Genomic DNA, 56,067 nt, shown 5'->3' with positions numbered 1-56,067 from the left:
CGCCGGAACCGGCGAAGATCACGCTGTGGTCCCCGACCACGGAGCCGCCCCGGAGGGTCGCGAAACCGATATCCCCCGGCCGGCGCGCGCCGGTATGCCCGTCCCGCGTCGAGACCCGCACATCCTTCAGGTCGACGCCACGGCCCTCCGCGGCGGCCTCACCGAGCAGCAGCGCGGTGCCCGAGGGCGCATCGACCTTCATACGGTGGTGCATCTCCGCGATCTCGATGTCGAACTCGTCGCCGAGCGCCTTGGCGACCCGGCGCACCAGATCGGCCATCAGGTTGATTCCGAGCGACATGTTGCCCGAACGCACGATGCGCGCATGGTAGGAGGCCGCCTTGAGCTTGGCGAGGTCGTCCTCCGACAGGCCGGTGGTCCCGACCACGTGGACGATGCGGGCCTGGGCGGCCAGCTCGGCAAACTGCACGGTGGCGGCGGGGGCGGTGAAGTCGAGCACGCCGTCGGCCGTGGCGAAGGCCGTGAGCGGATCGTCGGTCACCGGTACGTCGAGGGGCGGAAGCCCGGCGAGCACGCCGGCATCCTGCCCGAGGGTCGGCGAGCCCTCGCGCTCGATCGCCGCCGCGAGGGTACAGCCCTCGGCCTGGGCCACCGCCTGCACCAGCATCCGCCCCATGCGCCCGTCCGCGCCGACCACTACGAGCCGCATTCGCTTTTCCTATTGCCGTTCCGTCGCAGGCGAGCCTGGCCGATGTCGGGGACGCCATCAATGGGCCGAACCGTCCGCTGAAGCGTCTCCGATCGCGGGCACGCGCGTCGCCTCTGAGGAGGGCGACGTGCGTGCCCGGATCAGCTCAGTCCTTCTCGGGGGCGATCGCCTCGAGGCCGCCGATATGCTTCTGCGCGTAGAGCGGCAGGCCGATCTGTTTGATCAGCTCGAGCTGGGTCTCGAGGAAGTCGATGTGACCTTCCTCGTCCTCGGCCAGATCCTCGAACAGGTTCTTCGACACGCGCTCGTTGATCGATTCGCAGTACTGCGCGGCTTTGAGATAGAGGCTGCGCGCGCCGTTCTCGGCGGCGAGGTCGCACTCGATGATCTCCTGGACGTTCTGGCCAATTCGCAGAGGCTCCAGCTCCTGCAGGTTCGGGAAGCCGTCGAGGAACAGGATCCGGTCGATGAACCGGTCCGCGTGATTCATCTCCTCGATCGATTCCTTGCGCCAGAACTTGGCGAGATCGATATATCCCCAGTCATTGAGCATCCGGAAATGCAGCCAGTACTGACTAACGGCGGTCAGCTCGCTCTTCAGGCCGCGATTCAGGTACTCGATGACCTTGGTGTCGCCCTTCATGGCCCCCGTACTCCTAACAGCTATTCTCGCGGGGGGTCATGGCGTCACGCCGAAATCCCGTCCTCCGCAGTTTGGAATAAAACCAAACTGCAAGCGCTCGCGCAACCCGTCGAGCATTCATGGCTGCGTTGATCGGGCGCAGGCTCGCCCAGCGCGCTGCGCATGATCTCCCGGATCGTCCGGGCGCAGCGCCCGCATTTCGGGCTGCAGCCCAGACAAGCGTAAACCTGCGCCGGGGTGCGGGGACAGCCGGGGCCGGGCGACAGGCAGCTGCGAACCGCGCCATCGGACAGGACGTTGCAAGAACAGACGATCATGCGCGCCGCAGAACCCGTCTTCCTCGAGCCGAACCCGAACGAGTCGGGCAAGGCGATTGGGACCTACCAGATTAGAACGACTGAAAAGTAGAAGACTTTTCAAGGCCTTACTGGTCATCGCGGAGATGGCACCGCTAGGGCGTTGGGTCAAGACGGCGCAAATCACAGCGCCTCGATCGAATCGCTCACGTCCCATCACGGGCCGCCAGGAATGGGGCGGCGGTGCGGAATAACCGGGCTCAGCGGGCGAGCTCGCGCAGGCCCAGTCGAATCAGCACCTTGGCCTCGGCCCCCTCCTCGGCTCCCTTCAGGGCTGCGGCGATGGCGGCGGCAGCCTGCACCTGCGGATAGCCGAGATTGACCAGGGCCGAAATCGCGTCGGCCACCGGGCGGGGGGCGGCGCCCTCCTCCACGGCGCCCGCGAGCGCGAGCAGCGCCGGGTCGACCGGCGCGAAGGCCGGCGCCTTGTCCTTCAGCTCGGCGGTCAACCGGGCCGCCAGCCGCGGCCCGACGCCGGGCGCCCGGCTGATCGTGCCCTTGTCGCCCGTCGCGATGGCACCGGCGAGGGCGTCGGGCTCCAGCACCGACAGGATCGCGAGCGCGACCCGCGCGCCGACGCCCTGCACGGTCTGGAGCAGCCGGAACCATTCCCGCTCGGCATCGGAGCGGAAACCGTACAGCCGGATCATATCCTCGCGGACATAGGTCTCGATCGACAGCTCCGCCGCCTCGCCGGCCTTGGGCATGCGCTGGAGCGTCCGCGCCGAGCAATGCGCGATGTAGCCGACACCGGAGACGTCGAGGATCACGAAATCCTCGCCGAACGAATCCACCACGCCCCTGAGCTTGCCGATCATTCTGTGCCCGTCCGCTGTCGGGGCGATGCCTATAGAAGCGCGGGCGCCTCCGCCAGACGCGCTTGAGCCCGGCGGCACTTCGTGAAATCAGGGGCGCCGCGACGGCCAGGCTTGGTGACAAGCAAGCTCGGCGCGGATCAAAGTCGGCCGGACGAGCGGGAAACGACCATGCGCGCGCCCATACTCGCCCTGATCGGCCTCCTGTGCCTCGGCCCCGCCCGGGCGGCCGACGATCCGTCCGCGGCGGCGCCGAGCAAGGATCCGACCCAGGTCCGGCCGGGCGCCTACGTCCTCGATCCGGATCACGGCAAGGTCACCTGGTCGGTCAGCGATCTCGGCTACTCGACCTATTACGGCCAGTTCACCGGCCTGACCGGCAAGCTCGACCTCGACCCGAAGGCGCCGGACAAGAGCCGCCTGGAGGTGAGCGTGCCGCTCGCCGGGATCATCACCGGCAGCGCACGCCTGAACGAGCATCTCGCGGCGCCGGACTTCTTCGACACGACCAAGTTCCCGAGCGCCACCTTCACGGCGACCACGATCGAGCAGACCAGCCCGACCACCGCGCGGATCAGCGGCGACCTGACCCTGCGCGGCGTCACCCGGCCGGTGGCGATCGACGCCACCTTCAACCAGGCCGGCATCCACCCGGTGGACCAGCGCTACACCGTCGGCTTCGACGGGCGCGCCGTGGTGAAGCGCTCGGATTTCGGCGTGAACGCCTTCCTGCCCGCGCTCGGCGACGAGGTGACCCTACGCATCGAGGGCGAGTTCAAGGCTGCGCCCTGATCCACACGCACAAGGTGACGGACGCCCCCGCCACGGTGTACGCAACGGCGGTCGCTGCATTGCACAGGAAGGATCGCCCGACGTGACCAAGCTCGTCATCGGCGGGGCCCAGATGGGTCCGATCCAGCGGGCGGACAGCCGCGCCCGCGTGGTCGACCGGATGATCGCGCTCCTGGAGCGTGCGGCGCAGGCGGGCGTGGCGATGCTGGTCTACCCGGAGCTGGCGCTCACCACCTTCTTCCCGCGCTGGTACATGACCGACGCGGCCGAGATCGACGCCTTCTTCGAGCGCGACATGCCGAACGCGGCGACGGCGCCGCTCTTCGCCAGGGCTCGCGAGCTCCGGATCGCGATCTGCTTCGGCTATGCCGAGCTGACGGCGGAGGGGCGTCGCTTCAACACGTCGATCCTCACAGACCGGGACGGACGGATCGTCGGCAAGTACCGCAAGATCCACCTGCCGGGACACAGCGAATACGACCCCGAGCGGAGCCACCAGCACCTGGAGAAGCGCTATTTCGAGCCCGGCGATCTCGGCTTTCCGGTGTGGCGCAACGCCGGGATCGTGATGGGCATGGCGATCTGCAACGACCGGCGCTGGCCCGAGACCTACCGGTGCCTCGGCCTCCAGGGTGTCGAACTGATCATGATCGGCTACAACACCCCCTCGGTGAACAGCCAGAAGGGCGCAGAGGGCGTGGACAAGCGCCTGTTCCACTCGGACCTGTCGCTGCAGGCCGGCGCCTACCAGAACGCCACCTATGTCGTCGGCGTCGCCAAGGCGGGTATCGAGGACGGCCATCCGCTGATGGGCGGCTCGATCATCGTCGATCCGGACGGCGCCGTGATCGCCCGCGCCGAGACCGAGGGCGACGAGCTGATCACGGCGCTCTGCGATGTCGCCGCCTGTGCCTTCGGCAAGACCACGATCTTCGATTTCGCCCGGCATCGCCGGCCGGAGCATTACGGGCGAATCACGGCGCAGGTCGGCGCCACCGTGGAGGTTTGAGCGTTGCGCGGTGCTTGGCTGATCGGGGCTCTGATGCTCGCCGGACCCGCTTGCGCGCAGACGCCCCCGGCGCCGGCGGCCGCGCCCTCCTCGCCCCTCGACAATTACGCCGAGGCGGCGGCGACCACGATCATCGCCGAGCAGTCCTGCCCGGGCATCCAGGTGAAGGCCGGCCAGTTGACGACCCTGCGGCTCGCCACCCGGGTCGTGGCGGCGCAGGAGGCGACCCTGCAGGAGAAGCTGCGGACCCGGGCCACGCAGGTCCGGCAGCAGCTCGCCGTCGACGGGCGGGAGGCGTGGTGCGCGCAGGCACTGGCCGCGTTCGGCCCGCAGGGCAGCGTCGCCAAGGGCATTCTCGCCACCGGCGCGCCGATCCGCTGACCCGCTTCAGGATTGACACGGGGCGACCCCGCCCCTACTGACCCGGCATGGCGCGCGGCCTCCTCGACGAGGTCCGCGCGTTTCGCGTTGTCCGGGTCCGCCCGCGCAATGACTTCAAACAAGAAGCCGGTCCAGGGGCAGCCGCCCCGGAGGCCGTTCGAGAACACGAGAGCAACGATGTTCGCAGTCATCAAGACGGGCGGCAAGCAGTACCGCGTCGCCGCCAACGACACCATCACCATCGCCACCCTGCCGGGCGAGGCCGGTGAAACCGTGACCTTCGGTGAGGTCCTCCTGTTCGCCGACGGTGCGGGCGCGACGCAGGTCGGCGCGCCGACCCTGTCGGGCATCAGCGTCACGGGCGAGATCGTGAGCCACGGCCGCGACAAGAAGGTGATCGCCTTCAAGAAGCGCCGCCGCCAGAACTCGCGCCGCAAGCGCGGCCACCGCCAGCACCACACCGTGGTGCGCATCACCGGCATCTCCGCGTGATCGAGCGCGGGCCCCAGGCGAGGCCCGCGATCCGCGCGACCCACACGCATTCGGAGCAGATCCCATGGCACACAAGAAAGCAGGCGGCTCGTCCCGCAACGGCCGCGACTCGGAAGGCCGGCGCCTCGGCGTCAAGAAGTTCGGCTCGGAGGCCGTGATTCCGGGCAACATCATCGTGCGCCAGCGCGGCACCAAATGGCATCCCGGCAGCAATGTCGGCATGGGCAAGGACCACACGCTGTTCGCGCTGGTCCCGGGCCATGTCCGCTTCGAGACGCGCCGCGGGCGCGCCTTCGTAGCCGTAACCCCGCTGGCCCAGGCCGCGGAATAACAGGCGGGCGCCCGAGCGGCGAAGCTGGCGTCCCGCCCGGTGTCCCACACCGGACCGGAGACGTCGATGCCGAGCCCCTGACGGGACGGATCGGACGGAACACCGGGGAGGATGGGGCACCATCCTCCCCTTCGTCGTCTTGAGGCGGTGCCCCGGAGCCGGGAACGCCGCCCTGCGAGGGCACGATGTTCCCCGATCTCACCCGCGACGACGTCTTCCGGATCGAGACGCGCCGGCTATGGCTACGCTGGCCGACGGCGAAGGACAAGGATTCGATCCTCAAGCTCGCCGGCGACCGCTCTGTTGCCGAGATGCTGGCGCGGGTGCCGCACCCGCTGCCGGCCCCCGTGGTGGACACCTTCGTGCTGCAGGCCCGCGCCGAGAACGCGGCCGGCGCGGGACTCACGCTCGCGCTGGCCAAGCGCTCGGCTCCGACGAGCTTGATCGGCGTGATCAGCATCCACCCCGGCACCGATACCGTCCCGGAACTCGGCTACTGGCTCGGCCAGCCCTATTGGGGCGCCGGCCTGATGCGCGAGGCGGTGCGGGCCCTGTGCGATGCCTTTTTCGCCTATGCGGGCGGGACGGACCTCGCATCCTCGGCGCGGACGGAGAACCCGGCCTCCCGGCGCGTGCTGGAGGCTTGCGGGTTCGCGCAGATCGGCACCGGCACGAAGCCGTTCCCGGCCCGGGGCGCAGACCTGCCTGTGGACCTGTTCCACCTGGATCGAGGGCGTTGGCAGGCGCTGGCCGCCGAGGCGGCGCTGACGGAAGCCGCCTGAGCTGGACGGCTTCGAGACCGGCGATTGCCGGTGCTCGTTGACGGAACAACGGTGCGGGTCGCGGATCCGCATCCTGGAGCAACGTCCCGAAGGGTTTCGGACTTTCGGAAAAAGACGATGCCATTTAGATACTTAGAGCATCGGCTCGGATCCGGCATCCGGGACGATGCTCGAAAAGGGATAGAGCCGTGAAATTCCTCGACGAAGCCAAAGTCTATGTCCGCTCCGGCGACGGCGGTCCCGGCTGCGTCGCGTTCCGGCGGGAGAAATTCATCGAGTTCGGCGGCCCGAACGGCGGCGATGGCGGCCGCGGCGGCGATGTCTGGGTGGAGTGCGTCGAGGGCCTCAACACCCTGATCGACTACCGCTACCAGCAGCACTTCAAGGCCAAGAAGGGCGAGCACGGCATGGGCTCGAACTGCCACGGCGCCAACGGTGCCGACGTGGTGCTGAAGGTGCCCGCCGGCACGCAGATCCTGGCCGAGGACGGCGAGACGCTGGTCGCCGATCTCACCGAGGTCGGCCAAAGGATCCGGCTGGCCAAGGGCGGCAATGGCGGCTTCGGCAACGCCTATTTCACGACCTCCACCAACCGCGCGCCGAAGCACGCCAATCCCGGCCTGGAAGGCCAGGAGATGTGGATCTGGCTGAGGCTCAAGCTGATTGCCGATGCCGGCCTCGTCGGGCTGCCCAACGCGGGCAAGTCCACCTTCCTGGCGAGCGTCACGGCGGCCAAGCCGAAGATCGCCGACTACCCGTTCACGACCCTGCATCCGGGCCTGGGGGTGGTGCGCTCGGACAACCGCGAGTTCGTGCTCGCCGACATTCCCGGCCTGATCGAGGGCGCCCACGAGGGCGTCGGGCTGGGCGACAAGTTCCTGGCCCATGTCGAGCGCTGCCGGGTGCTGCTGCACCTCGTCGACGGCACCAGCGAGCATGCCGGCAAGACTTACAAGCTGGTCCGCGGGGAGATCGAGGCCTATGGCAACGGTCTGGCCGACAAGCCCGAGATCGTGGCGCTCTCCAAGGCCGATGCGCTCGATGCCGAGACCCTGAAGAGCCAGGTCGCCAAGCTGAAGCGCGCCGCCGGCCGGGCGCCGCTGGTCCTGTCCTCGGCGAGCCGCAAGGGCGTCCCGGAGGCGCTCCGGGCGATCCAGACCGAGATCGATGCCAGGGCAGCGGCAGATGCTGAGGCGCGGCCGATGGTGGCTTGGCAGCCGTGAGCGACGGCGCGGTGAGCTTCGGATAGCCTGTCGTCGCGCGAATTGATCGCCGAGACGACGACGATGGCCGCTCTTGTCGTACAGAATGACGAGGCGGTGAGCCTCGCGCGCGCGTTGGCGGAACGCCAGAGCACCTCGGTCGATGAAGCGGTGTCACGGCCCTACGCGCGGCGCTGAAAGCATCGGACGATAGCGAACAGCCGAAACAGCGGCTTCCACCGCCTGACACCGAATCGATGACCCCGGAGCAGAGAGCAAGGTACAAGGCGATTCTCGAACTCGCCCGTACCGTAGCTGCCAAAAAGCCTGGCGGAATGTCGCGGCACGACGACCTGTACGACGACTTCGGCTTGCCGACACGATGATCGCCCAGACCATCGCTCTGGATACATCAGCCATCTTCGCCGTCCTGGCGCTTGAGCTGGAAGCGGCACTGTTCACGGCTCTGATCGCTCGCCGGCGAACGCTGATCGGTGTACCGACGCTCGTTGAGGCGCGTCCGGTGATGGAACGGCTTTCCCACGAGCCTGCGATTGATCTGCGTGGCTTTCCAGGGCGAGTCGGCGCGACAATTGTCACGTTCGACAATGCCAGGCTCGAAGCGGCCGCCGCAGCCTTTCATCACTGCGGAAAAGGCGGCGGTCACCCCGCCCAGCTGAACCTCGGCGAATGGCTGTCCTACGCCTTCGCCAAGGTCCATGCGGTGCCCCTCCTCTTCAAGGGCAACGCCTTTCCCCACACCGATCTCGTGCCCGCCTCCGGCGCGCCGTCCTGAAGCCCTCTTCCGGCCCCGGCATCGACGAGGAAAGGCGGAATTCGCCACCGCGAACCCCAACCCTCCCTTTCCTTGGCGCAACAGCAATCAGCCCTGCTTCAGCTTCGTGATCGTGTCCGCCGGTACGCCGGCGAAGTTGTTCGCCAGCAGGTAGCGCGGGCTCGCCTTGACCCAGGCGTTGAGGTCGATCTCCTCGAACTTGCCGTTGTCCCAGGTCTGGACGATCTCGAGATCCTCGGTGCCGATATTCTTGATGGCGTGGCCGAACCCCATCGGGATGTAGGCGACGTCGCCGGCCGTGAACTCGGCGACCTTGCCGCGGCCGCCGGAGCCGAACGACGCGACCTGGCCCTTGCCCTTCAGGTAATAGTGCCACTCGTTGGCGTTCACGTTCCAGTGCAGCTTGCGCATCTGGCCCGGCCGGATCGTCATGATCCCGCCCGACATCGACTTCGAGACCGGCCATTCGTCCACGGTCGCCAGCCAGAAGGTGCCGCCGTCGAATTCACGCACCGCCCGCGGATCCTTCAGCAGCCGGAACTTGTGGGTGGATTCCTTCGGCCAGGGCGCGTCGAGGGCATCCGAGATCGGGATCACCGGACCGGCCTGGATGTAGGCTTCACCCTTGGGGAACGCGTCGAACGCCTCCGGCGTCAGGCCGAAATCCATGGCGAGCATGTCCTTCGGGGTGACGTCGATCCAGTCGGTGATCGAGAAGGTGCCGTGCTCGGAGAAGGCGCCGTTGTCGAAGGACAGGATGAAGTGGCACGGCTTGTCGCCGATGGTCTGGATCGAGTGGCCGTGGCCCTTCGGGAAGAACCACAGATCGCCCGGCTCGTAGTTGTTGATCTCACTGGCGCCCGACGGATCGAGCACCACGGTCTGGCAGCGGCCGTCGATCACGTAGGCCCACTCGGCCGCGATGGCGTGCCAGTGCAGCTCGCGCGAGGCCCCGGGATCGAGGAACATGTGGACGCCGGCAATTCCCTTGCTGATCGGGAACTGATGAACGGTGGCCTCCTTGGCCCAGCCGCCCGAGGTGACCTTCGGGACGTTGCCGTCGAGGGAGAAGTGGAAGTCGGGCATCGCGCCGACATCCTTGGGGTCGTGGTAGGCGACCTGGGCCCCCGGGGGCAGCTGCTGCACGTCGCGGCCGAAGCCACCGGCGCCGGGGGCGCCGTGGTCGTTCGCCGTCGCGGCGGCATGCTGCGTAAGCGTAACGAGACCGCCGGCGCCGAGGGCGGCAGTCCCGAGAAACGCGCGTCGATTGGCGTCCATCTGTCTGGCTCCTGTCCGTCAGATCGAGGCAGGGCCATACTGGAATTTTGAATGCCAGATACTCACGAGGTCGTGAGGGATGATTACAGAAGGGCGGACATGTGCCGCAGGCTCTGCGCGAACGCGCCGACGCGCCTCCGCGGAAACGCCGCTGTTCAAGCGCGCGGACTTCGTCCAAACCGCACCACGTCACCTGTTTCAGCGAAGCGTTATGATCCCGGCCCTCGAAGAATTCCGCCGCGTCGTCATCAAGGTCGGGTCGGCCCTGCTGGTTGACCGCAAGGCCGGCCGCCTGCGCCATGCCTGGTTGGCGGCTCTGGTCGAGGACATCGCCGAGTTGCATGGCTGGGGCGTCGACGTGCTGGTCGTGTCCTCCGGCAGCATCGCGCTGGGGCGGACGGTGCTCGGCCTGCCGCCCGGGATCCTCAGGCTGGAGGAGAGTCAGGGCGCGGCCTCAGTCGGCCAGATCACCCTGGCCCGGCACTGGGCCGAGGCGCTCGGGCACCACGGAATCGTGGCCGGGCAGATCCTGGTGACACCGCAGGATACCGAGGAGCGCCGGCGCTACCTCAACGCCCGGGCTACGGTGCTGAAGTTGTTGGAGATGCGCGCCGTCCCGGTGGTCAACGAGAACGACACGGTGGCGACCTCCGAGATCCGCTACGGCGACAACGACCGGCTTGCGGCCCGGGTCGCCACGATGATCGATGCCGACGTGCTGGTGCTGTTCTCCGACATCGACGGCCTCTACACCGCGCCGCCCCAGTCGGACCCGGAGGCCCGCCACCTGCCGGTGGTGGAGCGCATCACGCCGGAGATCGAAGCGATGGCCGGCGGGCCGGCCTCGGACCTGTCCCGGGGCGGCATGCGCACCAAGGTCGAGGCGGCCAAGATCGCGGCCTCGGGGGGGACGCATCTCGTCATCGCAGATGGGCGGGGCAAGAACCCCCTGAAAGCGGTGCGCGAAGGTGCGCGCTGCACCTGGTTCCTCTCCGGCTCGACGCCCACCGCGGCGCGAAAGACCTGGATCGCCGGCTCCCTCGAACCGCGCGGGACGCTGACCATCGATGCCGGCGCCGCCAAGGCGCTGCTTGGCGGCGCCAGCCTTCTGCCGGTGGGTGTCCGGGCGATCGAGGGGAGTTTTTCCCGGGGCGACGCCGTGATGATCCGTGATCCCGACGGCCGCATGCTCGGCCGCGGCCTCGTCGCCTATGACAACGCCGAGGCCGCGCTGATCATCGGCCACCCGAGCGCGCGCATCCCCGAGCTGCTCGACTATCCGGGCCGTGCCTGGATGGTGCATCGGGATGATCTGGCACTGTTTTAGACTGGACTGATTCTGATCAAATATAGTCTCATCGTGAATCGCGCGATCTCTGTCACGTTCGGCGGTTCAGCACACTTGTAGGCCTGTCGCTCGATGTGCAAATACGGCCTCATCCCTTTTTGGGCCGGTTTTTGCGGCCCTCGAACACCGAGGACGCCAGCGTGCCCGTCCTGAACCTGAGATCCGATCTCGCCGCGGCCGATGCCCTGCCGGAGCAGATGGCGGCGATCGGCCGTCGGGCGCGCGTCGCCGCCCGGCGCATGGCGCTCGCCTCGGCCCAGACCAAGGACCAGGCACTTCGGTTCATCGCCGAGCGCCTGCGGGCCAACGCGGACGAGATCCTGCGGGAGAACGCCCGCGACGTCGCCGCCGCCCGCCAGGCCGGCCAGAGCGCCGCCCTGGTCGACCGGCTCGCCCTCGATGCCGGCCGCCTCGCGTCCATCGCCGAATCCGTCGAGAAGGTCGGCGCCCTGGCCGATCCGGTCGGGCGCCAGCTCGCCGCGATCGAGCGGCCGAACGGCCTGCTGATCGAGCGGATCGCCGTGCCGCTCGGCGTGATCGGCGTGATCTTCGAGAGCCGCCCGAACGTCACCGCCGATGCCGGCGCACTCTGCCTCAAGGCCGGCAACGCCGCGATCCTGCGCGCCGGCTCCGACAGCCATCGCAGTGCCCTGGCCATCGCCAAGGCGATGAGTGAGGGCCTGGCCGAGGCCGGCCTGCCCGCCGACGCGATCCAGCTGGTGCCGACTCGGGACCGCGCCGCGGTCGGGCTGATGCTCGGCGGCCTCGACGGCTGCGTCGACGTCATCGTGCCCCGGGGTGGACGCGGCCTGGTCGAGCGCGTCCAGGCCGAGGCCCGGGTGCCGGTCTTCGCCCATCTCGACGGCGTCAACCATGTCTACGTCGCGGCCGCGGCTGACCTCGACATGGCTCTCGCCGTGCTGCTCAACAGCAAGATGCGGCGGACCAGCGTCTGCGGCGCTGCCGAAACCCTGCTGGTCGACCGCGCCTGCGCGGCGACCCACCTCGCCCCGCTGGTCCGCACCCTGCTCGATGTCGGCTGCGCCGTGCGCGGCGATGCCGAGACCCAGGCGGTCGATCCGCGAGTCACGGCGGTTTCGGAAGACGATTGGCACACCGAATATCTCGACGCGATCATCGCGGTGCGCGTGGTCGACGGGATCGCAGCGGCCATCGAACATATCGAGACCTACGGCTCGCACCACACCGACGCGATCATCACGGGGGACCGCTCCGAGGCCACCCGCTTCCTGGCCGAGGTCGATTCGGCGATCGTGACCCACAACGCCTCGACTCAGTTCGCCGATGGCGGCGAGTTCGGCTTCGGCGCCGAGATCGGCATCGCCACCGGGCGCATGCATGCCCGTGGGCCGGTGGGCGTCGAGCAGCTGACCACGTTCAAGTACCGCGTCCACGGCAGCGGCCAGATCCGTCCGTGATCCCACGCGAAGTCCCGGCGTGCGGCTGACCCTGCCGCCGAGCGCCCCCGGCATGCGGATCGGCCTCTACGGCGGATCCTTCAATCCCGCCCATCACGGCCACCGCCACGTCACCGTGACGGCGTTGCGGCGCCTCGGGCTCGACCGGGTCTGGTGGCTGGTCAGCCCCGGCAACCCGCTGAAGAGCCGGATCGCCCTGCCCTCGGTCGCCGCACGCTGCACCCAGGCTCGGGACATCGCACGGCACCCGCGGATCGCGGTGACCGGGATCGAGGCGGCGCTTGGGGTGCGCTTCACGGTCCAGACCCTGCGCTACCTGACCCGCCGTTGCCCAGGCGTGCATTTCGTCTGGATCATGGGGGCGGATTCGCTCGGCAATTTCCACCGCTGGAAGGGCTTCGCCGAGATCGCCCAGCTGGTTCCGATCGCGATCATCGACCGGCCCGGCTTCACCATGACGCCGCTCAGCGCCCGGGCCGCCCATCGACTCGCCGGGGCCCGGGTCTCCGAAGACGTGGCCCAAACCTTGCCGATGCGTCCGCCGCCGGCCTGGGTCTTCCTCCACGGGCCCCGATCGCCCCTGTCCTCCACCGAGATTCGCAACGGCCGGCCCGGCGCTTAGGCCCTCCGCACGCGACGCAGTTGCAATCGCGGCCCGATACCGCCAATTTCGTACCGGTTCGCGTGCCCGGAGAGGGCGGCGCGCCATCACGAGGAATCAGGACGCTGCCCGAGACCATCCGCACGGAGACCATCCGCACCAATGCCCCCGTTCCGGAAGAGCCCGGGATGGCACGCTCGGACGACCTGAAGGCGCTCGCCCTCTCCTGCCTCGACGAGATGAAGGCGGAGGAGACGATCGCGATCGACCTCATGGGCAAGACCTCGCTCGCCGATACGATGATCATCGCGTCCGGCCGGTCGCAGCGCCATGTCGGCTCGATCGCCGACAAGTTCATCCAGGAGATGAAGAACCGCGGTTACGGCAATGCCCGGGTCGAGGGCATGCCGGCCTGCGACTGGGTGCTGATCGATGCCGGCGACGTGCTTGTGCACATCTTCCGCCCGGAAGTGCGCGGCTTCTACAATCTCGAGAAGATGTGGGGCGCGGACCGGCCGCTGGGTATGGCGGCGGACTAGCGGTTCGCCAACCCGCGCCGTCATTGCGAGCGTCGCGAAGCAATCGAGGGTAGCGCGCGATCTCGGGATGTAGCGCGTCATTCGGTTGCTTCGGTGCGATCGCAATGACGGTGAAACAACCACCGTCCCGACGCAGCAAGAGACCCCTCCCCCGTGCGCCTCGTCCTGGCAGCGATCGGTCGGTTGAAGGCCGGCCCGGAGCGCGAGCTCGCGTCACGATATCGCGACCGCGCCGCACAGCTCGGTCGCGGCATCGGCTTTCCCGGCTGTGACGGCGTCGAAATCGTGGAATCCCGTGCCCGCCGGGCGCCCGATCGCTGCGCCGAGGAGGCATCCGCACTTCTCACGCATCTGCCCCCCGGCGGCGTACTGGTGGCCTATGACGAGCGCGGGCGCTCGGATCTCACCAGCGAGACCCTGGCGGAACGTGTCGCCGCCTGGCGCGATGCGGGCCGGCCGGCCCTGGTGGTGGCGATCGGCGGCCCGGACGGCCTGGATGCCTCAATTCGGACGAAGGCGGAGCTGATCCTGTCCTTCGGGGCCGCCACCCTGCCCCACGGACTCGTGCGCGTGCTCGCCCTGGAACAGATCTATCGCAGCCTGACCATCCTGGCCGGCCACCCGTATCACCGCGGCGAGCCGGGCTGAGCCATCGTGCGGTTCGATAGCCTCGCCGATGCCGTCCGACAGCGTTCAATTCTCCGCGCGCTTGCGCTGGTCGCGCTGGTCGGCGCGGCCGGCCCGTCGCGGGCCGAGGACCCTGCCCCCAACCCCGAAGCCGAAAAGATCCAGCGTGCCACCGAGGAGCGCGAGCGGCGGGCCGAGAATCTGAAGCGCGTCCAGGACGCGCTCTCTGCCAGTGCCGGCCAGCGGGCGCAGTTCGAGGGTGAGATCGCGGCGATCGGATCGGATCGGGCCAAGCTCGACAGCGCCCTGCTCGATGCCGGGCGGCAGGCGCAGGCCACCGAGGACCGGTTGAGCCGCCTGGAAGAGCGCCTGAAGGCGATGACCGAGAGCGAGGCCGCGATCCGGCGCTCGCTGCACGCCCGCCGCGGTGTCGTCGCGGAGATCCTGGCGGCACTGCAGCGGATGGGTCGGCGCCCGCCGCCGGCGGTGCTCGTGAGCCCCGAGGACGTGCTGGCGGTGATCCGAACATCGATGCTGCTCGGCGCCGTGGTTCCGGAATTGCGGGGCGAGGTCGACACCCTGGCTGCGGATTTAGCCGAGATGATCCGCCTGCGCGGCCTGATCGCGCAGGACAAGGAAGGGCTCGCCAACGATCTCGCCGGCTGGGCGCGCGAGCAGCAGCGCCTTCAGGCCCTCGTCACCGCCCGTCGGGCTCGACAGGCGGAGGTAGAGAGCGGGCTGAGTGCGGAGCGCAAGCGCGCCGCCGAGCTCGGCGCCCAGGCCAAATCCTTGAAGGACCTGCTCGACCGAACCGAAGCCGAAGTCGCGGCGTCGAAGCGCTCGGCCGAGGAGGCGAAGGCCGCGGCCGAGCGCGAGGCCAGAGCGACGCAGGAGCGTTTCGCCGCGGCCGGCTTCCGGGATCCGGCTCGTCTGGCCCCGAAAGTGCATTTCGCAGAGGCGCGGGGCGAAGTGCCGCGGCCGGTCAGCGGGCGGCTGGCGCGGGGCTTCAACCAGCCCGATGGCAATGGCGGGACCACCCGCGGCGTCTCCTTCACGACGCGGCCGAAGGCGCTGGTCTCCTCACCGGCCGACGGCTGGGTGCAGTTCGCCGGGCCGTTCCGGTCCTACGGGCGTCTCTTGATCATCAACGCCGGCGATGGCTACTATCTTCTGCTGGCGGGGATGGATCAGATTAGCGTAGAGGTCGGCCAGTTCGTTCTCGCGGGGGAACCCGTGGGTAGCATGGGCGAGGGGAACGCGGGTCCGCCTGGATCCGACGGCGAGCCGACCCTCTACGTCGAGTTCAAGAAGGATGGCGGCTCCGTCGATCCGGATCCGTGGTGGGCGAAGAGCCCCAGTGACAAGATACTTGGCGAGAAGGTTCGCGGCTGATGCGCAAGACATCCCTGATCATGCTCGGCGCCTTCCTGGGTGCCGGCACCTCCATGGTGGCGACCCAGACCGACTTCCTGTCGGGCCCGCGGGCGGTCGCCGCCTCGGCCGAGACCTATCGCCAGCTCAGCCTGTTCGGCGACGTCTTCGAGAAGGTCCGCACCGACTACGTCGAGAAGCCGGACGAATCGAAGATGATCGAGGCGGCCGTCAACGGCATGCTGACCTCGCTCGACCCGCATTCGAGCTACATGGACGCCAAGGCGTTCCGTGACATGCAGACCACCACCCGCGGCGAGTTCGGCGGGCTGGGCATCGAAGTCACGATGGAAGACGGCCTGATCAAGGTCGTCACCCCGATCGACGACACCCCGGCCGCCAAGGCGGGCCTGCTCGCCAACGACATCATCACGCAGATCGACGACGATCAGGTCCAGGGCCTGACCCTGAACCAGGCGGTCGACAAGATGCGCGGCCCGGTGAACTCGGCCGTGAAGCTCAAGATCTCCCGCAAGGAGGCGAAGGACCCGATCGACGTCACGCTCACCCGCGACGTGATCAAGATCAAGCCGGTGCGCTCGAAGGTCGAGGGCGGCGACGTCGCCTATATCCGCCTGACCCAGTTCAACGAGCAGACCTTCGACGGCATGCGGGCGGCGATCGAGAAGCTGTCGGGTGAGATCGGCGCCGACAAGCTCAAGGGCTACGTGGTCGACCTGCGAAACAACCCGGGCGGCCTGCTCGACCAGGCCGTGATGGTCTCGGACGGCTTCCTCGACCGCGGTGAGATCGTCTCGACCCGCGGCCGCAACCCGGACGAGACCCAGCGGTTCTCGGCCAAGGCCGGCGACCTGACCAAGGGCAAGCCGGTGGTGGTGCTGGTCAACGGCGGCTCGGCTTCGGCCTCGGAGATCGTGGCCGGTGCCCTGCAGGATCACAAGCGCGCGACGATCATGGGCACGCGCTCCTTCGGCAAGGGCTCGGTGCAGTCGATCATCCCGCTCGGTGGCTCCGGTGCCCTGCGGCTCACCACGGCGCGCTACTACACGCCGTCCGGCCGTTCGATCCAGGCGAAGGGCATCGAGCCGGATATCGAGGTGCTGCAGGATGTGCCCGATGAGCTGAAGGGCAAGGACGAGACCAAGGGCGAGGCTGGGCTGAAGGGCCACCTGAAGCAGAAGGATACCGACGAGCGCGGCGGCTCCTCCGCCTACATCCCGCCGGACCCGGCCAAGGACAAGCAGCTCCTCTCGGCGATCGACTTCCTGCACGGCATCCAGAAGGGCGCCGCCAACGGGACCCAGGCGCCGCAGCAGCAGAAGCCCAGCGTACCGAACTGATTTTTTCGCCGACCCAAGTCCCAAAAAAGAAACCCCGTCCGGCAGGGCTGCCGGGCGGGGTTTTTCGTCGGCCCTCGAAACGTTAGCGGAAGATTAACCATACCGGCCGGCAATGCGGGCTGGGATTCACGCCGCTGCTATGGGGCGTGGGACGCGCGCCCGCATCGAGTGCCGCTTGACCGAGTCCACCGACGATATCCTCACGCGCCCCCTTGGGGTGAAGGAGGCCAAAGTGCTCGAGCGGCCCCTGGGCCGGTTCGGACGCCTCGTCGCGCCGCTCCGTCGGCCGAAGATCGCGGCCGGCGCGATCCTGGGTGCGCTGCTTGCCGCCTGCGGGCTGGTGCTGGCGCTCGGTGATCCGCAGGGCGGCGAGCCGCGCGTCGAGGTCGCCATCACGATGCGCGAACCTCCGGCACGCCCCGCTCCGGTCCCGGTGGCGACGTCCGAGCCGCACGGCGCGGTGGTCGTCAACGCAGGGGGCTCGCAGCAGCGCAGCGCCGAGGAGATCGAGACCGCGTCCGGCGTCACGGTGGTGCGTCCGCCGGGCTCCGGCCCGAGCGAAGCCGTGGTGATCCGGGTGCCGCCGGCCAGCGCGCCGCGCCTCGCAGCCGCGCCGGATCCGCGGATCAGCGAGCAGGGCCGCCACGGCACGATGCCGAAGCTCGGCGAAGGCCGGGTCCGCGCGCTGGACGTCTACGCCCGCGCCGAGGAGCCCGGTACCGGCCCCCGGATCGCGATCCTGGTCACCGGCCTCGGGGTCGGCCAAGCCGCCACTGCGGGCGCCACCGTGCGCCTGCCGCCTGCCGTGAGCTTGGCCTTCCTGCCCTACGGCGCGGAAGCGGATCGTTCGGCCGCCCGCGCCCGGGACGCCGGCCACGAGGTCTTCCTGCAATTGCCCATGGAGCCGTTCGACTATCCCGACAGCGATCCTGGCCCCCAGACCCTGCTCACCGCCCTCAAGGGCCTGGAGAATGCCGACCGCCTCGCCTGGTCGCTCGCGCGCATCTCCGGCTATGTCGGCGTGGCGAATTTCATGGGCGCCAAGATGATGGCCGATCCGGCCTTCGAGCCGGTCCTGCGCGAGATCGGCGCCCGCGGCCTCGGTTTCCTGAACGACGGCACCGGCCCGAAGCCGGCGCTGACCAACAAGAACCGCACGCCGGTCGCCCGGGCGGAACTTGTCCTCGACGCGGTGCCCCGCGCCGACGCCATCGACGCGGCGCTCGCTCAAGCCGAAGCAAGGGCCCGCGCCACCGGGTTCGCCCTCGTCTCAGCCAATGGTGCGGCGCTCAGCGTCGACCGGATCGCCCGCTGGGCCCGGGACCTCGACAGCCGCGGCATCCGCCTGGTCCCGGCGAGCGTCGCCCTGCGCGGTTCCCTCGAGAAGCGTGTCAGCACCGCCAATTGACCGCGTGCTTTCGGTGCCGGCGGCGTTGCCGCACGACTTGCGCCTGACCTATGGTCGCCCGCGATGACCACAGATTCCGACTCGGGCGCCGCGCTGCCCTACCGCCCCTGCGTGGGCGTCGCGCTGATCGCGCCCGCGGGCGGCGTCTTCGTCGGGCGCCGGACCAAGGATGCCGGCCCGGAGCACGTCGCCGGCCCCTACATGTGGCAGATGCCGCAGGGGGGCATCGATCCCGGCGAGGATCCCGAGACGGCCGCCCGCCGGGAGCTCCAAGAGGAAACCAACGTGCCGCCGGACGCGATCCGGCTGCTCGGCGCAATTCCGGACTGGCTCGCCTACGACCTGCCCCCGGCGGTGGCGACGCAGGCCTGGAAAGGGCGCTATCGCGGCCAGACCCAGAAATGGTTCGCCTACGGCTTCCTCGGCAGCGAGGACCTTATCGACGTGCTGAGCCCCGGCGGCGGGGCCCACAAGGCCGAGTTCGATGCCTGGCGCTGGGCGCGCTTCTCCGAGCTTCCGGACCTGATCGTGCCGTTCAAGCGCCCGGTCTACGAGCGTGTGGTCGAGGCCTTCGCCGGCCTCGCAACCTGGGCGACCGAGACCGGGGCGGTCAAGCCGTGACGCCGCGGGCGGGATCGTAACGTGGTGCGCTGGCTCGCGGTCCCGCTCGGCCTAGCTGTGGCGTGGCTCGCCTTCACGGCGAGCCCGCTCTGGTCACTCTACGACCTGTCGCAGGCCGTGCGCCGGCACGATGGGGCCTACATCGAGACCCACGTGAACTTCCGGACGCTGCGGCTGTCCCTGGTGCGCCAGATCACCGGGGCGGTGCGTGCGGCCTCCGACACCGACCTCGATCTCGAGCCCCGCGACCGGCAACGCCTGAACGACGTGGCCTATGGCCTCGCCCTGGCTTTGGCCGAGACCCTGGTGACACCCGAAACGGTGATGGACCTGCTCGACAACGGCTGGCCCGACAAGCTCGATATCGAGCGCCCCGCCGCCCTCAAGCCGGAGGGCCTGAAGATCCGCAGCGCCGGGCGGCTCCTGCCCTATTACGCCGCCCTGGAGATGCGCGGATTCCGGGCCGTGGTGATCCCGATCCCGCCCGAGGCTCCCCGGGCCGAGCGCACCCGGATCCGCCTGCGGCTGCGGGGCCTGAGCTGGCGGCTGGTCGACATCGAGATGGCCGACATCCTGCGCGAACAGATCGCCGCCAAGCTGGGGCGGGCGCTGGCCCGGGCGAAGCTCGGGGCGAGCGCCGGTGAGGAGCGGTAGGGGCGCTTTCGATCGGGTGACTGTCGCGGCACGACGACCTCACCGCGCGCGATTATCGCTCAAATTCCTGTCCTCGACCGCAGGACAGGGGGGATCATTGGGAGAACCCTAAACCGGGGTGCTTGAGGTGTCTCCCGCCGTCAGTTCGCCTTCGCGGCCGGTGCCTTCGCCGTGGCCGGCGCCTTCTCGTCCGCCGGCACCTTGGCCTTCGGCTCGCGGGCCTCGACAAGGCTCTCCGCCTCGTCCTCGTCGGTGTCGCCGCCCCGGACGATGGTCTTGTCGGGGTTGGCAAGCAGCGACTTGGCGATGCCGAGCAGGACCTCGCACTCGCCGGGAAACTTGTATGTCTCCAGCACGATCGCCGCGTCGCGCAGCGTGCGCAGGTCGCGCACCGTCTGGGCGTTGGCGTCCTCGCGCAATTCTTTCTTGGCGGCGATCGCCTCCTCGATCTGGGCGCCCTTCACGTCGCAGGCCGCCCGGGCCGGCACCGCGGAGGCCGTCATGGCGAGGACGAGGGCGGGTGCGATCAGGGGGCGCCGCATGGCGGGATTCCTCGGACGGTCCAGGGGTCAGGCGTGGTGGTGCGCGGCGCGCAGGATGTCGTTGGTGAGTGCCACGAGCTGGCTGGGGCGGTACGGCTTCGGGACGAACACCGATGCGGACACGGCGTCGGCGGCCGGAAGGCAGGCGCGCCCCCCGGACGTGTAGATCACCGGCAGGTCCGGGCAGAAGCTCCGGGCCCGGCGCGCCAGCGTCAGACCGTTCGTGTTGCGGGCGAGGTCGATATCGGTGAAGAGCATGTCCACGCTCTCCCGCGCCAGGATCGCCTCGGCCTCCCAGGCATCCGCGGCGGTGAGCACCCGATAACCCTCTTCGAGAAGCGCCTCGGCGGCCAGCTCGCAGACGGTCGGCTCGTCCTCGACCACCAGGATGGTCGCGGCGGCCGAATCCAGGGCGGGCATGGACGGGCAGGCGAAGGCGGCGGCGAACGACATCATGACGCAACTCCCACTCACCCGGCGGGGGCGCGGTAGCCCCGTGCCGGATCGAAGGAGCAACGGGCCCCTCCGCCCCGGCGTTCGCCGTGATTGCATCGAATTGCTCGGACTTGGTGCACGGCCCGTTAACCCCGCCCCGGCGCAGGTGAACGGAGCGGCCGAAATGGTTAACGGTGCGTTACCGAGACGCTTCGGGAGAACGGATCCGTGAACCGGTCCTGGCAATTGGGCACCGGCTTGGTCCTCACGGGCCTGGCCGGCTACGTCGATGCGCTGGGCTTCGTGCGGCTCGGCGGCCTCTACACCTCGTTCATGAGCGGCAACACCACGCAGCTCGCTGTCTTCGGCGCGCAGGCCCAGCCGCACCGGATGCTGATGCCGGCGATCCTGCTGGCCGCCTTCCTGACCGGCTCGATCCTCGGCAGCGGGCTGGCGATCCTGGTGCCGCAGCGCTGGACCACCCCGGTGGTGCTCGCCTACGAATCGCTGCTGATCCTCGGCGGCCTGGCCCTCGGTCTCGCTACCCCGGAGCTCGGGCTCGCCGCGTTCTTCGTGGCCGTCGCCATGGGCACCCAGAACGCCGTGCTGGCTCAGGTGCAGGGTTTTCGGGCCGGCACCACCTTCGTCACCGGCGCCCTGTTCAGCCTGGGGCAGAAGATCGCCAAGGCGCTCACCCGCACGGGCGCGCCGTTCGGCTGGATCGGCGATGGGCTGGTCTGGTTGTCCCTGCTGCTGGGCGCCTATCTGGGGGCGCTCGCCTACGAAGCGTTCGCCCTCTACGCCCTGATCGCGCCGGCGGCGGTCTCGGGGGTGCTCGCGCTGATCACCGCGTTCTTGGTCCTGCGCGCCGGCCAGCGGGGCACGAAGGTCGAGTATCCATGAGCGATTCCGTCAGCCATCCGTCCCTCACCAGCCACGTCGCCCCGCTGGAGCTGGGCGCCCACGTGGTCGCGGCGCATTTCCTGAAGGATGCCCCGGCCCTGGCACTGAGCGACGGCACCGTCGTACTCGTACAGGGCGACGACCGCACCCGCATCGCCGCCCATCCCGACAGCGGGATCCTGGTGGCGGCCGGAAGCCAGGACCGCCTGGTCACGGGAGGCGACGACGGCCGTGTGGTCGAGATCCGGGCTGGCGGTGTCACCCAGGAACTCGGCACGGCCAAGGGCGGCGCCTGGATCGACGCCCTGGCGCTGCACCCGGACGGTTCCGTGGCCTGGTCCGCCGGGCGCGCGGTGGTCGCCCGGGACGCCAAGGGCCGGGAGAAGAGCTTCACCGCCCCGTCCACCGCTCGCGGCCTGGTCTTCGCCCCGAAGGGCTACCGACTCGGCGTCGCGCACTACAACGGCGTCAGCCTGTGGTTTCCGAATCTGGAGACCCCCGCCGAAATGGTGACCTGGAAGGGCTCCCATATCGACGTGACCTGGTCGCCGGACGGCCGCTTCGTGGTCTCGACCATGCAGGAGAACGCCCTGCACGGCTGGCGCCTGCAGCCGGATCGCGGCCACATGCGGATGTCGGGCTATCCCGGCAAGGTCCGGTCGGTGTCGTGGTCGTCGGACGGGCATTGGCTCGCTACCGGCGGCGCCGAGGCGGCGATTGTCTGGCCGTTCGATTCCAAGGAAGGCCCCACCGGCAAGGCTCCGCGGGAATGCGGCGTCCGCCCCGCCCGGGTCTCACGGGTAGCGTTCCACCCGAAGGCGCCGGTGCTGGCGGTCGGCTACGAGGATGGCTGCATCCTGCTGGTGCGCTTCACCGACGCCTCGGAGTTGCTGGTGCGGCCGGCGGTTCAGGGCAGCGGCATCACCGCGCTGGCCTGGGACGCGCGCGGCAACCGGATGCTGTTCGGCTGCGCCGACGGCAAGGCCGGCCTGCTGACGCTGCCCGCTTGAGTTTTTGTCACCTGGCGACAGCCATGCTTTGTTTCCGCTGCATCGAGTCGCCCGGCTGGAGGGTCTGACGTGTTCCGCGTGTTCCGCACTTTCGGCCTCGCCCTCGGCCTGCTCGGCGGCGTGATCGCCGCGCAGGCGCCCGAATTCGCGCAGCAATACGCGCAGCGGATCGGCGGCGCCGTCGACGAGTTGCGCCGGCAGGTGGCGGTGCTCGAATCGGACGCGCAGGCTTCCGGCACCACTCGCGACGGCGCGGTCGACCGGCTGCGCGCCAACCCCGACCAGCTCGTGGCCCGGCGCGGCGAGGCCGCCCAGGCCGACATCGCCCGGCTCGCTCGGCTGAGTTCCCAGCAGCAGGCCCTGGCCTCGGCCACGAGTCCGCTCGGCCGGGTGGTCGCGATGCTGCGCGATCCGGATGTCCCGGTGGCACACGCGGCCTATCAGGACTTCAGCCCGGCGGTCCCGACCAATGCCGATGGGCTCGCGGCCGGGCTGATCGGGTTCCTGGCCGCCTGGGGCGGCTGGCGCGTGCTCTCGGATGTTGGCCTGCGCCTGGTGCGCCGGCGCCCCCGGGAGACCACGCGGACCGCCTGAACCGGCGGCGGATCGGGATGAGCGGACCCGGGAGTGTTGCTCAGGGTCTACAGCGGCTTGCGCGGGGCTTGCGTATCGAACGTGATCCGGCCGCCTCGGTCCGGGAGAAGGCGCAAGATGCCGCGCGCGTCGAACTCCACCACGATCGATCCGGCGCTCGACGCCGCCGCCCTGCTGCGGCGCATCGGCTTCTTCGGCCTGTTCGTCATCCTGCCGGTGCTGGCGCAGGTCGCCCGCCGCGCCACCGTGATCCTGGCGCCGATCGCCGTGGTGCTGCTGATCATCGCCAGCGCGATCGACCGGCGCCAGCGCCCGGTGCGCCCGGCCGTGTCCCGGCTCCTGACCGCGCCGGCCTTCCTGGCCGGCATGCTGGTGGTGCTGTGGTCAATCCTGTCGCTGACCTGGACGCCGTTCTTCGGCCCGGCGGTCGAGCGGCTGGCCAACCTCGCGGCGACGATCGGGCTGGCGCTGCTCGGCTATTTCGCCCTGCCCGACCGGATGCGCTCGGCGAACCTCTACCTGCTGCCGCTGGGGGTCGTGGCCGGCTCGATCGTGGCGATCGTGCTCGGGTTGTTCGGCGCCCATCTAGCGCCCCCCGGCATCGACGACGACGGCGCGCTCGACCGCGGCCTGATCCTACTGATCCTGCTGGTCTGGCCGGCGCTCGCTTGGCTCCGGTCCCGGCGGCGCGACCGCGAGGCGCTTGGGCTCGCCCTGCTGGTCGCCCTGGCGCTGACGGTCCAGCCGGACGCCACGCAGATCGCCGCCCTGGCGGTGGGAGCGCTGGCCTTCGCGGTGACGAGCTACCGGCCCAAGCTGGGGGTGACCCTGACCGCGACCGTCTCGGCCGCGCTGCTGGCCGTGGCGCCGCTGCTGCCGTTCCTGGCCCGCCCGATCGGCGCCGCCCTGCTCGGGCCGCTGTCGCCGGCTGCGCTGTCGCTGAAGAGCTGGCAGAAGGTCGTGACTACCGACCCCGTGCGGCTCATCACCGGCCACGGCTTCGAGACAGCCCTGCGCGGGCGCCTGGTCGGGTTGGTACCCCTGAACGCACCGAACACGGCCCTGTTCGAGTTCTGGTACGAGCTCGGGATCGTCGGCGCGCTGGCCGCCGCCTTCGCGCTCTACGCGTCGATCCGCCGGGGCGGCCGGGACATCCCGGCCCTGGTCCCGGGGGCGATGGGCTGCTTCGCCGCCGCCTTCACGGTGGCCTGCCTCGGTGTCGGCCTCACGGCGATCTGGTGGCTCAGCATCATCGCCATCGCCATCGTGGTGTTCGTGGCGGTGGAGCGCGGCCAGTTCCGCACCAGCCGCCCGAAGGTCGCCAAGCTCCACCGGCTGCGCGAAAGCTAGAGCATCGTCCCGAAAGGTGGTTGCCGGCTTCGGAACAAGACGATGCGACTCGGAATGCTAGTGCCGCAGGAAGCCGTGGAGTCGGATCCAGGCCAGGAACAGACCCGGCCAGGCGGCGGCCGGCGTTCCCGGGGCGCCGAGCCCAAACCCATGGCCGCCGCGCTCGAACAGGTGCAACTCCGCCAGCACCCGCGCCTTGCGCAGCGCCGAGAACATCAGCAGCGGATGGTCGGCGACCGCCACCGGATCGTCGATCGCCTGAACCAGAAACGTCGGGGGCGTCTCCGGCCCGACCTGGAGGTCGACCGAATAGGTCTTCATCTCGAACGGGGTGACCTCGTCGCCGACCAGGATCCGGCGCGTGGCGGTCCGATCGAACGGCTTGCGCATGGTGATGACCGGGTAGATCAGTCCGGCCAGGATCGGCCGCACCGGCTGCGCGTCGGACTCGTCCACGGGCGCGTAGAGGTTGCTGGCGGTGCCGACGGCGGTCTCGCCCATCAGGTGGCCGCCTGCCGAGAAGCCGAGCACGCCGACCCGGGCTGGGTCGATGCCGTATTCCGGGCCGCGCGCCCGCACCAGCCGCAGGGCGCGCTGCGCGTCCTGCCTGGGCGCGTCGGGGCCGGACCCCCACCCCTCCGCGGGCAGGCGATAGACCAGCAGGAAGACCGTGATGCCCGCCGCGTTCAGCACGCGCCCGACCGGCACGCCCTCGTTGCCCAGCGCGATGAACTGGTAGCCGCCCCCGGCCGCCACGATGATCGCCGCACCGTTGGGATTGGCCGGCCGCATCGCCAGCAGGCAAGGCTTGGCCACCCGGGTGACGTCGCCCGAAACACCCTCGACGTAGCGGTAACCGTCTGCCTCGGGCCCCTTGCCGCCCCCCGGCGGATCACCGGGCCACAGGTCAATGACCTGCAGATCCGCCCCGGGCAGCGAGCGCGGGAGGGCGCGGATCGACTCGTGCGGCGCCGGCTCCGGGGGATTTTCCTGGGACTTCGCCCCGCGCAGGCCGAGAGCGGTGCTCAGGCCTGCCAGCAGGAGACGGCGGTCGAGGTGCATGAACCGGTCCCGCGCGTCGCTCAGAATCGGGTCCGGACGACGCCGCGGACGGGTTCGGGCATGGCGATCTCCTGACACATCCCTCGCCCAACGCCGCGAGACGGGGGCGTGGTTCCGGAGAAGCGCCGTCTCAGCTGCGCCGGGTGATCACGGAGACGTAAAAGCCGTCGGTGCCGGTCCGCAGCGGGGTCATCTGCAGGCCGTGGGCGGTCTGGCGCACGGCGGCTGCCAGGCTCGGCGGGCCGGCAGCCAGCACGGTCTCCGCCGGCACGGCATCGAAGCGTCCGCGCCAGCGCGACAGCAGCCCGGCCACGGCCGCGTCGTTCTCGGCGGGCAGCAGCGAGCAGGTGATGTAGACGATCCACCCGCCGGGCCGCACCAGCTTGGCCGCCCGGTCGAGGACCTGGGACTGCTCGGCGATGCGCAAAGCTAGGCTGCCGGGGCGCAGCCGCCACTTGGCGTCCGGGTTGCGCCGCCAAGTCCCCGAGCCGGTGCAGGGAGCGTCGACCAGCACCCGGTCGACCGTGCCGTCGAGATCCTCAAGCACGTCGGCCCGGGCCCTGCCGCTGCGCGGCGTGCGCACCTCGACTGTGGCCCCGGACCGGCGCAGGCGCTCGTGGATCGGCGCGAGCCGGCGCGGATCGCCGTCGGTGGCGATCAGCCTGGCGCCGTTCTTGGTCTGAGAGGCCAGCGCCAGGGTCTTGCCGCCGCCGCCGGCGCAGAGATCGACGATGGTCTCGCCGGCCTGCGGATCGGCCAGCAGGGCGGCGAGCTGCGAGCCCTCGTCCTGGATCTCGTACCAGCCGTCCAGGAACTCGGGCTCGACATGGAGCGCCGGGCCGCGGCCGTCGGCGCCAATCGGGATCCGGACGCCGAGTGGCGCGTGCGGGGTCGGGGCGGCCTCGTATCCGGCGAGCGCCGGCATCAGGTCGTTCCGGCCGCCGCGCAGGGCGTTGACGCGTATGTCGAGGGGCGCACGCCGGGCCAGCGCCTTCAATTCGGGGATCAGGTCGTCACCGAGCGCCGCGGTCAGCTCGGGCAGCACGAAGGCCGGAGCATCGCCCGCCACCTCGGGCGGAGCCTCCTCCAGCGTCCCGGATTCCAGGCGCGCGCGCTCGTCGTCGCTCAGCGGCTCGGGGGCGAAGCGCTCGCCCGAGAACAGGGCGGCTACCGAGGCGGCGGCGAGCCCCTGCTGCAGCCGTAGGGAGCCGATCAGCACTGCACGCGGCGCCTCCGAGCCCATGATCCAGGCGGCGGATGCCCGTCGGCGCAGGGCGTCGTAGACCAGGCTGGCGATCCCCGCCCGATCGCCGGAGCCGGCGAAGCGATGCGCGAGGCCCCAATCCTTGAGCGCGTCAGCGGCCGGACGGCGGCGCTCCGTGATATCGGTCAGGACTTCGATGGCAGCGGAGCAACGGGCGGCGGGGGTCAGGGTCCGGATCCTTTTGAATGGGTCGAGGTCGACGCGAAACGGCCACGCTTGGCCCACGATGCCGCCACGGTACGGCCGAGCTTCCAGCACGATCCTGGCTCAGACCGGATCGTGGGTGGTCCCGCGACACGGGGCCGGCCCGTGTCGTATGGCATCCTCCCGCCGCGGACCAGTGCGTTCCGCCAAAGGGGCATGCCCGGGAGTGCCTCAGCTCATGTCGTCCGTCGTTCGCTTGACCCTTGCCGGGCTCGTCGCCGCCACCCTCGCCGCCTGCGCGAGCGCCCCGGCCGCCCCCGATCTCACCCCGCCGCCGCGCCGGCCGGTCGATGCCAAGACACAGCTTGAATACGGCAACCCGCCCCCGCCGCCGCCCGGCCGCTACTGAGGGCCCGATGCGGGACGCGGCTCAGGCCGCTTCCCGCGTCCGCCGGGCCTCGTAGGCCTTGAGCCCCGCATAGACCTGTTCCAGCAGCGGGAACGTCGCCTCCGGGACGAGCCGGCCGGCGCGGGCGATCAGGTCGCCGATCACGTGGTCGGCCTCGATCCGGCCGCCATTCTCGATGTCGCGCAGCATCGAGGCGGTGAATGTCGAGCCCTGGGCCGTGAGCTGCGCCCGCGCCCGCTCGGCGACCACGCCGCGGGGCTCGAACCCGCTCGCCGCCGCGATCGTCGTGCACTCCGTGTGAAGAGCGGCGATGAACGCCGCGCCGCCGGGCGCCGCCACGATGTCGCCGATCGCGGCCCGCATCAGGGTCGTGGCGCCCGCGAGGCTCGCGAGGAACACCCATTTCTCCCACATCTCCAGCAGGATCACGTCGCTGAGGCAAGCCTGGAACTTCAGGCCGCGCATCAGCGCGTCGATCGCCTCGATCCGGGGCGAGCGCGACCCGTCCCGCTCGCCGTAGGTGATGCTGCACAGCTCGCTCATGTGCCGGATCGCCCCGTCCGGCGCGAGGGTCGCCGCGATGGCGCAGCAGCCGCCGAGCACCCGCTCCGCGCCGAACTTGGCGTCGAGGGCGTCGAGATGCGACATCCCGTTGAGCACCGGCAGGATCGCGGTCTGCGCCCCCACGGCGGGCGCCAAGTCGGCGAGGGCGCTGTCGAGGTCGTAGGCCTTGCACGACAGCAGCACCAGATCGAACGCGCCGGCTTGCCCCAGCGTGACGGCCGTGACGGTGGGCGGGGCGGCCAAATGCAGGTCGCCCAGCGGCGAGTGCAGCACCAGCCCGTTCGCGGCCAGCTTTTCGGCCCGGGCCGCGCGGACCAGGAAGGTCACGTCTGCGCCCGACTCGGCGAGCCGCGCCCCGTAATAGCCGCCGGTCGCCCCGGCTCCGACGATCAGCGTGCGCATTGAGTGTCTCCGGGGCTGGGTCGCCGGCCGCATCGGTTTCTTTCGACGTAGCCATCGAAGGTTGCTCGTATGGCCGAGTCAAGGCGGTGATGGAGACGCACGCCTCAGCTGAACGTGGTCCTCGTACCACGTGCCCGCTCTGTCCATTTTCTGCGATGGCAAATGAAGTGCAGGCTCCCCCCGCCAAGGGAGAGGGAGCGCTTCATGAGCGCGAAAACTCTCGCGTCAGGTCCGCGACGGGTAGTTCGGGCTCTCGCGGGTGATGGTCACGTCGTGCACGTGGCTCTCGCGCAGGCCGGCATTGGTGATGCGGATGAACTGCGCGCGCTCCTGGAAGTCCGGGATGGTCGCGCCGCCGACATAGCCCATCGCCGCGCGCAGGCCGCCGGCGAGCTGGTGCAGGACGTTGCCCACCGGGCCCTTGTAGGGGACCTGGCCCTCGATGCCCTCGGGCACGAGCTTGTGGGTGTCGTTGACCTCGGCCTGGAAGTAGCGGTCGGCCGAGCCGCGGGCCATGGCGCCCACCGACCCCATGCCCCGGTACGACTTGTACGAGCGGCCCTGATACAAAAAGACTTCGCCGGGAGCCTCGTCGGTGCCGGCCAAGAGCGAGCCGAGCATCGCCACCGAGGCGCCGGCCGCGATCGCCTTGGCGAGGTCGCCAGAATACTTGATGCCGCCATCGGCGATGACCGGGATGTCGGCCTCACCGGCGGCCTCCACGGCCTCCATCAGGGCGGTGAGCTGGGGCACGCCGACCCCGGCCACGATGCGGGTGGTGCAGATCGAGCCCGGGCCGATGCCGACCTTGATGGCGTCCGCGCCGGCATCGATCAGCGCCTTGGTGCCCTCGCGGGTGGCGACGTTTCCGGCGATCACCTGCACGGCGTTGGACAGCTGCTTCACCCGGGCGACGGCGTCGAGCACCTTGATCGAGTGCCCGTGGGCGGTGTCGACCACGATCACGTCGCAGCCGGCATCGATCAGGCGCTCGGCCCGCTCGAAGCCGCTGTCGCCCGTGGTGGTGGCGGCGGCGACCCGCAGGCGGCCCTGCTCGTCCTTGACGGCGAACGGGTAGGTGACGCGCTTCTCGATGTCCTTGACGGTGATCAGGCCGATGCAGCGGTAATGGTCGTCGACCACCAGCAGCTTCTCGATGCGGAACTGGTGCAGAAGGCGCTTGGCCTCGTCCTGCGTCACGCCCTCGCGGACGGTGATCAGCCGGTCCCGGGTCATCAGCTCGGCCACCGGCTGGGCGGAGTTGGTGGCGAAGCGGACATCGCGATTGGTCAGGATGCCGACCAGCTTGCCCCGGGAGCCGTTGGGCCCGCGCTCCACCACCGGGATCCCGGAGATGCGGTTACGCTTCATCACCTCGAAGGCGTCGGCCAGGGTTTCGTCCGGGTGGATGGTGATCGGGTTCATCACCATGCCGGACTCGTACTTCTTGACGAGACGGACCTGCTCGGCCTGCTCCGGCGGCTCCAGGTTGCGGTGGATCACGCCCATGCCGCCATTGGCCGCCATGGCGATCGCCATCGGCGCCTCGGTGACGGTGTCCATCGCGGAGGCGAGGATCGGCAGGTTCAGGGGGATCGTGCGGGTGAGCCGCGTCGCGACATTGACCTCGGTCGGCATCACCGAGGAGGCAGCGGGCCGCAGGAGCACGTCGTCGAAGGTCAGGCCCTCGATGATCGATGCGAAGTCTACTCGGGCCATGTGCCAACTTTCCTCGGACGGCCGCGCTCAGGGGGCTGCGCAGCGGGATCGGGTTGGCAAGTGCCAGTATCATGGGGTCCGCAGCCGCGCCAATGCGCCGTCGCCGCGCTGCAGCGGGAAATCGCGCATGGCTCCCCCGCTTTTTCGGACCGGGATGGGCGGCGCGGTCAGCGAGCCACCGGAGCGGCGCCCTTGTCGGTGTATTCCGGCGGCAAGCCGATATAGTCGCCCAGGATACCGTCGATGCCGGGCGCCCGGCCGAAAGCCTCGCAGTCGGGGTCGAGAGGCGCCTCGCCCAGCGTGGTGACCCGGATGCGATCCCAGGTCGGCAGGGTGTTGGGGGCGTTGAACGGGTCGTCGCCGGTGGCCAGCATGAAGCCGAAATCCTGGCCGAACTCGCCGGCGAGGTCGTAGGCGTCGCTGGCGCGGGAGAAGCGCGGCTGGCTGGTGAACGAATTCGCGGCCCCGCCCCAGACCATCGCGGCGCGCTGCTCGCGCCGACGGTCGAGCGCCTCGGCCTCGACCGTGAGGCTGCCGAGCCCGATCGGGATCCGCGGGACCGGGATGCGGCCGATGCCCTCGACGGCGCTGAGCCCGACCTGCGAGGCCACGGTCACGCCGGCCGAGCCCGCGATGGTGGCGCCTGCTCCGAGGAGATCGGTGGGCTCGACCCGGGTGACCTGCGCCCGCACGGTCAGGTCGGCGTCGCGGCCGGTCACGATGTCGTAGCGCAGGGACAGGTCGTAGCAGAGCGCCCGGTCAGCCGCATTGGCGATCAGGCGGCGTTCGGCCTGGGTCAGCGGCGCAGACCCCGCGACATCGGCGTGAAACGCCGTCGGGATGATCCGCACGGTGCGGGCCTTGGCCAAGGCCGGCCGGTCAACGTAGAGCCGCGAGGCCGAGGCGACCGCGGAACTGGCCTTCAGGCGATCGTAGCGCGTCAGCGAACCGCGATCGTTCAGGAGCACGGTGCCGCAGGCCGCGACCGTCGACAGGAGCGCGACGGCGGCGGCGATCCGCGACAGGGAACGGCGCTTGCTCGGAGAGGGCTGCATCGAGGGTCTCACGGCCGGCACCGTGCCGGGATCGACGGCCGGAAGACCGCTCGGGCCAAACGTAGCCATTGGAGCTCGCGCACAAAAGGTGGCGCTCGGTCACGATGCAACCCCTGTTGCGTGGCGGATACAGACGCGAAACATAACGATGCGAATGGGCGCCCCCCGCCGTGCAACCGTCCCGGCGCGACGCGCGTCTGCTGTCCGATGTCTTCGCCGACCCAAAAACCGCTCTGGATCGTCCCCCTGACGGTGGCCACCGCCCTGTTCATGGAGAACACCGATTCCACGGTGATCGCCACGGCGCTGCCCAGCATCGCGGCGAGCCTCGGTGAGGATCCGATCGCCCTGAAGCTGGCGCTGACGTCCTATCTCGTCAGCCTGGCGATCTTCATCCCGGTGAGCGGCTGGATGGCCGATCGCTACGGCTCGCGCACGGTGTTCCGGGCCGCGCTGGTGGTGTTCATGATCGGCTCGCTGGCCTGCGCGGCGGCGAACGGCCTGGCGTGGTTCGTGGCCGCACGGTTCCTCCAGGGCATGGGCGGCGCCATGATGGTGCCGGTGGGGCGCCTCGTCGTCCTGCGCAGCGTGCCGAAGTCGCAACTCGTGACGGCGCTCGCCTACCTGACCTTCCCGGCCCTCGTGGGCCCGGTGCTCGGGCCGCCGCTGGGCGGCTTGATCACCACTTGGTTCGACTGGCGCTGGATCTTCTTCATCAACCTGCCGATCGGCTGCGCCGGGATCGTGCTGGCGAGCCTGTATTTCGAGGATGTGCGCGAGCCGGAGCGGCCGCCCCTCGACCTGACCGGCTTCTTCGTGCTCGGCACCGGCCTCGCAGCCCTGATGCTCGGGCTCGCCTCGATGGGGCGCCATCTCCTGCCGGCCGCGGTCTCCTGGGGATGCCTGGCCGGCGGCGCGATCCTGCTGCCACTCTACTTTTTGCATGCCCGGCGCGTCGCCCACCCGATCGTCCGGCTCGACCTGATGAACCGCCCGACCTTTCGGGTCGCCATCTTCGGCGGCAGCTTGTTCCGGGTCGGGACCGGGGCGATCCCGTTCCTGCTGCCGCTGATGCTGCAGGTCGGGTTCGGGCTCGACGCGTTGCATTCCGGCCTGATCACCTTCGCGGCGGCGGCCGGGGCGATGTTCGTGAAGACCCTGGCGCCCCGGATCCTGCGCCGCCTGGGCTTCCGCGCCGTGATGGTCGCCAACGCGGTGCTGGCCTCGGCCTTCCTGGCGGTGAACGGCCTCTATACCGCAGAGACGCCGCACTGGATCATGATCGCGCTGCTGTTCATCGGCGGCTGCTCGCGCTCGGTGCAGTTCACCTGCGTCAACGCCATCGCGTATGCCGACCTCGAATCCCGGGAGATGAGCGCGGCCACAAGCTTCGCCAGCGTCTGCCAGCAGCTGTCGCTGAGCCTAGGGGTCACGCTGGGCGCCCTGGCGCTCGAGGGTACGGCCGGGTTCCACGGCCGGACCACGATCAAGGCCGGGGATTTCGGGCCGGCCTTCTTCGCCGTGGCCGTGCTGTCGGCGGCCTCCGTGCTGGCGTTCCGCAAGCTGACGCCCGATGCCGGCGCCGAGATTTCCGGTCGCCGAATGGTCGCCGCGACGCCGTCCGCGACGCCCGAGCTGAAGCCTCGGGCGAGCTAAGCCGATCAGGCTGCGGCGCGAGCCGGTGCGCGCCCACCCGATTTTTTTCCGGTGCCACCACGCGCCGCCGCGCTTTTGGCCGGTGCCTTGATAGGCGCGCGCTGCGGGGCCGACCGCTCGCCGATCTGGCCGGTGCGCCAGCCCTGCCAACTCCAGGCGCCGGGGCCGGTGAGCGCATAGATCAAAAACCCGCCCGCCAAGCCGAGATCGGCCAGCATCAGCGTCCGTTCGGCCACTGCGGCCGGCCCGACATATTGCCAGAAGGCGTGCAGCATCACGGCCGTCACCGCCGCGAACACGGCGAGCGCCAGCCCGGTCAGGCGCGGCAGCACGCCGAGGATCAGGGCCAGCGGGCCGAAGACCTGCACCACCACGGCGGCTGTGGCGACGCCGTTCGGGAACGGCATGCCGCTGCCGGCCAGCGTCAGCGCAAATCCCGAGACGTTCAGCGCCCGTGCGATCCCGGTCGGCAAGAGTGCGGCGGCCAGGAGCAGGCGCGCGGCGAGAAGGGTTCCGTCCTGGGCGCGGGCGATCATATCGGGTCCGGTCGGCTGCGAGGGCTGACCGGAGGCTGCCGCATTCGTTTGAAGGCCGGGTTAAGTCCGAACTGTCAACTCGCGACCCCGCCCCGGAACAGGCGTCCGCGCTCGGTCCAGAGCACCACCAGCAGCGCCAGTCCCCCGAGGGTCGCATAGCCGATCCCGACCGGCAGCACGGTCCCGTCGAAGGCCTGGCCGATCAGGAAGCCGGAGAACGCCCCCAGGATCGTCGTGTAGAAGCCCACGAACGACGAGGCCGTACCCGCGATGGCGCCGAGCGGTTCCAGCGCCAGGGCGCTGAAGTTCGGCAGGGCGAAGCTCATCAAAAACTGGTTCGCCGCCAGGGTCGTCAGGAACACCGCCAGCGGCGGATGGCCGTGATAGGCCAAGCCCACGCCGACCTGGGCCAGGGCGACCAGCGTGAAGGCGATGATGCCGGCATGCGAGAGCGCCCGCATCCCGAGCCGCCGGACGATGCGGGCGTTGATCAGCGTCGCCGCGCCCATGGCGCCGGCCACCAGCCCGAAGGCCAGGGGGAACAGCGGCCCGAGGTGGTAGAGCCCGGTATCGAACACCTGCTGGGCCGAGCCGACATAGCCCATGATGCAGCCGGTGAGCAGGCCGAGCGCCGTGGCGTAGCCGATGGAGACCCGGGTCGTGACCGTGGTGCGGACCGCGTCCCAGGTCGCCCCGAGCGAGAGCGGGCGGCGGTATTCCGGGTGCAGGGTCTCCGGCATCCTCAGGGAGAACCAGGCGGTCAGCCAGAAGGCCAGCGCCAGCATCGAGACGAACACGTAGACCCAGGAGCCTAGCGCCAGCATCAGGCCGCCGAGCGCCGGGGCGATCATCGGGACGATCAGGAAGACCATCATGGTCAGCGACATCACGCTCGCCATCTCGCGGCCGGCGAAGCGGTCGCGCACGATCGCCACCGAGAGCACGCGCCCGCCGGCCGCGCCGATGCCCTGGATGACCCGGGCCGCCAGCAGCCAGCCGAAGCTCGGCGCCACCATGGCGAGGCCGCAGCCCACGACGTAGATCGCCAGGCTGGTTAGCAGCACCTTGCGGCGCCCGAACGTGTCCGAGATCGGCCCGTAGGCGAGCTGCGCGACGCCGAACCCGGCCATGAACACGTAGACGAGGAGCTGCAGCCGGTTCGGATCGGGCACGGAGAACCGGGCCTCGATCGCCGGGAAGGCCGGCAGCAGGTTGTCGATGGAGATGGCGGTGACCGCCATCATCAGCGCGATGATGGCGACGAACTCGGTGAAGCCCGGCCCAGACCGCGGGGCGCGAACCTGCTGGACCGGCGGGTTGGGCCGGATGGCGATTGTCACAATGCGCGCTCGTGCTGCGAAGGGATCGCCCGATGGAGGCGCCCCCTTCGCGGCACGCTTGTGACGGATTCGGCCCCGTGATGCAGCTCAGGCCGGCAGCGGGCGCAGGGCCGGCTCCCGGGGGCTGCGCCCGACGAAACCCGCCATCAGGGCGGCGACCAGGCAGAGCAGGCCCGCCGACACGAAGGCGCCGAGATAGGTGCCGGTATCGGTCCGAACCAGGCCGGCGAGCCAAGCGGCCGAGGCGGCGCCGATCTGGTGGGCGGCGGCGATCCAGCCGAACATCAGCGCGGCATTCTCCTCGCCGAAGGACTTTCCGGCGAGCTGGACGGTGGGGGGCACGGTGGCGATCCAGTCGAGACCGTAGAACACCGCGAACAGGGACAGGCCGTAGAAGCTGAGATCGAACGAGTAGGGCAGAAAGATCAACGAGAGTCCGCGCAGGGCATAATACCAGGCGAGGAGCTTGCGCGAATCGAACCGGTCCGTGAGCCAGCCCGACGCCGTGGTGCCGATCAGGTCGCAGATGCCCATGACCGCGAGCAGGCCCGCGGCCGTCACCTCGGCGATGCCGTGGTCGATGCAGGCGGGGATCAGGTGCGTGCCGATCAGGCCGTTGGTCGAGGCACCGCAGATGAAGAACGTGCCCGACAACAGCCAGAAATCCTTCGATCTCAGGCCGGTCCGCAGGCCGCGCAGGGCCCGGACGGCGGGGTTCTCGGTGAGCACCGGGGTCGGGGTCACGACGGTCTCGCCGTAGCGCGGCAGGCCGAGATCCGCCGGCCGGTCGCGCAGCAGCAGGGCCGCCACCGGGATCAGCACCAGGGTCACGGCCGCGACCAGCAGGGAGACCGAGCGCCAGCCCTGCCCAACCGCGAGAGAGGCGAGCATCGGCAGGAAGATCAGCTGTCCGGTGGCGCTGCTGGCGGTGAGCATGCCGATCACCAAGCCCCGGCGCTTGCCGAACCAGCGCCCGGCCACGGTCGCGCCGAGCACGTTGGCGACCATCCCCGAGCCGGAGCCGACCACGATGCCCCAGAGCAGGACCATCTGCCAGGGCGCGGTCATCAGGCTGGTGGCGGCCGTGCCGACCGCCAGGACGAACAGCGCGCAGCAAACCGCCCGCCGCAATCCGAAACGCTCGATGATCGCCACCGCGAACGGCCCGATCATCCCGTACAGGAAGATGTTGAGGGCGATGCCGACCGAGATCGTCGCCGCGGTCCAGCCGAATTCCCGCTCCCAGGGCACGATCAGCACGCTCGGCGTCGCGCGCACCCCCGCCCCGATCAGCAGCACCAGGAAGGTCACCCCGGCGACGACCCAGGCATAGTGCAGGCGCGGCACGGGCGGCGCGGAGAGCGTCTCGATGGGGACGGGCATGTTGGGGCTCCGGAGGATGAGACGGTCGGTCAGGCGGCGGCGATCAGGGCGTCCGCGAGGGCTGCAACGGCCTTAAAATCGATCTGCGCGTTGATTCGGGCTTGGGCCGCCTGCCAGAAGGGCGTAGCCGCCGCCACGGCCTCGCGACCGGCATCCGTCAGGGAGACGATCCGCTCACGCGCATCCCGACCCGGTTCGATCTTCACGAGGCCACGTCGTTCCAGAGGGTCGAGGTTGCGGGCCATGGTAGTCCGCTCCAGAACCGCCTCGATGGCCAGCCGGGTCAGCGGCGTCGGCCCGAGCCGCTCCAGGCGTCGCAGAATCGAGAACTGCGTCACCCGCAGGCCGGACGGACGCAGGGCGGCATCATAGGACGCGGTCAAGGCGCGGGTGGCGCGGCGCAGCGCGACGCATGTGCAGGGTTCGATCTGAGATTCGGCGCTCATGATGCGTGTATATGCACCTATTCTCCGTGGCACAAGCCGGGCCTGACGGTTCCTCCGGTTCGACACCCGGGAACCGGGATTTGCGGCCGGCTGTCATCGACACGGCGGTTCACCCTGCTAACGCTGCGCGTGCAGGCTCCCGGTTCGTGAGAGGCACGATGACACTCGAGACCGCCACGGCGTTGTCATCCTCGGAACAGAAGTCGGCGCGGACCGGGCTCATCGACGCCGCCGCGGAGATCGTCGCCGCGCAGGGCGGCCCCGGCGGCTTCACCCGCGATCTGTTCGGGCGCGTGACGCCGGAGGACCTGGCCCCTTATTCCGCCGATGCCCTGGCCGACCTCGCGGTCAAGGCGCGGACGCTCCTGTCCGAACCTCGCAGGCCGGGCGACCCGGCCCGGCTGCGCCTGAGTGACGCCGAACTGATTCGGAATGGACGGCCGCGCGAGATCACGATCCTGGAGGTCGTGAACGACAACCGACCGTTCCTGCTGGATTCAACCCTGGCCGAGCTGACCGAGCTGGGCCTGACGCCGGACCTCGTCGCTCACCCGATCCTCGGCGTCGAGCGCGATGCCTCGGGCACGCTGGTGCGGGTGGTCGGCGAGACCACCGCGGATGCCCATGGCAGCCTGGCGCGCGAGAGCTTCATCCACCTCCATCTCGGCCGCTTGGACGGCGAGTCCCGCGCGCGGCTGGTGGAGGCCCTGGCGCAAGTCTACCGCGACGTGGCCCTGGCGAGCGACGACCACGAATCCATGCTGGCCCGCATCTCCGAGCTGTCCGATAGCCTCGGCCGCGCCCCCTCCCCGCTGCCGGAGGACGAGATCGCCGAGGCCCGCGCCTTCCTGGGTTGGCTGAAGGACGGGCAGTTCCTGGTTCTCGGCATGCGCCAGCACGGTATCGCGGGCGACGGCCATCCCGTGATCGAGGGCTCGAGCCTCGGCGTGTTGCGCGATCCCGGCGCCGCCCCGCTGCGCCGGGGCCGGACCCCGGTCGACTACACGCCCGAGATCCTCGCCTTCCTGGAAGAGCCGCAGGCACTGATCATCACCAAGGCGAGCGCGAAATCCCGGGTCCACCGGGTCTCGTATCTCGACTATGTCGGGGTGAAGCTGTTCTCGGCCACCGGCAAGCTCTCGGGCGAGGTGCGGATCGTCGGCCTGTTCACGGCCTCGGCGTATACAGCCCCCACGCGGGACGTGCCGGTCCTGCGCCGTAAGGTCGAGGCGGTGGCCGAGCGGGCGGGCCTGGATCCGACCAGCCATGCCGGCCGCAGCCTGCTGGCGGTGCTGGAGACTTACCCGCGGGACGAGCTGTTCCAGATCGATGTCGACCGGCTGTACCGGTTCACCCTGGCGATCGCGAACCTCGCCGACCGGCCGCGAATCCGCGTGCTGTCGCGCCCGGACCGGTTCGGCCGCTTCGTGTCGCTCCTGGTCTACGTGCCCAAGGACCGCTACGATTCCACCGTGCGGGCCCGGATCGGGGCCTATCTGGCCGAGTCCTATGGCGGCCGGCTGAGCTTGGCCGATCCCGATTTCCCGGACGGGCCGCTCGCCCGCACCCACTACATCATCGGCCTGTCCGAGGAGGACGTGCCGGAGCGCGACCCGGCGGCGCTGGAGGCCGGCATCGCGGCCCTGGTCCGGACCTGGGGCGACGCCCTGCGGGCGGCCCTGGCCGAGGCCCATGACGGCGACCGCGCGCGCCTCTTGGCCACCCGTTACGCCGAGGCGTTTTCCGCCGCCTACCGGGACAATTTCGCATCCGATGTCGCCGTGGCCGATGTCGCGATCCTCGAATCGCTGAGCGACGCGCAGCCGCGCGCCGTGCATCTGGAGCGCCGGGCCGGCGATTCCGACGCACAAATCCGCCTGAAGGTGTTCTCCCGCGGCACCGCGATCGCCCTCTCCGACCGGGTGCCGGGCCTGGAGAATCTGGGTTTTCGCGTCATCGACGAGCGGACCTACCGGATCAAGCCGGCGGGGCTCGACGAATCCGCCCGGGTCTGGCTGCACGACATGCGGATCGAGCGCGCGACCGGGGGGACCATCGACCTCGCGACGCTGGAGCGGCCGCTCGAAGAGGCCATGCTGGCTCTGGCCGATGGCTCGGTGGAATCCGACGGCTACAACCGTCTGGTGCTGGAAGCCGCCCTCCCCTGGCGGGAGGCGGCGCTGCTCCGGGCGCTCGGCCGCTACCTGCGCCAGCTCCGGATCCGCTACGGGCAGGATTACCTCGCCGGCACGCTGAGCCGCCATCCCGGGATCGCCCGGGCGATCGTCGCCCTGTTCCGGATCCGGTTCGACCCGCAGGCCGAGGCTGACCGGGCTCCCCGGGAAGCGGAGACCCGCGCCCAGATCGAGGAGGCGCTCGGCGACGTCACCAGCCTGGACGACGACCGGATCCTGCGCCGGTTCGTCAACCTGGTCGAGGCTGCGGTGCGGACGAATTTCTTCCAGAAAGCGGAGCATGGCGGCCCCCGGGAAACGATCAGCTTCAAGTTCGCCTGCGCCAAGGTCACGGCGATGCCGCTGCCGCGGCCGTTCTTCGAGATCTTCGTCTATTCGCCTCGGGTCGAGGGTGTGCATCTGCGCTTCGGCTACGTCGCCCGCGGCGGCCTGCGCTGGTCCGATCGGCCGGAAGATTTCCGCACCGAGATCCTGGGTCTGGTGAAGGCCCAGCAGGTGAAGAACGCCGTCATCGTGCCGGTGGGCGCCAAGGGCGGCTTCTTCCCCAAGCGCCTGCCACCAGCCTCCGACCGGGCGGCCTGGATGCAGGAGGGCACCGAGAGCTATCGGATCTTCATCCGGACGCTGCTCGAACTCACCGACAACATCGTCGATCAAGCGATCGTGCCCCCGCCCGACACGGTTCGGCATGATCCTGACGACGCCTACCTTGTGGTGGCAGCCGACAAGGGCACCGCCACCTTCTCGGATATTGCCAATGCCCTCTCTCTGGAGAAGGGCCACTGGCTCGGCGACGCCTTCGCGTCCGGCGGAAGCCAGGGCTACGACCACAAGGGCATGGGCATCACCGCCCGCGGCGCCTGGGAGGCGGTGCGCCGCCACTTCCGCGAGATCGATGTCGACGTGCAGACGGACCCGATCACCGTGGTCGGGGTCGGCGACATGTCGGGCGACGTATTCGGCAACGGCATGCTGCTGTCGGAGAGCCTCCGGCTGGTCGCGGCCTTCGACCATCGCGACATTTTCCTCGATCCGAATCCCGACGCGGCGAGGAGCTTCGCCGAGCGAAAGCGCCTGTTCGACCTCGGTCGCTCCTCCTGGGCGGATTACGATGCCGGGCTCATCTCCGAGGGCGGCGGCGTGTTCTCGCGCAGCCTCAAGACCATTCCGCTCGCCCCGGCCGTCCGGGCCGCCCTGGCCTTCGACCGGGACGAGGCGACGCCGACCGAGCTGATGCAGGCGATCCTGAAGGCGCCGGCGGACCTGCTCTGGTTCGGCGGCATCGGCACCTATATCCGCGCCACCACCGAAACCGACGAGGATGCCGGCGACCGGGCCAACGATGCGGTGCGCATCACCGCGCCGGAGCTGCGGGTGAAGGCCATCGGCGAGGGCGCCAATCTCGGCCTCACCCAGCGCGGGCGCATCGAGGCGGCGCGCTCGGGCGTCCGGCTCAACACCGACGCGATCGACAATTCCGCCGGCGTGAACACCTCCGACGTCGAGGTGAACATCAAGATCGCCCTGATGGTCCCGGAGCGGGACGGGCGGCTCGATTACGCGGCGCGCAACACGCTTCTCGCCGCCATGACCGACGAGGTCGGGCGGCTGGTCCTTCGCAACAACGAATTGCAGACGCTGGCTTTGTCCCTCGCCCAGCGCGGCGGCGTGGGCGAGACCGGCTTCGCCATGCGGACCATGCAGGCGCTGGAGGCTGAGGGGCGCCTCGACCGGGCGGTGGAATACCTGCCCGACGACGCCGCGATCACCGAGCGGATGCGCCGCGGCGAGGGGCTGACCCGGCCGGAATACGCGGTGCTGCTCGCCTACGCGAAGCTGTCGCTCTACGACGCGATCCTGGCGAGCGCGGTGCCGAACGACCCGTATTTCGACCGCGAACTGCAGCGCTACTTCCCGAAAGCCCTGCGCGAGCAGTTTCCCGACGCCGTGAAGGGCCATCGGCTGCGCCGCGAGATCATCTCCACGGCGCTCGCCAACATCATCGTCAACCGCGGCGGCCCGTCCCTGGTCACGCGCCTGATCGACGGGACCGGAGCGGATGCCGCGACCATCGCCAAGGCCTACGCCATCACCCGGGACGCCTTCGGGCTGATGGAGCTGAACCTCGCCATCGACGGGCTCAGCCGCGGCCTCTCCGGGCAGGACCAGCTCGGCCTCTACGCCGAGGTGCAGGGCCTGCTCACCAACCGGATCGTCTGGTTCATCCGCAACCTCGACTTGACCGGCGGCCTCGCGCCCTTGGTGGCGCGCTATCGCGACGGGGTCGCGGCCGTGGAGGCGGCGCTTCCGAAGGTGCTCGAGGCCGAGGCGCTCGCCGCGATCGGCGATCGGGCGGCGGAACTGGAAGGCCACGGCATGGCCCGCGAGCAGGCCAGGCGGCTCGCCTCCCTCAACGCCCTGATCTCCGCGCCCGACATCGTCCGCGTCGCCGAGGCCAGCGGGCGGCCGGTGGAAGAGGTCGCGGCGACCCATTTCGCCCTGGAGCACGCCTTCCGGCTGGACGAACTCGCCACCGCGGCCCGGACCGTGCCGGTGGCCGACACCTTCGACCGGGTCGCCCTGGAGCGCGCGGTCGCCGGCATCGCCGCCGCCCACCGCAAGCTCACCGCCGAGGTGGTAGCCGATCTCGGCGCCGGGCCGGAGGCCGTCGCGGCCTGGGCCAAGGCGAGAGGCGCGCCCCTCGTTCGCATCCGCGACGCGGTCGATGCGATCAGCGCCTCGGGCCTCACGGTCTCCAAGGCAACAGTGGCGGCGAGCCTGCTCGGTGACTTGGTGCGGGCGGATTAGCGCGTAGCGCGCCGGCCGCCGCGGTCGGCCTGACTGCGAGCACTTATAAGGCGCAGGTCTCCTTTCCCGCACAAGAGAGGAGGCGCGTCGCGGCCTGCACATGAGGTGATGCCTAGGCATCAAGGCCGAAACACACCGGTACGAGCGCTCCGAGGCCGGCGCCCAACCCTCAGGATCGTCCGCTACGCTCCCGGCGCAGAGGTGGAAAAAATCCGGCTGCCGCTGCGGCTGACGGCCATGACCGTCAGGCCGAGGCCCAGGATCGAGACAGCGGCGGCGATCAGCGGCAACTGGCCGTAGCCGGCTCCCAGCGTCAGGGCCGTCCCGCCGAGCCAGGCGCCGGTGGCGTTGCCGAGGTTGAACGCGCCCTGGTTCAGTGTGGAGGCGAGGTTCGGAGCATCGCTCGCGGCCTCGACCACCCAGATCTGCAGGGGCGAGACCAGCGCGAAGGCGAGGCCCGACCACAGGACCAGCACGGCCACCGTCGGGATCGCGTGGTGGGCCACCCCTGCCAGGACCAGTAGCACCGCGACGATGCCGATGAAGCCGCCGATGATCGTCGCCATCAGGCCCCGATCGGCGAAGTGCCCGCCCGCGAGGTTGCCCACCGTCAGGCCGATCCCCGCGGCGAACAACACGCCGGTTACGCCCTGCGGCGAGAACCCGGTCACCCCGGTCAAGAACGGCGTGATGTAGGTGAACACGGTGAAGAAGCTCACCGACGACAGGGTGGAGATCAGCATCGGCCGCAGCACGGGCCAGCGGCCGAGCGCGCGAAATTCTTTTACCAAGCCGCCGCGTGTCCCGGGCAGACCGGAGGGCACGAACAGCTGGATCGCCAGTCCGGCGAGGAGCCCGATCGCGACCACCGCCCAGAAGGTCGAGCGCCATCCCGCCGCCTGTCCCAGGGCGGTGCCGAGGGGTACGCCGAGGACGTTGGCCAGCGTCAGGCCGGCGAACATCAGCGAGACTGCCTGGGTCCGCTTCTCGCGCGGCACCAGATCGCGCGCGACCACGGCGCCGATTCCGAAGAACGCCCCGTGTGCGAAGGCGGTGACGATCCGGGCCGCCATCAGCAGGCCGTAGCTCGGGGCCAGGGCGCAGCCGATATTGCCGACGAGGAAGACCGCCATCAGGGCGAGCAAGGCGGTCTTGCGGGGAAGCCCCGCCGTGGCGATCGCCACGATCGGCGCGCCGACGACCACGCCCATGGCGTAGCCGGATACGAGATAACCGGCCTGCGGGATGGTGACGCCGAACCCGTGCGCCACCTCCGGCAGCAGGCCCATGATGACGAATTCGGTGGTGCCGATTCCGAACGAAGCGACGGCAAGGGCGAGGATCGGCAGGGGCGGCAACGCGACCTCCTTCGAGCGGACAACACGCACCGCTTTGTGCGACGCAGCATAAGCCAGGATGGCGCACCACAGCTTTTTGCATAGCGATGCAAACGCGACGCACCGTTGCGCCGCACGCAAGCAGGCCGGTTTGTAGGGCGATCGAAGGCGGTCAGGCCCGGGTGCTGCCGCGCTCGGTCAGACGCGGCGGGATCAGCACCCGCTCGCCGGCGGTCGCGTCCTCGGCGGACATGCGGGCAATCATCGCCAGGGCCGCCTCGACCAGGGCGGGGACATCCTGATCGAAGCTGGTCAGGTCGTAGCCACCCCAGCCCGCCGCCGGGGTGTCGTCGTAGCCGATCACCCGAACGTCTTCGGGGACGCGCCGTCCCGCGCGGCGCAGGGCGTCGATCGTGCCGAGCGCGCAGAGATCGTTGGCGCAGAAGATGCCATCGACCGGCCCCTCGGCACAGAGGCACGTCGCTGCCTCGGCCCCGCCCTCATAGGTGTAGGTGGATCCAGCGACGCGCGGCTCCCGCAGGGCCGCTGCCTGCAAGCCGTCGCGAAACCCGGCCAGGCGCTCCATGCTGGCGGGGCTATCGGTCGGGCCGGCGACGAAGGCGGGGTGGCGCACGCCCCGAGCGTGCAGGAGTGCGGCAGCCTGTCGTCCCCCAAGCGTGTTGTCGGAGCCGACCGAGCCGACCCACGCGGCAATCACCGGGGTGTTGAACGAGACCACCGGGATGCGGGAGGCCGAGAGCGTTTCGGCGGCGTCCCGCGAGAGGACCGCCAGGGCGCTGACGATCGCGTCGACCCGGTACTGGGCGAGCCGCGCCGCGACGGCATCCAAGGTGTAATCGCTATCGACCGGGACCAGCAGGATCTGATTGCCGGCCTCACGCAGGCACGCGGCAAGGGTCTGGACCACGCGCGCGTAGAACGCGTTCTCCAGGCCACCGACTACCAGGGCCACGAGGCCGGACCGGTCGGTCAACATCATCTTGGGGATCAGGCTCGGTCGGAATCCGAGGGTCTCGGCGGCCGCCAGCACCTTGTCGCGCGTCCGTGCCGAAACGCTGGCACCCGGCGTGAAGGTCCGGGACACCGCCGATTGTGAGACCCCGGCGAGGCGGGCGACCTCGATCGATGTCGGATAGCGCTTCGAGACCATGATCGGCGTATGTTGCGGCGGCGGACGCTCTTCCGTTGAGACGTCCCTCCGCTGTGTCACGCCCGCGACTGATCCCTGTCAAACGGGATCCATGAATTCGGCGCCCAGCTTTATTCGACGGGCGCTTTCTTGCGACCCCGCGTCTTAGGCGCGGACGTTGCTGATGCGTCCTCAACGGCTGGCGCCGCCGCGCCGCGGGACTTGCGGCGCTGCTGACCGAGGCCGAGGGCGCGGGCCAGCTCCGACCGTTGGGCCGAATAGCTCGCTGCCGTCATTGGGTAGTCCCGCGGCAGGCCCCATTTCTCACGGTAGGCCTCCGGGCTGAGCCCGCGCAGCGTCAGGTGCCGACGCAAGGTCTTGTACGGCTTGCCGTCTTCAAAACTCATGAGATGATCGTGCGTAATCGATTTCCGGATCTGCGCCGGGCTCATCTTTTCCACGACGGTCGTCGATGACGGCCCCGAAGCCGCAAGGCTGTTCAGGGCCGCATGAATACCGCTGATCAGCCCCGGAAGCTCTGATGGGGGCACCGAATTGTTGGACACATACGCCGCGATGATATCGACCGCGAGCTCAATGTGCTCGTCCTGTTCAGCTTCAGCGCTATCGCTCACGTTGAACCTCTGTCGCTGCAACTATCCAGATCGATCAATCCCGTATGGATTTTATCGAATTCTGACAGACGGTACCGGATTTGGGATAAAAGCTCAATCGCTACTTTTACGAGACGGCGAATTTTAAGAGCGACTGCACAGGGGCCGCATGAGCTGCGGAGGTTCGGCGTTGACGGCGCATTAACCCTGCGGGGGCTAGCTTACGTTAACCATACCGACGACCACAAAGGCGGCGGCGTGATCTGTCGATCCCGGCTCTTGGCGCGCGGGGCGTAGGTGGAGTCCAAGATCAGGTGCGGATGGCGGGCGCTGATCGGCCGGGACGACAGGAGATGCGGCTCGCCCTCGTCGCCCTGACGCTCGCTCTAGCGGCGTCGCCATCCGCGGCGCAGCGCTTCGACGCGTTCAGCCCGGTCACCGGTCAGCCGGACAATCCCGGGGTCGGTCAGGACACGGCGCCGAACGGTCTCCCGGCCCTGCGGCGGCGCATTCCTGACGGGCTGTCGCGCGAGAATGGCCCCGCGTCGTCGGCCGGAAGTGCGACCGGCGGCGAGCAGACCGGGGGAGACAGCCTGCGGTCACCGCTCTCGCCGCCGATCCCGACGCAGAGCCAGCCGGGGCTGTCGCAGCTCGGCACCCGCATCACCGGCAGCGGCCAGCGCACTGGCGGTTCGACCACGGCGCCGAACAATCGGGCGCCGTCGGAGCTGCTGCGCTCACGGTCGGCGCCGCCGCGGCGCATCGGCTCCGCGACTCGCAGGGTCACCCAGGAGGTGACGCAGGTGCCGGCCCCGGCGCTTCGCCTCACCCCGGTGGTCCAGCAGGCCGTGGTCGGCGTGCCGGTGCAGCCGGTACTGGCGTCGCGGCCGATCCTGCCGCTCTTCGCGATCACCCCGGCCCTGGGCCTGCTCACGCCGGGTTTCATCCTCGGCACCGACCTCGCGCGCCCGATTCCGACCGATCCGGCCTACGCGCCGATCGGCTACCGGATCGGCACCTTCACGGTGCTGCCGAGCTTCGCGCAGAGCGTCGGCTACGACTCGAATCCCGACCAGACCAGCCGGCAGCTCGCCAAAGGTTCGGTTGCTCTGCGCACCGAGGCCGCCGTGGACTTCCGCAGCGACTGGTCCTCCAGCTCGTTTGAAGGCGCGCTGCGCGGCTCCTACCTCGAGACGCCGCAGAACGAGGCCGCCAGCAGGCCCGCCGCGGACGGCACCGTCCGCCTGCGCATCGACGCCAACCGCGACCTGCATATCGACGCCGAGGGCCGCTTCCTGGTCGACACGCAGCGCACGTCGAGCCCGAACCTGCAGGCCGCCACCGCGACGAGCCGGCCGCTGCTGGCTGTCTACGGGGCCTCGCTCGGCGCCACCGAGACGTTCAATCGGCTCTCGGTGACTCTGCGCGGCTCGGTCGACCGCTCGGAATTCGATAACGCCCAGCTCTCGGACGGCACGATCATCAATCAGGCCGACCGCAACCTGAACCAGTACAGCCTGCAGCTGCGCACCGCCTACGAGGTCAGCCCGGATCTCAGCCCGTTCGTGGACCTGCTGGGCGATACCCGCGTCTACGACCTGCGCCGCGACATCAGCGGCATCCGCCGCGATTCCGACGGCATCGCCCTGACGGTCGGGGCGAGCTTCGGACTCGCGCGCTCGATCACCGGCGAGATCTCGGCCGGCATCCAGCACCGCACCTACGTCGATCCGTCGCTGCGGTCGATCGATGCCCCGCTGGTCAACGCCGCCCTGGTCTGGTCGCTCAGCCCGCTCACAACGGTCCGGCTCACCGCGGCGACGGGCGTGACCGAGACCACGGTCCTCGGCTCCAGCGGCATCTTCACCGAGGTTGCGACCCTGGAGGTCCAGCACGATCTGCTGCGCAACCTCTCGATCGTGCTCGGCGGCTCGTTCCTGAAGAACGATTACCAAGGCAGCACCATCCGAGAGACCGGCTTCTCAGCGACGGCGCGCCTCGACTACCGGTTCACCCGGTGGCTCACCTTGCGCGGCACCTACATCTACCAGCAGATCGACAGCACAGCGGCCGGATCAAGTTTTCGCGACAACACGTTCCTGCTGGGGCTCAGAATCAATCCTTAAGGCGACACAGTCAAAATCGCTCAACCCAGGGGCGCAGCTCCAGCTCCGAGGTCCAGGCGCTGCGATCCTGGCGCAGCAGGTCGCGATAGGCCCGGGCGATCGCGTCGGGGTCGAGATCGCTGTCGGGCGCGTCCGGCGGCTCGCCGCCCCGAGCCGGATTCCGGATGGCGCCGTCGATCACCACGTGGGCGACGTGAATTCCCTGCTGATGCAACTCGCGGGCGAGGCTCTGGCCGAGGCCCCGCAGGGCGAATTTTCCCATGGCGAAGGGCGCCGAGCCGGCGAACCCTTTCACGCTCGCCGAGGCGCCCGTGAGCAGGATCGCGCCGTGCCGGTGCGGCAGCATCCGCCGGGCGGCCGCCTGCGCCACCAGGAAGCCACCATAGGCGGACACCATCAGGGATTGGGCGACGGCGACCGGATCGAGATCGACCACCGGACCGCGCAACCGGCCGCTGGCGTTGTAGACCACGACATCGGGCGAGCCGCCCAGAGCCGGCTCAAGGCGGGCGAACAGGGCCTCGACCTCGCCCGGGCTGCTCGCGTCGCAGGCATGGACGGCCGCCCCGGTCTCGGCCGCCAGGGCGGCGAGCTTCTCGACCTTGCGGGCGGCGAGGCCGACCTTGAGGCCGTCCGCTGTCAGGAGCCGGGCGAGCGAGGCGCTGAGGCCGGAGCCTGCGCCGACGATCAGCGCGCGCGAATAAGTCGGTGTCATAAGCGGACGCTCCGTTCGATCCCATGAGGATGCCGCGCAGCGACGCGGATTCAAGCCCTCAGCTTCGCCGTTCGGCGAAGAACGTCCGCAGAAGTTCGGCCGCCTCGGTCTCGCGGAACCCGCCATAGACCTCCGGCGCGTGATGGCAGGTCGGCTGGTTGAAAACCCGCGGCCCGTGCTCGACGCCGCCGCCCTTGGGGTCGGCCGCGCCGTAATAGAGCCGCCGGATCCGGGCGAACGCGATCGCGCCGGCGCACATCGGGCACGGCTCCAGGGTGACGTAGAGATCGCAACCGGTCAGCCGCTCGTCGCCGATCGCAGCGCAGGCGGCACGGATCGCTAGGATCTCGGCATGCGCGGTCGGGTCGTGGAGCGCCCGCGGGCAGTTATGGGCCACCGCCAGCACTACGCCGTTGCGGACCACGACTGCACCGACCGGCACCTCTCCGACCGCGGCGGCCGCGCGCGCCGCCGCGAAGGCGCGGTCGAACGCCCCCGACGATTCGTGCTCCGTCTGTTGGATCGGATCGGACACCACGGTGTTTATCACCCCATCGCCGGGACAGGCACCGACCGGCGCCGGGACCAAACCCAGGTCAATGTTAATGCCTGGAACATTCCCTTCATCGTCACCGTTGCCATTACGATTGCGGCGTCGCCGCGAGAGATTGGACGGAAGGAAACGCCATGAGCAGCACCACCGACAAGATCAAGGGCGCCGCCAACGAGGCCCTCGGCAAGGCCAAGCAGGGCCTGGGCGACGTGACCAACAACGACAAGATGAAGGCTGAAGGCGCAGCCCAGGAGCTCAAGGGCAAGGCTCAGAGCACCGTCGGCAACGCCAAGGGCGCCGTGAAGTCGGCCACCGACAAGCTTTAATCCTTCGGGATTGATCGGATCGGGACCCAAACCGCGGATCCCGATCCCGAACCACTGACTGTCGTGAGGATGCCATGATCGGTTGGGCTATCACCTTTCTCGTCGTCGCCCTTGTAGCGGCGCTCCTGGGCTTCGGCGGCATCGCCGGCACGGCCGTCGAGGCGGCCAAGATCATCTTCTTCGTGGCGATCGCCCTGTTCCTGATCTCCGCCGTGTTCGGCGTGATGCGCGGGCGATCCCCGAGACTTTGACGGCACGCCGATCGGCGTGTGACGCGGGGCGGTCTGTCTGGACCGCCCCGTTTTGTTTGGCCGGCGCATATTCTGTTGCTACGGCTCAACCCGTCTCGCCTGTCCGGGCCGGCTCTGGTAAGGCCGGCTCATGAGTGACTTGCCGAAAGACGACGCTCCGGGGGCTCCAGCCCAGCCGGACACCGAGACCACGCGCACCGAGCGCTGGACGCCTGCCACGGATGCGGGCAGCGAATCCGAGACGAAGCCGCACGGCGCGCCTATCGCGGCCCATTCGAGCCCACCCCAGCCATCGGCTCCCGCCGAGGCCGCCGAGATCGACGCCCCGACCCCGCCGGGCGAGCGCATCGCCAAGGCGATGGCCCGGGCTGGAATCGCTTCACGGCGCGATGCCGAGGCGATGATCCTGGCCGGCCGCGTGAGCGTCAACGGCGAGCCCCTGACCTCGCCGGCCCGCAACGTTACCGACGACGACACGATCCTGATCGACGGCGAGCGCATGCCGGCGCGCGAGCGCAGCCGCCTGTGGATCTTCCACAAGCCCCGCGGCCTCGTCACCACGGCCCGCGACCCGGAAGGCCGCCAGACGGTGTTCGAGGTCCTGCCCGAGGACCTGCCCCGGGTGGTCGCGGTCGGCCGGCTCGACATCAATACCGAGGGCCTGCTGCTGCTCACCAACGATGGTGGCCTCGCCAAGGTGATCGCCCATCCCGATACCGGCTGGCTACGCCGCTACCGCGTGCGCGCCCACGGCGACACCGATCAGGCCCAGCTCGACACCCTCGCCAAGGGCTTGACCATCGACGGGATGGAATACGGCCCCGTCGAGGCAACCCTGGACCGGGTTCAGGGCGATAATCTCTGGCTGACGCTGGGGCTGCGCGAGGGCAAGAACCGCGAGGTCAAGCGCATCCTCGAGCATCTCGGCCTGTCTGTGAACCGGCTGATCCGGCTGTCGTTCGGGCCGTTCCAGCTCGGCGACCTGGAAGTCGGCCTGGTCGAAGAGGTGCGCATGCGCGTGCTGAAGGACCAGCTCGGCAAGGCCCTGGCCGAGCAGGCCGGGGTCGACTTCGAGAGCCCCGTGCGCGAGCCGATCGGTGCCTTTGGCAGCCCCAAGAAGGCCGAGCGGGCACCGGCGCCGTCCGGCAGCCGCAACGCTGCCCGGCCTGCGCCGGCACCCCGGGTCTCGACTGGGGGCGCCGGATCCGGCCCGCGCAAATCCGCGTGGCGGGCGGACGAGGATGACGGCAAGCCGCGCGCCGCCCGTGTTCCGCGCCGAGGCGCGGATCCGCGCGCCTCGCAGGCGGCTGCGGCCGAGCGTGGCCATGAGCGGGTCGGGTCGTTCCAGAAAGGCGATCGCCGGGTCGTGGTCGAGCGCCTGTCCGCGAGCCCGGCCGAGCCGGTCGCCGAGGAGAAGCCGCGGCGCCGCTACGCCGATCGTGGCGCACCGGAGGGTGGGCAGCGAAGTTCAACGGGCCGTCCGGATCGCGCGGGTCGGGACAGAGGCGGACCGCCGCCGCGGAGCGACAGAGGTGCGGGCGACCGCCAAGGGTATGGTGATCGTTCGGGGCCGCGCGACACCGCTCGGGGCGCGTCCGGTCCGCGGGACGAGGCACGCCGGGACGACCGCCGCGATGCGCGGCCGGCCGGACGTGGCGATCGGTCCTTAGGAGGCGGGTCGGCCGAGGGCGCGCCGCGCGGCCAGAGCGGTTTCCGCGGCGAACGCTCCGGTCCCGGGGGCAAGCCGGCCTTCGGCGGCCCGAAGCCCGGCGGCGGAGGGCGCCCCGGCGGTAAGCCGGGTGGCTTTGGTGGCAAAAGCTCCGGCGGCTTCGCCGGCAAGAGCGCGGGCGGCTTCGCCGGCAAGGGGCCCGGCGCCAAGCCGGGCGGGCGTCCCGGTGGCTTCAAGGGTGGCGGAAAGCCCGGCGGTGCGCGTCCCGGCGGCGGCGGCGGTGGGCGGCCGCCGCGCGCCCGATGAGGATCGTCGGCGGTGCGTGGCGCGGCCGAAAGCTCGCGACCCCGCGCACCGACGCGATCCGGCCGACTTCGGACCGGCTTCGTGAGTCTCTGTTCAACGTACTGACCCACGCCTACGACGCACCTGTCGAAGGCGCACGGGTCCTCGACCTGTTCGCCGGCACCGGTGCGCTGGGCTTCGAGGCCCTGTCGCGTGGGGCGGCCTATGCCCTTCTGGTCGATGAGGGCGCCGAGGCCCGCGCGGTGATCCGCTCGAATATCGAGGCGTTCGGCGCCGAGGGCGTGACCCGGCTGTTCCGCCGCGACGCGACCCGCCTCGGGCCGGCCGGGACTATGGCGCCGTTCTCCCTGGTGTTCTGCGATCCGCCCTACAATCGCGGACTGGCGCCTCTGGCGCTGGCAAGCGCGGCCGACGGGGCTTGGCTGGCCTCCGGCGCGCTGGCGGTGGTGGAGGAGGCCGAGAGCGTGCAGCTCACCTGGCCCGAAAATTTTACCGCGCTGGAGCGGCGCGTCTACGGCGATACCGCGGTGGCAGTGGCGCGATTCGCCGGCTGAGCGGACGTCACGGTGTTTCGTCCGCCCCGACCTGCGGCCCGAAATGGATCGCGAGCCAGATCGTCGGCGAATCGGTACGCTCGATCCGGTGACGGCGATGGGGCTCGATCAGGGCCGTGTCGCCGGCGGAGAGCATGCGGGGCGCCGCCTCGTCGGCGAAACGCAGCTCGGCAAACCCCGCCAGCACGGCCACCCATTCGGTCTGCGGCTGATCGTAGTGGAAGCCCGGCGGGCTCGCCTGCCCGGTCGAGACGATGCGCTCGATGCGCAGGCCCGGAGCCGTGTGCAGGACAGTGACGACCTCTTCAGGCACATCGCGAGGGAGATCGGCGTAGAGATTCGTCCGTGGGGCGGTCATTGATGGCGTCTCCCGAATCCGATTCGCGAGACGGCGTGTGCCGCGTGGCGGAGCCGGTCAACCGGCCCCTGCCGGAGGAGTCAGGCCGAAGGCGCAGCGGCGCCGTTGGTCGCGGACCGCTGCGGGGCGATGTCGGTGGACCCGGTGCCGTGGCCGATCCGGGCCGCGGACTTCACCAGCGCGATCACATCCCGGCGCATCTGGTCGTCGGTGATCTGATTGTACGCGCGCAGCAGTTCGACCGCCCCGGCCACGCGCAGCAGCGCCGGGCCGTTCTCGGTGGCGGCCTCCGGCTCGGGCTCGAAGAAGCTCGACACCGGCACGCCGAGCCGCTCGGCGATCGCCTGAAGGCGCCCGGCGCCGACCCGGTTCTTGCCGGTCTCGTACTTCTGAACCTGCTGGAAGCTGACACCCAGGGCGCTGGCCAGGGCCGACTGGCTCAGCCCGTTGGCCGCACGCAGGAACGCGATGCGACTGCCGACCCCATGATCGATGGCCGTGGTCTGCTTCGGCTTGGGGGTTGGGTTGGACATGATGGGAAGTCCAGACTTCTTCAGGTTGCGGCAGGCGTGGTCGTGCGGACCCTGACCGACGTTCACAACCAACAGGTGCAACATCACGCGGCCAAGGTCCAGACGTGACGCATGTTGATGCCACAGTGCAGCCGGGTGCGCAACGAATGGTCACGCTTGCGCGACCCTGCAGAGCGAGCACAGCCGCCTCTGTTTCACAATTGCGCCAAGGCGATCGGCACACAGATCGACCGCCGATCAATTTAGGCGCTCCGCGCTCGGCGGGCCGGGACTTTCCGGCATCGATCGGGTTCGCACGATCTTTTGCCGTCCAAATGATTCGGGTTCGTCAGAACTGTCCGGCTCCGGATCGATCCTGATTCGATCCGCCCGGACTCTTGCCGATCAGGCGGCGGGGCCGAGCCAATTCGTGACGATGCGTAGTTGAACATCGTCCAGCAATGCGGGGGCGTGGCCGCAATCCGGGATCTCGACGCGCTCGGTTGGCGGCCCGCGGCGGGTCATCTCATCGGCGGTCGAAGCGAGGAGCAGTTCCGAGTGCGCGCCGCGCAGCAGCAGGACCGGGCAGGTGATCGCATCCCAGTCGCGCCACATGCTGACGCTGTAGACCCGGCCGGGCCGGAAGGCGTCGCCGATGCCTGGATCGTAATGCGGGCGCCAGCCGCCGTTGGGCTCGGGAAAGAAGCTGTGCTTGGCGATGTGGCGCCACTGCTCGTCCGTGAGCGGCCCGAACGCCGCGAGCACCGTCCGGAGGCGCGATTCGCCCGATGCCAGGTTGTGGTGCAGCCGCGGCGCGTCGCGCAGCCGTGACCCGATATGGCGGATCGGTGCCCAGGGCAGGAACGGCCCGACATCGTTGATGACCATGCGGCGGATCGGGGTGTTGGCCGAAGCCGCCAGAACCATGCCGGTGAGGCCGCCGAGCGACGTGCCGACCCAGTCGATCTTACCCTTGACCCGGAGGTGCCCGATCAGCGCCGCCATGTCGGCGGCGTATTGGGGCAGGCCGTAGAGTTCCGGGTCCTTGAGCCAGCCGCTCAAGCCCCGCCCGGGCAGATCCGGGCAAACCACCCGGTAGCCCATCTTGGCCAACTTGTAGCCCAGCGGGTCGAAATCCCGCCCCTGGCGGCTCAGGCCGTGCACGCAGACCACAACGTGCGGGCTGTCCGGATCGCCCCATTCGACATACGCGATGCGATGGAAGTCGTGCGGCGCGTAGGCGGCGAAATGGCCGGTCCGGAACGGCACGTCGGCATGGCTGAGGTCGTCCAGCCGCGGCATCGCCTCAGTTTCGGGGGCCTCGATCCCCTCGGCGGGGAGCGCGGTCACGGGGTTTCCGTACGGGCGGCGGCTTCGCGGGCGAGGCGGCTGGTGGTCTGGTGGAGGTCGACCATCTGGTCGGTGAGCCGGCGCGACTGCTCCTGCATGAACGTGACGTGCAGCACCGCCACCTCGCGGGCGTCGGCCGCCTTCGTCAGGCGTTCGGCGAAGTCCAGGGAGGCGCGGACGTTGGTGTCAGAGGCGACCAGCATGCGGTGCCCGATCTCCCGCATCGCCGCCATGGTGTGACCGGCATTGTCCTCGAACGCGTTGTAGAGCCGCGCCCCGACGGCCTCCCATTGCTCGCGCATCTTGCGTGTGCCCGCGACGTTGCTGTCGGAGAGCTGATGCGCCGTCTCCCGGCTGGAGCCCATCACCGAGCGCCAGCCGTCGAAGCTTTGCGCAAGGGAGGTCTCGAAGGCATTGAGCGCCATCTCGCCGGCTTCGGCGAAATGTTCGTAAGCCTCGCGGACCCGCGCCAGGCTGCCCTCGGCGGTCTCGCGTCCGGCCTGTGGCGGGACCATCGGCAGGTTGTCGTTCTTCACAAGCCTCTCCCGCGCGTCGACCGCCCTGAGTGCCTTGACCGGCAATCCTACCGGCATCCGCCAGGGCGGGGCCGTCGTCAACCGCCGCCCGGTGACAGAAGATTGCCGACGCGGCGCATTGGGTCCCGCCGACAGCTTTCGGCGGCCAGACCATAGGGTGATGACTGGCCTCACCTGTAACCAGCGCGCCGATTGACAGTCCGGAGGGACGCGACGTCATCTCTTGGCCGAGCGCACGCCACGCCAGCCGCCCGATCAGAAGGCCGAGAGATGACGGAGACAGATCCGCCCCGCGCGGGCGCCCGCGAATCCGATCCTCATCCGTTCGAAACCGGGCTCGATCCGAATCCGGCCAATTACGTCCCGCTGACGCCGGCGAGCCTGCTGGCCCGCGCGGCGGCCTCCGTCGGGGCGCGGATCGCGGTCATCGATGGGGCACGGCGCCTGACCTACGCCGAGCTGTACGGGCGTTGCCGCCGCCTCGCCTCCGGGCTGGCCCGGCGCGGGATCGGGCGCCTCGACACGGTGGCGATCCTGGCCCCGAACGTGGCCGAGATGATCGAGGCGCATTTTGCCGTGCCGATGCTCGGCGCAGTGCTGAACCCGCTCAACACCCGCCTCGATCCGCCGACCATCGCGTTCTCCCTCGACCATGGCGGCGCCCGGGTACTGATCGTCGAGCCCGAATACGGAGCGCTGGCCGCCAAGGCGCTCGCCGACCGGGCGCGGCCGATCCTTGTGGTGGAGATCGGCGACACCGGCATCGCAGGCGCGATCCCCTACGAGACCCTGCTCGCCGAGGGCGACCCGGATTATGCCTGGCCCGGCCCGGCGGACGAGTGGCAATCGCTCTGCCTGCTCTACACCTCGGGCACCACCGGAGACCCGAAGGGCGCGGTCTACAGCCATCGCGGCGCCTATCTCCAGGCACTCGGCAACGCCGTCACCTTCGGGCTCACTGCCGAGAGCGCCTATCTTTGGACGCTGCCGATGTTCCATTGCAGCGGTTGGTCCTACCCCTGGGCGAGCGTCGCCGCCTGCGCGACCCAGATCTGCCTGCGCAAGGTCGAGCCGGCGGCGATCTTTGCGCTGATCGCCGAGCATGGGGTGACCCATCTGTGCGGCGCGCCGATCGTGCTCTCGATGATCGCCCACGCACCGGCTTCGGACCGCGTGCCGTTCCGGCAGCGGGTGCGTTGCGCGGTGGGCGGCGCGGCGCCATCCTCGACGATCATCCGCACCATGGAAGAGCTCGGCTTCCAGGTGACGCATCTCTACGGCGCCACCGAAAGCTACGGCCCGGCCACCGTCTGCCTGGAGCAGCCCGACTGGGCGGACCTGCCGGACGCGGATCGCTACGCACGGATGGCCCGCCAGGGCGTGGCGCTCGCCACCCTGGAGCGCGTCGTCGTAGTCGACACAGCCACCGACCAACCGGTGCCGCAGGACGGCCTCACGGTCGGCGAGATCTGCCTGCGTGGCAACACGGTGATGAAGGGCTATCTCGGCAATCCCGACGCCACGGCGCGGGCGCTGGCCGGCGGCTGGTACCGCACCGGCGACCTCGCCGTGTGGCACCCCGACGGCTCCGTGGAGATCAAGGACCGGGCCAAGGACATCATCATCTCGGGCGGCGAGAACATCTCCAGCCTGGAGGTCGAGGAGGTGCTGATGCGCCATCCCGCGGTCATGCTGGCCGCCGTGGTCGCTCGGCCCGACGCGACTTGGGGCGAGAGGCCGTGCGCGTTTGTGGAGATGAAGCCGGGCGCGGCAGCCCCGACCGATCGGGAGCTGATCGATTTCTGCCGGGAGCGGATGGCCCGGTTCAAGGTGCCCAAGAAAGTGGTGTTCGGCCCCCTGCCCAAGACCTCGACGGGCAAGATCCAGAAATTCGTCCTGCGCGAGCAGGCCCGGACGCTCTGAGGCGTCACGCGCCCGGCTTGGATGGCTTCCAGACGTCGGCTGCGGCGTCCGTGGCGGCACTCAGGGCGGCGTGCAGGCCGGAATCGGCATCACGCTCGCCGGCTCGGATCGCCCGGACCAGATCGTCCAGCGCGTCATCGCCCGCGCTGCCCAAAAGCTGCGCGTCGGTCTCCCTCAGCCGATCCGCCTGCGCGATCTCGCGGGCGGCGATGCCGATGGCGTTGGCGACCATCAGGGCGACGTAGCGTGGCCGGCCGGCGAGGCCGGGCACGACCTCCTCGATGAGCGCCCGGCGGGCGGCGTCGAGGAGGGCGGCGCCGGAGGGTTCGTCCTGCATGCTCAACTCCAGCTCTCCGGGGCGGTCGCCCGCAGGATCGTGCGTTCCAGCTCGGGCACCATCCGGCCGGTCAGCGCCAGTTCCAGGGAGAATTCCCGGCCGGAGACGTGGCGGGCG

Annotated in this window: 57 protein-coding genes (1 of these 57 only partly in view); 31 read left to right on the top strand and 26 right to left on the bottom strand. The window is 69.9% G+C overall.

All coding sequences use genetic code 11. The features are described 5' to 3' along the window. The 4 genes from dapB to ruvA all read right to left on the bottom strand — a co-directional run. Positions 1-670: the 5' portion of a 4-hydroxy-tetrahydrodipicolinate reductase gene (gene dapB / locus MKL11_RS27620; protein WP_243949350.1), read on the bottom strand. Its footprint begins 128 nt before the window's first position; only the first 670 of its 798 coding nucleotides appear in the window; its start codon is at positions 668-670; its stop codon lies beyond the left edge, outside the window. Between the two features lie 145 nt (positions 671-815). Beyond that, positions 816-1,313 (bottom strand): bacterioferritin, encoded by a 498-nt coding sequence (gene bfr / locus MKL11_RS27615; protein WP_243949348.1) that lies wholly within the window; start codon positions 1,311-1,313, stop codon positions 816-818. A 44-nt stretch (positions 1,314-1,357) separates the two neighbouring features. Then, positions 1,358-1,630 (bottom strand): bacterioferritin-associated ferredoxin, encoded by a 273-nt coding sequence (locus tag MKL11_RS27610; protein ID WP_243949409.1) that lies wholly within the window; start codon positions 1,628-1,630, stop codon positions 1,358-1,360. Between the two features lie 239 nt (positions 1,631-1,869). Further along, positions 1,870-2,487 (bottom strand): Holliday junction branch migration protein RuvA, encoded by a 618-nt coding sequence (gene ruvA, locus MKL11_RS27605; RefSeq protein WP_243949346.1) that lies wholly within the window; start codon positions 2,485-2,487, stop codon positions 1,870-1,872. Positions 2,488-2,655: 168 nt separating this feature from the next. Between ruvA and MKL11_RS27600 the strand changes: the two genes are divergently transcribed. The 8 genes from MKL11_RS27600 (at position 2,656) to MKL11_RS27565 (ending at position 8,269) form a co-directional block, all read left to right on the top strand. Continuing rightward, entirely contained in the window at positions 2,656-3,276 is a 621-nt protein-coding gene (locus MKL11_RS27600) for a YceI family protein (protein WP_243949344.1), read from the top strand. A 112-nt stretch (positions 3,277-3,388) separates the two neighbouring features. Next, a complete protein-coding gene (locus MKL11_RS27595; RefSeq protein WP_243949407.1) occupies positions 3,389-4,285 on the top strand; it encodes an N-carbamoyl-D-amino-acid hydrolase in 897 nt (298 codons plus the stop codon). A gap of 3 nt (positions 4,286-4,288) precedes the next feature. Next, on the top strand, positions 4,289-4,666 hold the full coding sequence (locus tag MKL11_RS27590; RefSeq protein ID WP_243949342.1) for a hypothetical protein: 378 nt from the start codon (positions 4,289-4,291) through the stop codon (positions 4,664-4,666). A gap of 177 nt (positions 4,667-4,843) precedes the next feature. After that, positions 4,844-5,158, top strand: a complete 315-nt coding sequence (rplU, locus tag MKL11_RS27585; protein ID WP_007568206.1) for a 50S ribosomal protein L21 — start codon at positions 4,844-4,846, stop codon at positions 5,156-5,158. A 64-nt stretch (positions 5,159-5,222) separates the two neighbouring features. Further along, positions 5,223-5,489 (top strand): 50S ribosomal protein L27, encoded by a 267-nt coding sequence (rpmA, locus tag MKL11_RS27580; protein WP_007568208.1) that lies wholly within the window; start codon positions 5,223-5,225, stop codon positions 5,487-5,489. A gap of 185 nt (positions 5,490-5,674) precedes the next feature. Further along, on the top strand, positions 5,675-6,271 hold the full coding sequence (locus tag MKL11_RS27575) for a GNAT family N-acetyltransferase (RefSeq protein ID WP_243949340.1): 597 nt from the start codon (positions 5,675-5,677) through the stop codon (positions 6,269-6,271). A gap of 188 nt (positions 6,272-6,459) precedes the next feature. Then, complete coding sequence (gene obgE / locus MKL11_RS27570) at positions 6,460-7,494, top strand: GTPase ObgE (protein WP_243949338.1); 1,035 nt, start codon at positions 6,460-6,462, stop codon at positions 7,492-7,494. A 361-nt stretch (positions 7,495-7,855) separates the two neighbouring features. After that, positions 7,856-8,269 (top strand): type II toxin-antitoxin system VapC family toxin, encoded by a 414-nt coding sequence (locus tag MKL11_RS27565; RefSeq protein WP_243949336.1) that lies wholly within the window; start codon positions 7,856-7,858, stop codon positions 8,267-8,269. A gap of 87 nt (positions 8,270-8,356) precedes the next feature. Here the strand turns inward: MKL11_RS27565 and MKL11_RS27560 are convergent, their stop codons facing one another. Further along, positions 8,357-9,547: a cupin domain-containing protein gene (locus tag MKL11_RS27560; RefSeq protein WP_243949334.1), complete on the bottom strand. Its 1,191-nt coding sequence runs from the start codon at positions 9,545-9,547 to the stop codon at positions 8,357-8,359. A gap of 211 nt (positions 9,548-9,758) precedes the next feature. Between MKL11_RS27560 and proB the strand changes: the two genes are divergently transcribed. The 10 genes from proB to MKL11_RS27510 all read left to right on the top strand — a co-directional run bounded on the left by proB (position 9,759) and on the right by MKL11_RS27510 (position 19,516). Further along, on the top strand, positions 9,759-10,874 hold the full coding sequence (gene proB, locus MKL11_RS27555; RefSeq protein WP_243949332.1) for a glutamate 5-kinase: 1,116 nt from the start codon (positions 9,759-9,761) through the stop codon (positions 10,872-10,874). 161 nt (positions 10,875-11,035) lie between these two features. Then, positions 11,036-12,334, top strand: coding sequence for a glutamate-5-semialdehyde dehydrogenase (locus tag MKL11_RS27550; RefSeq protein WP_243949330.1), 1,299 nt, complete (start codon positions 11,036-11,038; stop codon positions 12,332-12,334). A gap of 52 nt (positions 12,335-12,386) precedes the next feature. Further along, positions 12,387-12,956 (top strand): nicotinate-nucleotide adenylyltransferase, encoded by a 570-nt coding sequence (locus MKL11_RS27545; RefSeq protein ID WP_243949405.1) that lies wholly within the window; start codon positions 12,387-12,389, stop codon positions 12,954-12,956. A 167-nt stretch (positions 12,957-13,123) separates the two neighbouring features. Next, positions 13,124-13,474, top strand: a complete 351-nt coding sequence (gene rsfS, locus MKL11_RS27540; RefSeq protein WP_243949328.1) for a ribosome silencing factor — start codon at positions 13,124-13,126, stop codon at positions 13,472-13,474. 153 nt (positions 13,475-13,627) lie between these two features. Then, positions 13,628-14,122, top strand: a complete 495-nt coding sequence (gene rlmH / locus MKL11_RS27535; RefSeq protein ID WP_243949324.1) for a 23S rRNA (pseudouridine(1915)-N(3))-methyltransferase RlmH — start codon at positions 13,628-13,630, stop codon at positions 14,120-14,122. 6 nt (positions 14,123-14,128) lie between these two features. Next, a complete protein-coding gene (locus MKL11_RS27530; RefSeq protein ID WP_409565928.1) occupies positions 14,129-15,493 on the top strand; it encodes a murein hydrolase activator EnvC family protein in 1,365 nt (454 codons plus the stop codon). Then, the gene (locus tag MKL11_RS27525) at positions 15,493-16,833 is read left to right on the top strand and encodes a S41 family peptidase (RefSeq protein ID WP_243949322.1); all 1,341 of its coding nucleotides are present in this window, start codon (positions 15,493-15,495) and stop codon (positions 16,831-16,833) included. The genes MKL11_RS27530 and MKL11_RS27525 overlap by 1 nt, the downstream gene beginning before the upstream one ends. Positions 16,834-17,008: 175 nt before the next feature. Then, positions 17,009-18,241 carry a divergent polysaccharide deacetylase family protein gene (locus MKL11_RS27520; RefSeq protein ID WP_243949312.1) on the top strand — a complete coding sequence of 411 codons (1,233 nt, stop codon included), beginning with the start codon at positions 17,009-17,011 and terminating at the stop codon, positions 18,239-18,241. Between the two features lie 63 nt (positions 18,242-18,304). Continuing rightward, entirely contained in the window at positions 18,305-18,862 is a 558-nt protein-coding gene (locus tag MKL11_RS27515; protein WP_243949310.1) for an RNA pyrophosphohydrolase, read from the top strand. Between the two features lie 24 nt (positions 18,863-18,886). After that, the gene (locus MKL11_RS27510) at positions 18,887-19,516 is read left to right on the top strand and encodes a DUF2939 domain-containing protein (protein ID WP_409565930.1); all 630 of its coding nucleotides are present in this window, start codon (positions 18,887-18,889) and stop codon (positions 19,514-19,516) included. Between the two features lie 140 nt (positions 19,517-19,656). On the opposite strand, the gene MKL11_RS27505 is transcribed toward MKL11_RS27510, so the two are convergent. Next, on the bottom strand, positions 19,657-20,058 hold the full coding sequence (locus MKL11_RS27505) for a photosystem reaction center subunit H (protein WP_243949306.1): 402 nt from the start codon (positions 20,056-20,058) through the stop codon (positions 19,657-19,659). A 27-nt stretch (positions 20,059-20,085) separates the two neighbouring features. Continuing rightward, positions 20,086-20,514 (bottom strand): response regulator, encoded by a 429-nt coding sequence (locus tag MKL11_RS27500; RefSeq protein WP_243949304.1) that lies wholly within the window; start codon positions 20,512-20,514, stop codon positions 20,086-20,088. Positions 20,515-20,721: 207 nt separating this feature from the next. Between MKL11_RS27500 and MKL11_RS27495 the strand changes: the two genes are divergently transcribed. The 4 genes from MKL11_RS27495 to MKL11_RS27480 all read left to right on the top strand — a co-directional run bounded on the left by MKL11_RS27495 (position 20,722) and on the right by MKL11_RS27480 (position 24,350). Next, entirely contained in the window at positions 20,722-21,396 is a 675-nt protein-coding gene (locus MKL11_RS27495) for a YoaK family protein (protein ID WP_243949302.1), read from the top strand. Beyond that, positions 21,393-22,406 (top strand): WD40 repeat domain-containing protein, encoded by a 1,014-nt coding sequence (locus MKL11_RS27490; RefSeq protein ID WP_243949300.1) that lies wholly within the window; start codon positions 21,393-21,395, stop codon positions 22,404-22,406. The genes MKL11_RS27495 and MKL11_RS27490 overlap by 4 nt, the downstream gene beginning before the upstream one ends. Before the next feature lie 69 nt (positions 22,407-22,475). Further along, positions 22,476-23,000, top strand: a complete 525-nt coding sequence (locus MKL11_RS27485) for a DUF2937 family protein (RefSeq protein ID WP_243949298.1) — start codon at positions 22,476-22,478, stop codon at positions 22,998-23,000. 117 nt (positions 23,001-23,117) lie between these two features. Continuing rightward, on the top strand, positions 23,118-24,350 hold the full coding sequence (locus MKL11_RS27480; protein WP_243949296.1) for a peptide ABC transporter permease: 1,233 nt from the start codon (positions 23,118-23,120) through the stop codon (positions 24,348-24,350). A gap of 57 nt (positions 24,351-24,407) precedes the next feature. Here MKL11_RS27480 and MKL11_RS27475 read toward each other — a convergent pair whose 3' ends face one another. Beyond that, positions 24,408-25,412: an alpha/beta hydrolase gene (locus MKL11_RS27475; protein ID WP_243949294.1), complete on the bottom strand. Its 1,005-nt coding sequence runs from the start codon at positions 25,410-25,412 to the stop codon at positions 24,408-24,410. Between the two features lie 130 nt (positions 25,413-25,542). Continuing rightward, on the bottom strand, positions 25,543-26,901 hold the full coding sequence (locus MKL11_RS27470) for an RsmB/NOP family class I SAM-dependent RNA methyltransferase (RefSeq protein ID WP_243949400.1): 1,359 nt from the start codon (positions 26,899-26,901) through the stop codon (positions 25,543-25,545). A 157-nt stretch (positions 26,902-27,058) separates the two neighbouring features. Here MKL11_RS27470 and MKL11_RS27465 point away from each other — a divergent pair, with 157 nt between their 5' ends. Next, positions 27,059-27,229, top strand: a complete 171-nt coding sequence (locus MKL11_RS27465; RefSeq protein ID WP_243949291.1) for a hypothetical protein — start codon at positions 27,059-27,061, stop codon at positions 27,227-27,229. A 21-nt stretch (positions 27,230-27,250) separates the two neighbouring features. On the opposite strand, the gene panE is transcribed toward MKL11_RS27465, so the two are convergent. From panE to MKL11_RS27450, 3 genes are all read right to left on the bottom strand, one after another. After that, on the bottom strand, positions 27,251-28,195 hold the full coding sequence (gene panE / locus MKL11_RS27460; RefSeq protein WP_243949289.1) for a 2-dehydropantoate 2-reductase: 945 nt from the start codon (positions 28,193-28,195) through the stop codon (positions 27,251-27,253). Positions 28,196-28,420: 225 nt separating this feature from the next. Beyond that, entirely contained in the window at positions 28,421-29,914 is a 1,494-nt protein-coding gene (gene guaB / locus MKL11_RS27455) for an IMP dehydrogenase (protein WP_243949286.1), read from the bottom strand. A 167-nt stretch (positions 29,915-30,081) separates the two neighbouring features. After that, entirely contained in the window at positions 30,082-30,969 is an 888-nt protein-coding gene (locus tag MKL11_RS27450) for a DUF3313 domain-containing protein (protein WP_243949284.1), read from the bottom strand. A gap of 207 nt (positions 30,970-31,176) precedes the next feature. On the opposite strand from MKL11_RS27450, the gene MKL11_RS27445 reads away from it, so the two are divergent. Next, positions 31,177-32,625, top strand: coding sequence for an MFS transporter (locus MKL11_RS27445; RefSeq protein WP_243949282.1), 1,449 nt, complete (start codon positions 31,177-31,179; stop codon positions 32,623-32,625). A 5-nt stretch (positions 32,626-32,630) separates the two neighbouring features. Here the strand turns inward: MKL11_RS27445 and MKL11_RS27440 are convergent, their stop codons facing one another. The 4 genes from MKL11_RS27440 to MKL11_RS27425 form a co-directional block, all read right to left on the bottom strand. Continuing rightward, the gene (locus MKL11_RS27440) at positions 32,631-33,161 is read right to left on the bottom strand and encodes a DoxX family protein (protein ID WP_243949280.1); all 531 of its coding nucleotides are present in this window, start codon (positions 33,159-33,161) and stop codon (positions 32,631-32,633) included. A 74-nt stretch (positions 33,162-33,235) separates the two neighbouring features. Next, complete coding sequence (locus tag MKL11_RS27435) at positions 33,236-34,402, bottom strand: multidrug effflux MFS transporter (protein WP_279600753.1); 1,167 nt, start codon at positions 34,400-34,402, stop codon at positions 33,236-33,238. Positions 34,403-34,588: 186 nt separating this feature from the next. Next, the gene (locus MKL11_RS27430) at positions 34,589-35,884 is read right to left on the bottom strand and encodes an MFS transporter (protein WP_243949276.1); all 1,296 of its coding nucleotides are present in this window, start codon (positions 35,882-35,884) and stop codon (positions 34,589-34,591) included. Positions 35,885-35,913: 29 nt separating this feature from the next. After that, the gene (locus MKL11_RS27425) at positions 35,914-36,330 is read right to left on the bottom strand and encodes a MarR family winged helix-turn-helix transcriptional regulator (RefSeq protein WP_243949274.1); all 417 of its coding nucleotides are present in this window, start codon (positions 36,328-36,330) and stop codon (positions 35,914-35,916) included. 158 nt (positions 36,331-36,488) lie between these two features. Between MKL11_RS27425 and MKL11_RS27420 the strand changes: the two genes are divergently transcribed. Beyond that, on the top strand, positions 36,489-41,333 hold the full coding sequence (locus MKL11_RS27420) for an NAD-glutamate dehydrogenase (protein ID WP_243949272.1): 4,845 nt from the start codon (positions 36,489-36,491) through the stop codon (positions 41,331-41,333). A 182-nt stretch (positions 41,334-41,515) separates the two neighbouring features. Here the strand turns inward: MKL11_RS27420 and MKL11_RS27415 are convergent, their stop codons facing one another. The 3 genes from MKL11_RS27415 to MKL11_RS27405 form a co-directional block, all read right to left on the bottom strand. Further along, on the bottom strand, positions 41,516-42,691 hold the full coding sequence (locus tag MKL11_RS27415; protein ID WP_243949269.1) for an MFS transporter: 1,176 nt from the start codon (positions 42,689-42,691) through the stop codon (positions 41,516-41,518). Positions 42,692-42,842: 151 nt separating this feature from the next. Next, positions 42,843-43,901, bottom strand: a complete 1,059-nt coding sequence (locus MKL11_RS27410; RefSeq protein ID WP_243949267.1) for a LacI family DNA-binding transcriptional regulator — start codon at positions 43,899-43,901, stop codon at positions 42,843-42,845. A 50-nt stretch (positions 43,902-43,951) separates the two neighbouring features. Next, positions 43,952-44,455, bottom strand: a complete 504-nt coding sequence (locus MKL11_RS27405) for a MucR family transcriptional regulator (RefSeq protein ID WP_243949258.1) — start codon at positions 44,453-44,455, stop codon at positions 43,952-43,954. 332 nt (positions 44,456-44,787) lie between these two features. Between MKL11_RS27405 and MKL11_RS27400 the strand changes: the two genes are divergently transcribed. Further along, the gene (locus tag MKL11_RS27400) at positions 44,788-46,560 is read left to right on the top strand and encodes an outer membrane beta-barrel protein (RefSeq protein WP_243949256.1); all 1,773 of its coding nucleotides are present in this window, start codon (positions 44,788-44,790) and stop codon (positions 46,558-46,560) included. Between the two features lie 10 nt (positions 46,561-46,570). Here MKL11_RS27400 and MKL11_RS27395 read toward each other — a convergent pair whose 3' ends face one another. Continuing rightward, positions 46,571-47,275 carry an SDR family NAD(P)-dependent oxidoreductase gene (locus tag MKL11_RS27395; protein WP_243949253.1) on the bottom strand — a complete coding sequence of 235 codons (705 nt, stop codon included), beginning with the start codon at positions 47,273-47,275 and terminating at the stop codon, positions 46,571-46,573. Positions 47,276-47,333: 58 nt separating this feature from the next. Continuing rightward, positions 47,334-47,813 carry a nucleoside deaminase gene (locus tag MKL11_RS27390; protein ID WP_409565927.1) on the bottom strand — a complete coding sequence of 160 codons (480 nt, stop codon included), beginning with the start codon at positions 47,811-47,813 and terminating at the stop codon, positions 47,334-47,336. Positions 47,814-47,962: 149 nt separating this feature from the next. On the opposite strand from MKL11_RS27390, the gene MKL11_RS27385 reads away from it, so the two are divergent. The 4 genes from MKL11_RS27385 to rsmD all read left to right on the top strand — a co-directional run bounded on the left by MKL11_RS27385 (position 47,963) and on the right by rsmD (position 50,934). Beyond that, positions 47,963-48,154 (top strand): CsbD family protein, encoded by a 192-nt coding sequence (locus MKL11_RS27385; RefSeq protein WP_243949243.1) that lies wholly within the window; start codon positions 47,963-47,965, stop codon positions 48,152-48,154. A 74-nt stretch (positions 48,155-48,228) separates the two neighbouring features. Beyond that, on the top strand, positions 48,229-48,405 hold the full coding sequence (locus MKL11_RS27380) for a DUF1328 domain-containing protein (RefSeq protein WP_082643075.1): 177 nt from the start codon (positions 48,229-48,231) through the stop codon (positions 48,403-48,405). A 130-nt stretch (positions 48,406-48,535) separates the two neighbouring features. Beyond that, a complete protein-coding gene (locus tag MKL11_RS27375; RefSeq protein ID WP_243949241.1) occupies positions 48,536-50,380 on the top strand; it encodes a pseudouridine synthase in 1,845 nt (614 codons plus the stop codon). Then, the gene (gene rsmD, locus MKL11_RS27370) at positions 50,377-50,934 is read left to right on the top strand and encodes a 16S rRNA (guanine(966)-N(2))-methyltransferase RsmD (RefSeq protein WP_243949232.1); all 558 of its coding nucleotides are present in this window, start codon (positions 50,377-50,379) and stop codon (positions 50,932-50,934) included. The genes MKL11_RS27375 and rsmD overlap by 4 nt, the downstream gene beginning before the upstream one ends. Positions 50,935-50,941: 7 nt before the next feature. Here rsmD and MKL11_RS27365 read toward each other — a convergent pair whose 3' ends face one another. The 4 genes from MKL11_RS27365 to MKL11_RS27350 all read right to left on the bottom strand — a co-directional run bounded on the left by MKL11_RS27365 (position 50,942) and on the right by MKL11_RS27350 (position 53,690). After that, complete coding sequence (locus tag MKL11_RS27365) at positions 50,942-51,292, bottom strand: cupin domain-containing protein (RefSeq protein ID WP_243949223.1); 351 nt, start codon at positions 51,290-51,292, stop codon at positions 50,942-50,944. Between the two features lie 80 nt (positions 51,293-51,372). Continuing rightward, complete coding sequence (locus tag MKL11_RS27360; protein ID WP_243949221.1) at positions 51,373-51,825, bottom strand: helix-turn-helix domain-containing protein; 453 nt, start codon at positions 51,823-51,825, stop codon at positions 51,373-51,375. A 384-nt stretch (positions 51,826-52,209) separates the two neighbouring features. After that, positions 52,210-53,154 (bottom strand): alpha/beta fold hydrolase, encoded by a 945-nt coding sequence (locus MKL11_RS27355; RefSeq protein ID WP_243949219.1) that lies wholly within the window; start codon positions 53,152-53,154, stop codon positions 52,210-52,212. Further along, entirely contained in the window at positions 53,151-53,690 is a 540-nt protein-coding gene (locus MKL11_RS27350) for a phasin family protein (protein WP_243949214.1), read from the bottom strand. Before MKL11_RS27350 ends, MKL11_RS27355 begins: the two co-directional genes overlap by 4 nt. Before the next feature lie 270 nt (positions 53,691-53,960). Between MKL11_RS27350 and MKL11_RS27345 the strand changes: the two genes are divergently transcribed. Continuing rightward, positions 53,961-55,613 carry an AMP-binding protein gene (locus tag MKL11_RS27345; RefSeq protein WP_243949212.1) on the top strand — a complete coding sequence of 551 codons (1,653 nt, stop codon included), beginning with the start codon at positions 53,961-53,963 and terminating at the stop codon, positions 55,611-55,613. 4 nt (positions 55,614-55,617) lie between these two features. Here the strand turns inward: MKL11_RS27345 and MKL11_RS27340 are convergent, their stop codons facing one another. Beyond that, positions 55,618-55,950, bottom strand: a complete 333-nt coding sequence (locus MKL11_RS27340; protein ID WP_243949209.1) for a DUF6285 domain-containing protein — start codon at positions 55,948-55,950, stop codon at positions 55,618-55,620. Positions 55,951-56,067 lie beyond the last annotated feature (117 nt).

This window comes from Methylobacterium sp. J-077 (genome assembly GCF_022829365.1).
Taxonomy (GTDB): domain Bacteria; phylum Pseudomonadota; class Alphaproteobacteria; order Rhizobiales; family Beijerinckiaceae; genus Methylobacterium.
The sequence above is the reverse complement of the archived record's forward strand: the minus strand, read 5'-3'. Positions and strand labels throughout refer to the sequence as shown.

Coding starts and splice junctions, on each gene's coding strand:
- bfr (WP_243949348.1), bottom strand. CDS start 1,313: ATGAAGGGCGACACCAAGGTCATCGAGTACCTGAATCGCGGCCTGAAG.
- MKL11_RS27610 (WP_243949409.1), bottom strand. CDS start 1,630: ATGATCGTCTGTTCTTGCAACGTCCTGTCCGATGGCGCGGTTCGCAGC.
- ruvA (WP_243949346.1), bottom strand. CDS start 2,487: ATGATCGGCAAGCTCAGGGGCGTGGTGGATTCGTTCGGCGAGGATTTC.
- MKL11_RS27600 (WP_243949344.1), top strand. CDS start 2,656: ATGCGCGCGCCCATACTCGCCCTGATCGGCCTCCTGTGCCTCGGCCCC.
- MKL11_RS27595 (WP_243949407.1), top strand. CDS start 3,389: ATGGGTCCGATCCAGCGGGCGGACAGCCGCGCCCGCGTGGTCGACCGG.
- rplU (WP_007568206.1), top strand. CDS start 4,844: ATGTTCGCAGTCATCAAGACGGGCGGCAAGCAGTACCGCGTCGCCGCC.
- rpmA (WP_007568208.1), top strand. CDS start 5,223: ATGGCACACAAGAAAGCAGGCGGCTCGTCCCGCAACGGCCGCGACTCG.
- MKL11_RS27575 (WP_243949340.1), top strand. CDS start 5,675: ATGTTCCCCGATCTCACCCGCGACGACGTCTTCCGGATCGAGACGCGC.
- MKL11_RS27565 (WP_243949336.1), top strand. CDS start 7,856: ATGATCGCCCAGACCATCGCTCTGGATACATCAGCCATCTTCGCCGTC.
- MKL11_RS27560 (WP_243949334.1), bottom strand. CDS start 9,547: ATGGACGCCAATCGACGCGCGTTTCTCGGGACTGCCGCCCTCGGCGCC.
- proB (WP_243949332.1), top strand. CDS start 9,759: ATGATCCCGGCCCTCGAAGAATTCCGCCGCGTCGTCATCAAGGTCGGG.
- MKL11_RS27545 (WP_243949405.1), top strand. CDS start 12,387: ATGCGGATCGGCCTCTACGGCGGATCCTTCAATCCCGCCCATCACGGC.
- rsfS (WP_243949328.1), top strand. CDS start 13,124: ATGGCACGCTCGGACGACCTGAAGGCGCTCGCCCTCTCCTGCCTCGAC.
- MKL11_RS27525 (WP_243949322.1), top strand. CDS start 15,493: ATGCGCAAGACATCCCTGATCATGCTCGGCGCCTTCCTGGGTGCCGGC.
- MKL11_RS27515 (WP_243949310.1), top strand. CDS start 18,305: ATGACCACAGATTCCGACTCGGGCGCCGCGCTGCCCTACCGCCCCTGC.
- MKL11_RS27505 (WP_243949306.1), bottom strand. CDS start 20,058: ATGCGGCGCCCCCTGATCGCACCCGCCCTCGTCCTCGCCATGACGGCC.
- MKL11_RS27500 (WP_243949304.1), bottom strand. CDS start 20,514: ATGATGTCGTTCGCCGCCGCCTTCGCCTGCCCGTCCATGCCCGCCCTG.
- MKL11_RS27490 (WP_243949300.1), top strand. CDS start 21,393: ATGAGCGATTCCGTCAGCCATCCGTCCCTCACCAGCCACGTCGCCCCG.
- MKL11_RS27480 (WP_243949296.1), top strand. CDS start 23,118: ATGCCGCGCGCGTCGAACTCCACCACGATCGATCCGGCGCTCGACGCC.
- MKL11_RS27475 (WP_243949294.1), bottom strand. CDS start 25,412: ATGCACCTCGACCGCCGTCTCCTGCTGGCAGGCCTGAGCACCGCTCTC.
- MKL11_RS27465 (WP_243949291.1), top strand. CDS start 27,059: ATGTCGTCCGTCGTTCGCTTGACCCTTGCCGGGCTCGTCGCCGCCACC.
- panE (WP_243949289.1), bottom strand. CDS start 28,195: ATGCGCACGCTGATCGTCGGAGCCGGGGCGACCGGCGGCTATTACGGG.
- guaB (WP_243949286.1), bottom strand. CDS start 29,914: ATGGCCCGAGTAGACTTCGCATCGATCATCGAGGGCCTGACCTTCGAC.
- MKL11_RS27450 (WP_243949284.1), bottom strand. CDS start 30,969: ATGCAGCCCTCTCCGAGCAAGCGCCGTTCCCTGTCGCGGATCGCCGCC.
- MKL11_RS27445 (WP_243949282.1), top strand. CDS start 31,177: ATGTCTTCGCCGACCCAAAAACCGCTCTGGATCGTCCCCCTGACGGTG.
- MKL11_RS27440 (WP_243949280.1), bottom strand. CDS start 33,161: ATGATCGCCCGCGCCCAGGACGGAACCCTTCTCGCCGCGCGCCTGCTC.
- MKL11_RS27435 (WP_279600753.1), bottom strand. CDS start 34,402: ATGGCGGTCACCGCCATCTCCATCGACAACCTGCTGCCGGCCTTCCCG.
- MKL11_RS27430 (WP_243949276.1), bottom strand. CDS start 35,884: ATGCCCGTCCCCATCGAGACGCTCTCCGCGCCGCCCGTGCCGCGCCTG.
- MKL11_RS27425 (WP_243949274.1), bottom strand. CDS start 36,330: ATGAGCGCCGAATCTCAGATCGAACCCTGCACATGCGTCGCGCTGCGC.
- MKL11_RS27420 (WP_243949272.1), top strand. CDS start 36,489: ATGACACTCGAGACCGCCACGGCGTTGTCATCCTCGGAACAGAAGTCG.
- MKL11_RS27400 (WP_243949256.1), top strand. CDS start 44,788: ATGCGGCTCGCCCTCGTCGCCCTGACGCTCGCTCTAGCGGCGTCGCCA.
- MKL11_RS27395 (WP_243949253.1), bottom strand. CDS start 47,275: ATGACACCGACTTATTCGCGCGCGCTGATCGTCGGCGCAGGCTCCGGC.
- MKL11_RS27385 (WP_243949243.1), top strand. CDS start 47,963: ATGAGCAGCACCACCGACAAGATCAAGGGCGCCGCCAACGAGGCCCTC.
- MKL11_RS27380 (WP_082643075.1), top strand. CDS start 48,229: ATGATCGGTTGGGCTATCACCTTTCTCGTCGTCGCCCTTGTAGCGGCG.
- MKL11_RS27375 (WP_243949241.1), top strand. CDS start 48,536: ATGAGTGACTTGCCGAAAGACGACGCTCCGGGGGCTCCAGCCCAGCCG.
- rsmD (WP_243949232.1), top strand. CDS start 50,377: ATGAGGATCGTCGGCGGTGCGTGGCGCGGCCGAAAGCTCGCGACCCCG.
- MKL11_RS27365 (WP_243949223.1), bottom strand. CDS start 51,292: ATGACCGCCCCACGGACGAATCTCTACGCCGATCTCCCTCGCGATGTG.
- MKL11_RS27360 (WP_243949221.1), bottom strand. CDS start 51,825: ATGTCCAACCCAACCCCCAAGCCGAAGCAGACCACGGCCATCGATCAT.
- MKL11_RS27345 (WP_243949212.1), top strand. CDS start 53,961: ATGACGGAGACAGATCCGCCCCGCGCGGGCGCCCGCGAATCCGATCCT.
- MKL11_RS27340 (WP_243949209.1), bottom strand. CDS start 55,950: ATGCAGGACGAACCCTCCGGCGCCGCCCTCCTCGACGCCGCCCGCCGG.